This window comes from Bacillus sp. SIMBA_074 (assembly GCF_046534555.1).
Taxonomy (GTDB): Bacteria; Bacillota; Bacilli; order Bacillales; family Bacillaceae_G; genus Bacillus_A; species Bacillus_A mycoides.
This window is the reverse complement of the sequence record NZ_JAWRYM010000030.1, coordinates 1-57671: the sequence shown is the minus strand read 5'-3', so window position 1 is coordinate 57671 and position 57671 is coordinate 1. Positions and strand designations below refer to the sequence as shown.

General features: G+C 35.7%; 57 protein-coding genes and 1 pseudogene. 15 read left to right on the top strand and 43 right to left on the bottom strand.

From position 1 onward, the window contains the following. Positions 1-215: 215 nt before the first annotated feature. The 3 genes from putP to SB773_RS24045 form a co-directional block, all read right to left on the bottom strand. Positions 216-1694: a sodium/proline symporter PutP gene (gene putP, locus SB773_RS24055; RefSeq protein ID WP_410592605.1), complete on the bottom strand. Its 1479-nt coding sequence runs from the start codon at positions 1692-1694 to the stop codon at positions 216-218. 325 nt (positions 1695-2019) lie between these two features. After that, a complete protein-coding gene (locus tag SB773_RS24050; RefSeq protein WP_289404390.1) occupies positions 2020-3588 on the bottom strand; it encodes an FMN-binding glutamate synthase family protein in 1569 nt (522 codons plus the stop codon). A 67-nt stretch (positions 3589-3655) separates the two neighbouring features. Then, entirely contained in the window at positions 3656-4783 is a 1128-nt protein-coding gene (locus tag SB773_RS24045) for an alkene reductase (RefSeq protein ID WP_410592603.1), read from the bottom strand. 433 nt (positions 4784-5216) lie between these two features. Here SB773_RS24045 and SB773_RS24040 point away from each other — a divergent pair, with 433 nt between their 5' ends. Next, positions 5217-6311 (top strand): NAD(P)-dependent alcohol dehydrogenase, encoded by a 1095-nt coding sequence (locus tag SB773_RS24040; RefSeq protein ID WP_410592601.1) that lies wholly within the window; start codon positions 5217-5219, stop codon positions 6309-6311. Between the two features lie 538 nt (positions 6312-6849). On the opposite strand, the gene SB773_RS24035 is transcribed toward SB773_RS24040, so the two are convergent. The 6 genes from SB773_RS24035 to hutP all read right to left on the bottom strand — a co-directional run bounded on the left by SB773_RS24035 (position 6850) and on the right by hutP (position 13580). Continuing rightward, positions 6850-7311 (bottom strand): CarD family transcriptional regulator, encoded by a 462-nt coding sequence (locus SB773_RS24035; protein ID WP_170935206.1) that lies wholly within the window; start codon positions 7309-7311, stop codon positions 6850-6852. A 292-nt stretch (positions 7312-7603) separates the two neighbouring features. After that, positions 7604-8575, bottom strand: a complete 972-nt coding sequence (gene hutG, locus SB773_RS24030; protein ID WP_410592598.1) for a formimidoylglutamase — start codon at positions 8573-8575, stop codon at positions 7604-7606. Beyond that, positions 8554-9825, bottom strand: coding sequence for an imidazolonepropionase (hutI, locus tag SB773_RS24025; RefSeq protein ID WP_193652464.1), 1272 nt, complete (start codon positions 9823-9825; stop codon positions 8554-8556). Before hutI ends, hutG begins: the two co-directional genes overlap by 22 nt. Before the next feature lie 12 nt (positions 9826-9837). Beyond that, entirely contained in the window at positions 9838-11496 is a 1659-nt protein-coding gene (gene hutU / locus SB773_RS24020) for a urocanate hydratase (protein WP_002033512.1), read from the bottom strand. A gap of 23 nt (positions 11497-11519) precedes the next feature. Next, positions 11520-13037, bottom strand: coding sequence for a histidine ammonia-lyase (gene hutH, locus SB773_RS24015; protein ID WP_002033511.1), 1518 nt, complete (start codon positions 13035-13037; stop codon positions 11520-11522). Between the two features lie 102 nt (positions 13038-13139). Then, complete coding sequence (hutP, locus tag SB773_RS24010; RefSeq protein WP_000926519.1) at positions 13140-13580, bottom strand: histidine utilization transcription antiterminator HutP; 441 nt, start codon at positions 13578-13580, stop codon at positions 13140-13142. A gap of 181 nt (positions 13581-13761) precedes the next feature. Between hutP and SB773_RS24005 the strand changes: the two genes are divergently transcribed. Beyond that, positions 13762-14730: a class I SAM-dependent methyltransferase gene (locus SB773_RS24005; RefSeq protein WP_410592594.1), complete on the top strand. Its 969-nt coding sequence runs from the start codon at positions 13762-13764 to the stop codon at positions 14728-14730. 13 nt (positions 14731-14743) lie between these two features. Here the strand turns inward: SB773_RS24005 and SB773_RS24000 are convergent, their stop codons facing one another. Both SB773_RS24000 and SB773_RS23995 read right to left on the bottom strand, forming a co-directional pair. Beyond that, entirely contained in the window at positions 14744-15316 is a 573-nt protein-coding gene (locus SB773_RS24000; RefSeq protein ID WP_002167821.1) for a DJ-1/PfpI family protein, read from the bottom strand. Continuing rightward, entirely contained in the window at positions 15313-15891 is a 579-nt protein-coding gene (locus tag SB773_RS23995; RefSeq protein WP_002128548.1) for an AAA family ATPase, read from the bottom strand. The genes SB773_RS24000 and SB773_RS23995 overlap by 4 nt, the downstream gene beginning before the upstream one ends. A 253-nt stretch (positions 15892-16144) precedes the next feature. On the opposite strand from SB773_RS23995, the gene SB773_RS23990 reads away from it, so the two are divergent. Continuing rightward, positions 16145-16441, top strand: coding sequence for a hypothetical protein (locus tag SB773_RS23990; protein ID WP_002033506.1), 297 nt, complete (start codon positions 16145-16147; stop codon positions 16439-16441). A 109-nt stretch (positions 16442-16550) separates the two neighbouring features. Beyond that, the gene (locus SB773_RS23985) at positions 16551-16991 is read left to right on the top strand and encodes a DUF2621 domain-containing protein (RefSeq protein WP_060750829.1); all 441 of its coding nucleotides are present in this window, start codon (positions 16551-16553) and stop codon (positions 16989-16991) included. Positions 16992-17525: 534 nt separating this feature from the next. On the opposite strand, the gene SB773_RS23980 is transcribed toward SB773_RS23985, so the two are convergent. Both SB773_RS23980 and ccdA read right to left on the bottom strand, forming a co-directional pair. Then, positions 17526-18032, bottom strand: a complete 507-nt coding sequence (locus SB773_RS23980) for a CcdC family protein (protein WP_002014224.1) — start codon at positions 18030-18032, stop codon at positions 17526-17528. 90 nt (positions 18033-18122) lie between these two features. After that, positions 18123-18830, bottom strand: coding sequence for a cytochrome c-type biogenesis protein CcdA (gene ccdA / locus SB773_RS23975; protein ID WP_001152684.1), 708 nt, complete (start codon positions 18828-18830; stop codon positions 18123-18125). A 487-nt stretch (positions 18831-19317) separates the two neighbouring features. Between ccdA and SB773_RS23970 the strand changes: the two genes are divergently transcribed. Further along, a complete protein-coding gene (locus SB773_RS23970) occupies positions 19318-20226 on the top strand; it encodes an EamA family transporter (RefSeq protein WP_002033502.1) in 909 nt (302 codons plus the stop codon). Positions 20227-20314: 88 nt separating this feature from the next. Further along, positions 20315-21475, top strand: coding sequence for a M20 peptidase aminoacylase family protein (locus SB773_RS23965; RefSeq protein WP_410592589.1), 1161 nt, complete (start codon positions 20315-20317; stop codon positions 21473-21475). Between the two features lie 21 nt (positions 21476-21496). On the opposite strand, the gene SB773_RS23960 is transcribed toward SB773_RS23965, so the two are convergent. The 4 genes from SB773_RS23960 to alsR form a co-directional block, all read right to left on the bottom strand. Continuing rightward, positions 21497-22444 (bottom strand): ABC transporter permease, encoded by a 948-nt coding sequence (locus SB773_RS23960; RefSeq protein ID WP_410592587.1) that lies wholly within the window; start codon positions 22442-22444, stop codon positions 21497-21499. Continuing rightward, positions 22437-23348, bottom strand: coding sequence for an ABC transporter ATP-binding protein (locus tag SB773_RS23955; RefSeq protein ID WP_113735068.1), 912 nt, complete (start codon positions 23346-23348; stop codon positions 22437-22439). The genes SB773_RS23960 and SB773_RS23955 overlap by 8 nt, the downstream gene beginning before the upstream one ends. Before the next feature lie 94 nt (positions 23349-23442). Then, complete coding sequence (locus tag SB773_RS23950) at positions 23443-24018, bottom strand: FtsX-like permease family protein (protein ID WP_044443670.1); 576 nt, start codon at positions 24016-24018, stop codon at positions 23443-23445. 254 nt (positions 24019-24272) lie between these two features. After that, positions 24273-25181, bottom strand: a complete 909-nt coding sequence (alsR, locus tag SB773_RS23945; protein ID WP_002146263.1) for an acetoin biosynthesis transcriptional regulator AlsR — start codon at positions 25179-25181, stop codon at positions 24273-24275. A 151-nt stretch (positions 25182-25332) separates the two neighbouring features. Here alsR and SB773_RS23940 point away from each other — a divergent pair, with 151 nt between their 5' ends. Then, the gene (locus SB773_RS23940; protein ID WP_000872360.1) at positions 25333-25698 is read left to right on the top strand and encodes a CidA/LrgA family holin-like protein; all 366 of its coding nucleotides are present in this window, start codon (positions 25333-25335) and stop codon (positions 25696-25698) included. Further along, positions 25695-26372 (top strand): LrgB family protein, encoded by a 678-nt coding sequence (locus SB773_RS23935; protein WP_410592583.1) that lies wholly within the window; start codon positions 25695-25697, stop codon positions 26370-26372. The genes SB773_RS23940 and SB773_RS23935 overlap by 4 nt, the downstream gene beginning before the upstream one ends. A gap of 12 nt (positions 26373-26384) precedes the next feature. Here SB773_RS23935 and SB773_RS23930 read toward each other — a convergent pair whose 3' ends face one another. Then, positions 26385-26798, bottom strand: a complete 414-nt coding sequence (locus SB773_RS23930) for an NUDIX hydrolase (RefSeq protein ID WP_002128561.1) — start codon at positions 26796-26798, stop codon at positions 26385-26387. Positions 26799-26939: 141 nt separating this feature from the next. Between SB773_RS23930 and SB773_RS23925 the strand changes: the two genes are divergently transcribed. After that, positions 26940-27140, top strand: coding sequence for a DUF3903 domain-containing protein (locus SB773_RS23925; protein ID WP_002128562.1), 201 nt, complete (start codon positions 26940-26942; stop codon positions 27138-27140). Positions 27141-27460: 320 nt separating this feature from the next. Here the strand turns inward: SB773_RS23925 and SB773_RS23920 are convergent, their stop codons facing one another. From SB773_RS23920 to SB773_RS23850, 15 genes and pseudogenes are all read right to left on the bottom strand, one after another. Further along, positions 27461-28216, bottom strand: coding sequence for a sulfite exporter TauE/SafE family protein (locus SB773_RS23920; protein ID WP_002128564.1), 756 nt, complete (start codon positions 28214-28216; stop codon positions 27461-27463). Positions 28217-28324: 108 nt separating this feature from the next. After that, positions 28325-28471, bottom strand: a complete 147-nt coding sequence (locus SB773_RS23915; RefSeq protein WP_002014405.1) for a BC1881 family protein — start codon at positions 28469-28471, stop codon at positions 28325-28327. Between the two features lie 166 nt (positions 28472-28637). Further along, positions 28638-30365, bottom strand: a complete 1728-nt coding sequence (locus tag SB773_RS23910; protein ID WP_410592579.1) for an S-layer homology domain-containing protein — start codon at positions 30363-30365, stop codon at positions 28638-28640. A 220-nt stretch (positions 30366-30585) separates the two neighbouring features. After that, a pseudogene (locus tag SB773_RS23905) lies at positions 30586-31159 on the bottom strand (hypothetical protein). Positions 31160-31212: 53 nt separating this feature from the next. Next, positions 31213-32247, bottom strand: coding sequence for a nuclease-related domain-containing protein (locus tag SB773_RS23900; RefSeq protein ID WP_410592577.1), 1035 nt, complete (start codon positions 32245-32247; stop codon positions 31213-31215). Positions 32248-32386: 139 nt separating this feature from the next. Next, positions 32387-33433, bottom strand: a complete 1047-nt coding sequence (locus tag SB773_RS23895) for a GH25 family lysozyme (protein ID WP_410592575.1) — start codon at positions 33431-33433, stop codon at positions 32387-32389. Between the two features lie 139 nt (positions 33434-33572). Next, the gene (locus SB773_RS23890; protein ID WP_410592573.1) at positions 33573-35336 is read right to left on the bottom strand and encodes an ABC transporter ATP-binding protein; all 1764 of its coding nucleotides are present in this window, start codon (positions 35334-35336) and stop codon (positions 33573-33575) included. Beyond that, a complete protein-coding gene (locus SB773_RS23885; protein WP_002033485.1) occupies positions 35336-37087 on the bottom strand; it encodes an ABC transporter transmembrane domain-containing protein in 1752 nt (583 codons plus the stop codon). Before SB773_RS23885 ends, SB773_RS23890 begins: the two co-directional genes overlap by 1 nt. Positions 37088-37211: 124 nt before the next feature. Then, positions 37212-37433 (bottom strand): YneF family protein, encoded by a 222-nt coding sequence (locus SB773_RS23880; protein ID WP_001132292.1) that lies wholly within the window; start codon positions 37431-37433, stop codon positions 37212-37214. A gap of 78 nt (positions 37434-37511) precedes the next feature. After that, positions 37512-37952 carry a sporulation inhibitor of replication protein SirA gene (sirA, locus tag SB773_RS23875; protein ID WP_002014415.1) on the bottom strand — a complete coding sequence of 147 codons (441 nt, stop codon included), beginning with the start codon at positions 37950-37952 and terminating at the stop codon, positions 37512-37514. 156 nt (positions 37953-38108) lie between these two features. Next, positions 38109-40109, bottom strand: coding sequence for a transketolase (tkt, locus tag SB773_RS23870; RefSeq protein ID WP_410592569.1), 2001 nt, complete (start codon positions 40107-40109; stop codon positions 38109-38111). A gap of 301 nt (positions 40110-40410) precedes the next feature. Continuing rightward, positions 40411-41214 (bottom strand): phosphonate ABC transporter, permease protein PhnE, encoded by an 804-nt coding sequence (gene phnE / locus SB773_RS23865; RefSeq protein ID WP_002014419.1) that lies wholly within the window; start codon positions 41212-41214, stop codon positions 40411-40413. Next, entirely contained in the window at positions 41214-42008 is a 795-nt protein-coding gene (gene phnE, locus SB773_RS23860; protein WP_050000634.1) for a phosphonate ABC transporter, permease protein PhnE, read from the bottom strand. The genes phnE (SB773_RS23865) and phnE (SB773_RS23860) overlap by 1 nt, the downstream gene beginning before the upstream one ends. Continuing rightward, positions 42005-42778, bottom strand: a complete 774-nt coding sequence (gene phnC, locus SB773_RS23855; RefSeq protein WP_410592566.1) for a phosphonate ABC transporter ATP-binding protein — start codon at positions 42776-42778, stop codon at positions 42005-42007. Before phnC ends, phnE (SB773_RS23860) begins: the two co-directional genes overlap by 4 nt. A gap of 95 nt (positions 42779-42873) precedes the next feature. Further along, complete coding sequence (locus SB773_RS23850) at positions 42874-43812, bottom strand: phosphate/phosphite/phosphonate ABC transporter substrate-binding protein (RefSeq protein WP_002137777.1); 939 nt, start codon at positions 43810-43812, stop codon at positions 42874-42876. A gap of 185 nt (positions 43813-43997) precedes the next feature. Here SB773_RS23850 and SB773_RS23845 point away from each other — a divergent pair, with 185 nt between their 5' ends. Continuing rightward, on the top strand, positions 43998-45581 hold the full coding sequence (locus tag SB773_RS23845) for a bifunctional metallophosphatase/5'-nucleotidase (RefSeq protein WP_410592564.1): 1584 nt from the start codon (positions 43998-44000) through the stop codon (positions 45579-45581). 40 nt (positions 45582-45621) lie between these two features. On the opposite strand, the gene SB773_RS23840 is transcribed toward SB773_RS23845, so the two are convergent. Together SB773_RS23840 and SB773_RS23835 are read right to left on the bottom strand one after the other, a co-directional pair. Further along, complete coding sequence (locus SB773_RS23840) at positions 45622-45861, bottom strand: DUF896 domain-containing protein (protein ID WP_002014431.1); 240 nt, start codon at positions 45859-45861, stop codon at positions 45622-45624. 45 nt (positions 45862-45906) lie between these two features. Next, positions 45907-46563 carry a YneB family resolvase-like protein gene (locus SB773_RS23835; RefSeq protein ID WP_002128580.1) on the bottom strand — a complete coding sequence of 219 codons (657 nt, stop codon included), beginning with the start codon at positions 46561-46563 and terminating at the stop codon, positions 45907-45909. Positions 46564-46704: 141 nt separating this feature from the next. Between SB773_RS23835 and lexA the strand changes: the two genes are divergently transcribed. Further along, the gene (gene lexA, locus SB773_RS23830) at positions 46705-47319 is read left to right on the top strand and encodes a transcriptional repressor LexA (protein ID WP_002087894.1); all 615 of its coding nucleotides are present in this window, start codon (positions 46705-46707) and stop codon (positions 47317-47319) included. Positions 47320-47422: 103 nt separating this feature from the next. Here the strand turns inward: lexA and SB773_RS23825 are convergent, their stop codons facing one another. From SB773_RS23825 to hflX, 7 genes are all read right to left on the bottom strand, one after another. Beyond that, complete coding sequence (locus tag SB773_RS23825; protein WP_410592560.1) at positions 47423-48226, bottom strand: DUF4097 family beta strand repeat-containing protein; 804 nt, start codon at positions 48224-48226, stop codon at positions 47423-47425. Further along, positions 48227-48769, bottom strand: coding sequence for a DUF1700 domain-containing protein (locus SB773_RS23820; protein WP_002128581.1), 543 nt, complete (start codon positions 48767-48769; stop codon positions 48227-48229). Continuing rightward, on the bottom strand, positions 48762-49085 hold the full coding sequence (locus SB773_RS23815; protein ID WP_002066545.1) for a PadR family transcriptional regulator: 324 nt from the start codon (positions 49083-49085) through the stop codon (positions 48762-48764). Before SB773_RS23815 ends, SB773_RS23820 begins: the two co-directional genes overlap by 8 nt. Positions 49086-49378: 293 nt before the next feature. Next, the gene (gene glnA, locus SB773_RS23810; RefSeq protein WP_002014472.1) at positions 49379-50713 is read right to left on the bottom strand and encodes a type I glutamate--ammonia ligase; all 1335 of its coding nucleotides are present in this window, start codon (positions 50711-50713) and stop codon (positions 49379-49381) included. Between the two features lie 48 nt (positions 50714-50761). Beyond that, positions 50762-51151, bottom strand: a complete 390-nt coding sequence (gene glnR, locus SB773_RS23805) for a transcriptional repressor GlnR (protein WP_002014475.1) — start codon at positions 51149-51151, stop codon at positions 50762-50764. Between the two features lie 174 nt (positions 51152-51325). Further along, positions 51326-52597, bottom strand: a complete 1272-nt coding sequence (locus tag SB773_RS23800) for a methionine gamma-lyase family protein (protein WP_131245273.1) — start codon at positions 52595-52597, stop codon at positions 51326-51328. Beyond that, on the bottom strand, positions 52590-53861 hold the full coding sequence (gene hflX, locus SB773_RS23795; RefSeq protein WP_410592556.1) for a GTPase HflX: 1272 nt from the start codon (positions 53859-53861) through the stop codon (positions 52590-52592). The genes SB773_RS23800 and hflX overlap by 8 nt, the downstream gene beginning before the upstream one ends. Before the next feature lie 92 nt (positions 53862-53953). Here hflX and SB773_RS23790 point away from each other — a divergent pair, with 92 nt between their 5' ends. Both SB773_RS23790 and SB773_RS23785 read left to right on the top strand, forming a co-directional pair. Further along, positions 53954-54577 carry a trimeric intracellular cation channel family protein gene (locus SB773_RS23790; RefSeq protein WP_002014478.1) on the top strand — a complete coding sequence of 208 codons (624 nt, stop codon included), beginning with the start codon at positions 53954-53956 and terminating at the stop codon, positions 54575-54577. 99 nt (positions 54578-54676) lie between these two features. Further along, a complete protein-coding gene (locus tag SB773_RS23785) occupies positions 54677-54814 on the top strand; it encodes a hypothetical protein (protein WP_002087943.1) in 138 nt (45 codons plus the stop codon). A 31-nt stretch (positions 54815-54845) separates the two neighbouring features. Here SB773_RS23785 and spoVK read toward each other — a convergent pair whose 3' ends face one another. Beyond that, complete coding sequence (gene spoVK, locus SB773_RS23780) at positions 54846-55802, bottom strand: stage V sporulation protein K (RefSeq protein WP_002014481.1); 957 nt, start codon at positions 55800-55802, stop codon at positions 54846-54848. Positions 55803-55915: 113 nt separating this feature from the next. On the opposite strand from spoVK, the gene SB773_RS23775 reads away from it, so the two are divergent. Further along, positions 55916-56878 (top strand): tyrosine-type recombinase/integrase, encoded by a 963-nt coding sequence (locus SB773_RS23775; protein ID WP_002128613.1) that lies wholly within the window; start codon positions 55916-55918, stop codon positions 56876-56878. Positions 56879-56994: 116 nt separating this feature from the next. After that, the coding region (locus SB773_RS23770; RefSeq protein WP_410592552.1) for a collagen-like repeat preface domain-containing protein at positions 56995-57671 on the top strand (677 nt) is incomplete at its 3' end.

Below are 57671 nucleotides of genomic sequence, written 5' to 3'. Positions count from 1 at the left end.
GAAATTACGCATTATCTTCTATATCACTGAATTCATCTCGAATTCGAGATAATTCCAAAAAAATATTTACTCCATCTGAAATCTTTATTCGGAAATAAATTATCTTGAACTCAATATTTATTATAAGTTACTTACTTTTAGTTGTCAACAAGCACTTATTTTCATTTTAAATCAAAAGAGAGTAAATGCTAGTTACCATTTACTCTCTTCGCTAATTATTTCGTTTCCTCTTCCAATACTGCTTCCATCTCGTTAAATTCACGATGAATTGCTTTCACTGGTTCTTTCGTTAATAAACTTACAACTATAACAGCTAATAAACTACAGAAGAATCCAGGTACCATTTCATACATAGTCGCTTTTAAACTTGGAATTTGTACCCAAGTAATAACAACTACTGCACCTACAATCATACCAGCAAGAACGCCCCATTTGTTCGTTCTCTTCCAATATAAACTTAATAAAATGGCGGGTCCGAATGCTGAACCAAATCCTGCCCAAGCATAACCGACAAGTGTTAAAATTGTATCACTTGGATGATACGCTAAAACAACTGCGATCATAGCTACTACTAATACTGACAGTCTACCGATAAATACAAGTTCTTTATCACTTGCGTTACGACGGAAAAATGTTTTATAGAAATCTTCCGTTACAGCACTTGAAATAACGAGTAATTGCGAGGAAATACTACTCATAATCGAAGCCAAAATAGCTGACAATAAAAATCCAGTAATATACGGATGGAATAAAATGTTTGAGAATGTTACAAAGACCATTTCTGGGTCTTGTAATTTCTCATTATTTTTAGCGTAATAAGCAATACCAATTAGACCAGTAAGCATTGCACCTATAATTGAAATCGTCATCCAACCGATACCGATTCTACGAGAAGTTTTTAAATCTTTAACAGAGGTAATTGCCATAAAGCGAACAATAATATGCGGTTGACCAAAATACCCAAGACCCCATGCTAAAAATGAAATAATACCAAGAATTGTAGTACCTTTAAACATATCTAAATGCGATGCATCAACTTGCTTAATCGTATTGAATGTTTCTGTTACACCACCGACATCTGTAAAAGCTACAATTGGCACTAACACAAGAGCAATAAACATAATACAACCTTGCACAAAGTCGGTCCAACTTACTGCTAAAAAGCCACCGAATAATGTATAAGCAACAACGACACCGACAGTTACAAATAAACCAATTTTATAATCAAGATTGAAAGAATTCTCAAACAAACGTCCACCTGAAACTAAACCAGCTGACGCATAAAATGTGAAAAACACTAAAATGACGATAGCGGAGACAAAACGAAGTATTTTCGTACGATCTTTAAACCGATTTTCTAAAAAATCTGGAATAGTAATTGAATCATTTGCTATTTCTGTATACGTTCGCAAACGCGGGGCAAGAATTAAATAGTTTGCATAAGCACCTATTAATAAACCTATCGCAATCCATACACTTGATAATCCTGTTGCATACATCGCACCAGGTAATCCCATTAGCATCCAACCACTCATGTCAGAAGCACCAGCTGATAAAGCTGTAACTGCTGGACCGAGTCCCCTTCCGCCTAACATATAATCTGATAAATCGGATGTCTTCTTATAAGACCAATAACCGATATACAACATACCTGCCATATAAATAGCAAGCGAAACCATAATCTCAATCTTCACCAAATCTCTCCCTTAGTTACATAAGCCATTCAAAATTTCGAAAAATGACTTTTTCTATTTTCTTGTTTTCGCTTATGGTTCCCTACCTTAACAAACATTTTTTGTTCTTTCAAGTGAACAAGCCCTTTTCACTACATGTGAAAACCTTTATAAACGCCTTTATCCCAGTGGATTACCCGGTTTTTAAAAGAAATTAAAGTAAAAATATTCAGAAAATAAAATAGCGTTTTTTCACACCTTATTTTCATTCTTTTATTAGTTGAATTTTAAAAGAAAAAAGCCATACGAATGTATGACTTTTAATGTATTAAACATAGCTTATCTTCTATTTACTAGTAGGAAACAATTCTGAAAGAGGAACTATCCGCCCCACCTCATCTTTAAACACAATATGCTCTCTCGTTAAATGGCGCGGGCTCTTTACTCCCGCTGCTGCCGCAAGTGAGAACAAACTATATCTCATACTAACAACATAATTCATTACTCGCCATTTCTTCTCATACGGATCTAGCGCTTTTTGATAGTGCGGATTCGTCGTGGCAACTCCAGATGGACATTGTCCGGAATTACATTGAAGTGCCATTATACAGCCACTTGCCATCATAAATCCGCGTGCTGAATTTACAGCATCTGCACCAATGGCTAAAGCAATTGCCACTTTATCTGGTGTAATTAATTTCCCTGAGGCAAACACTTTGAATTTTTCCCGAACACCGTAATGATTCGCTGTATCAATACATGTCAGTAATGCTGGAATAAGCGGTATTCCCATACTATCTGCCATTGATTTATACGTAGCACCTGATCCACCTTCTGAACCATCAATTGTAATGAAATCTGGATAAATGTTTAACTCTTTCATCGTTTTGAATAAATCTTCCAACGGTTCCTGCTGTCCAATTACAATCTTCATCCCAACTGGTTTACCACCGTTTTCTTGCAAACGTTGAATAAAATAAAGTGTATCTACTGCATTCTTTAAAAATGGAAATCGATTCGGTGAATTAATCGTTTCTCCTTCTCGCACATTCCGAACAGAAGCAATTTTCTCATTTACTTTTTGTCCCTCTAGATGACCACCACGTATTTTCGCACCTTGCCCAAATTTCAATTCGAATGCTTTAATATTACTTTCTTTCGCTTTCTCCATAAATTTCTTCATTGAAAACTTACCATCCTCATCACGATATCCAAATAATCCTGGACCAATTTGCGCAACGATATTTGCACCGGTATGTAAATGTTCCGGTATTACACCACCTTCCCCCGTATTAATCCACGAACCGCCAGCCATCTTCGCGCCAAATCCACTTGCCAAAATATAATTTTCGCCAATCGCACCGTAAGAAGTTGCTGATGCGCCAAACATGCCATACAGTTTCCACGGATATTTGCGGTTTTCACCGACGATAATTGCATCGTCTTCTTCATATAACCAAAGATTCGTTGTATCCGCTGTCAATTTTTCTCTTCGTGAAAATAACCCTTCTTTATGAATCACATACTTTTTCCCTTCACGTTCTTTCGTTACATTCACACTTAATTCATCTGTTAATTTCGGAAATAATGTATTAGCGATATAATATCCAGATGCATCAAAATCTCGTTTTGATCCAAAACCGAGTATTTCTGAACGGTATTTTGCTAGAAACATTACACTTTGAAAATCATAACGTGAAAAGGGCTTTCCATCCGTATCATGGTCAAACCAATATTGCCTAAATTCCGGTCCTATCTTTTCAAGTAAATAACGCATCCTTCCTAAGTATGGATGTAACTTTAATATAGAATGATGCGTCCGTTTTTTAATAAAAAATGTAATAATAAAAAAAATGATTAATAGTAACATCAATAAGAGCAATATACTAATAATAACGAGTAGCGTTTCACTCATCCCGCTTCCTCCTATGAAAATCCATAATAAAAGGAGAACACCTGATGTGTTCTCCTTTTATCTTTATTCAAATTAATGTAGCAAGATGCTCTTTCGCATCATATTCAACTAAACTTTCAGCATTTTTAATTCGATGAACAAAATCTGGATTAGCTATTAAAGGTCTTCCGAATGCCACTACATCAATTGTTCCTTCTTGCAGTGCTTCTTCTGCCTCTTTCGGATTCAAATTACCTACTCCTACGATAGTACTATCCCAATACTTTCTTACTAATTGATGAAAATTCTTGCCGTCAGCAATAACTGCCGTATAATTCATCGTTGAAGGGTGAATCATCGTTAATCCAACTTCTTTAAACATATTTACAAACGTTTCAATTGCAAGCTCAGGGTTTTCCCACATATAAGTTGGATTATCACCTTTGAAAGCAGAGAAACGAAGAAGTGTTTTATCAGCCCCAACAGCTTCTATTACAGCCTCCGTTACTTCTTTCATAAACGTTAGCCTTTGCTTTAAATCTCCGCCGTATTTATCAGTACGCTTATTTGCGAACTCATAAGTAAATTGATCGATTAAATATCCGTGCGCCCCATGAATTTCTACTCCATCAAATCCAGCTTCAATCGCGTTTTTCGCAGCTTGTGCGTATTGACCAATCACCTCTTGTATTTCTTCTAACGTCATTGCTTCTGGCGTGTCGAACGGTTTACGAAAACGCGGAACATTTCCCTCTGCAGCGATAGCAGACGGTGCTTGTGGCATTTGCCCACCAATTATCTCGTGATGACTCATACGGCCAACATGCCATATTTGAGCAATAATCGTTCCACCTTCTTTATGTACTGCCTCTGTAACAGGCTTCCACGAATCGATTTGTTCTTGTGTATAAATCCCTGGTACTCCCGGATTACCTTTTGCCCTTGGGCTAATGACGATTCCCTCTGTAATAATTAAGCCAACTCCATCAGCTGCACGTTTTCTATAATACTCTACCACATCAGTACCAACGACTCCCGTTTCATGATCCGCGAAACATCTCGTCATCGGTGCCATCGCTATGCGATTACGAAGAGACCAAGATCCAATTTGAATCGGATGAAATAACTTCGTTTCTTCAATATTTTCAAAAGATCCCCAATCGTTTATATTTGTTCCTTCATAAATACTTGCAGCTTTATTATTTGCACTTGTCATTTTTCTTCCCCCTAAAAAATTCTTACTATAATCGCATCATACTTACTTTTAGATAGTAACGTCAATTTATACGCTCTTACGTAGGAATATTCGCATAATAAAACTAACTGTTTTTTAACTTTAAGGGTTCTGGTATTCAAGACTCTACTGTCTATTTTTATGTTCAGTAAGTGGATGAGGAAAATACTTGTTAAGTGGATGTTTTCTTTTCTTCTAGTTTTATTACTATAGAATATATTGGTAATTAATTATTTAACTATTTACTAACCAAAAAGAACCTGTTTCCAATGTACTATGTTCAAACTTAAACTAACGAGGTTTCAATAATTCATTTGTTTTTTAATTATACCAACGAAATTTTAGGAACTAATAAAAGACTCCTAGATAGTTGAAAGTATTTTTTCTTATTTAATTTTTAGAAAGAAGGATAACAATGAAAACAAAAGCTATCGTTTCTACACCTGAAAAAGATTTTAATATGCAAGAAGTATACTTAAACGATATTAAAGACGATGAAGTATTAGTAAAAATTATCGCTTCGGGTATATGTCATACAGATGCAACAGTTTTAGACGGTACAATGCCAACACCAAAACCAGTTGTTTTAGGACATGAAGGTTCTGGTATTGTAGAAAAAGTGGGAAGTAATGTAACATCGGTTAAACCTGGTGACCATGTTGTACTTGGATTTTCTTACTGTGGTCATTGTGAAAATTGCTTAGATGGTAATGCTGCTGCTTGCGAAAATATGATTGAATTAAACTTCTCTGGAAAAAACAAACGCCATGTAACACCTATACACGATCTTAACAATAATGACATTTCTCAATTCTTCGGCCAATCTTCATTCGCATACCATGCCGTGGTTGATGAGAATAATACTGTAAAAGTACCAAAAGATGTTGATATACGTTTGTTAGGACCACTTGGTTGTGGAATTATGACTGGTAGCGGTACGATCCTAAATTCATTACAGCCAAAACCAGGTAGTAGCCTAGTTGTATTTGGAACCGGTGCTGTTGGCCTTAGTGGCTTAATGGCAGCTAAAATTGCTGGATGTACTACAATCATTGCCATTGATATTCATGATAGTCGTTTAGAATTAGCGAAGGAATTAGGGGCTACACACACGATTAATAACTTAAACGAAGATCCAGTTGCCAAAATTAAAGAAATTACAAACGGTGGAGCTAATTACTCATTTGAAACAACTGGCGTAAATACTGTTACACTGCAATCCATTCAATGCTTACGAGTAAAAGGTACAATGGCAACTGTTGCTGTTGGTAAAAAGGATTTAACTTTAAACGTAACAAATGAAATTGTCGTAAAAGCTATTACAATTAAAGGGGTAGTTGAAGGTGATGCAGTACCGCAACTATTCATTCCAAAATTAATTAATTTCTATCAAAAAGGACTATTCCCATTCGATAAGTTTGTACAATTCTATTCTTTTGAAGAAATTGCTCAAGCATTTGAAGATTCTAAAACAGGAAAAACGATTAAACCTATTATCGTAATGGAGTAACATTTGTTTACTTTTTCCCGATAACTAACAAAACAAAAATATCCTGAAATGGAATAAATAAAATTAAAAAGGTTTCCTAAGTAGGAAACCTTTTTTAGTTGACCATATAAGGCTAACAATTCGTTTATCTCTTTTAAATAAAGAAAATAAACAATTATTATCTCCTCACATATGGAAAATCTCTTAACAATAGAAGTGGGAGTGGTTCAGTATTCTTCTAAAAATAATAACTTATATACCTAAAACAATGAAAGCCCTACCTCTCTTTCATCCTTACGGCTCCTCGTCCGTGCCAGTGTGAATCAGGATTGCAAAAATCAAGTAACTATTTTATCGAGTTATTTAATTAAACTTCGAACATTCGTAAAAGAAATTAAAAAATAAAAATGGATTAAATTGTAGTAATAACAAAAGAGGTTAATGCTCTAAAAGTGGTTTGAAAGAGTTGAATGTCTTTGAAATGATTGATTTTCTATAATTATATTCCCAAAAAATTCAAGATCTTTTTTGGGATGTAATACATTATCTACAATGAATCTTAACAAAAGCTTTTTATTTGATTTTCTGTGATACCTTCAATTAATCCCAGCTCACTAATCAAAAATTCATGTGCGTTATCTAACATTTTCTTTTCGCTTGCATTAAGTGCTTTTTCTTTCTGCATACGTAATAAATCACGTACAACTTCAGCACCTTCTTGTATTTTACCCGTTTTTATTTTATCAGTGTTCAATTTATACCTTTGTTTCCACGTAAGTAATCTATCTGATTCCCCATGCTGAAAAATATCTATTATGTTTGTTAATGCCTTTATATCTGTAACTGGTCGTATATTTGAACTCAATATTTTCCCCATAGGAATCATTACTTCCATATTACTAGCCGACATTTTTATAACATAATACTGTCTTTTTTCTCCTGAGATTTCCTTTTCTTCTATGGCTTTAATTATACCTGCTCCGTGCATTGGATAAACGATGTTATCGCCAATTTGAAACAAATAATCCACCTCCATATATGGTAACCTTTTCAATCTTAACACACATTTATTTTTTTAGCAAAATTTTTATAATATCACAAAATTATTTTCTATGTCAATTTATTTACACATAAAAATTCAAGCTGTACAGAAACACTAAAAAACCCGCGATTTTGTTACATTTCCACACCCATTTTCTCCAATTTTATATACCTTGTAAAACAAAAAAAACACATCACTACATATAAGTAGCGATGTATTTTTATATAATGACAAAAACGGTTGCTTCAAAACTTCACACACGATCCTTCGCTTATATACTAACCTGTCTACTAATCGTTTCTCGCGCTAAAAGAAAACTCATAATCACTTGCGCAGCTACTCTACTCGTCATATCCCTAAAATCAAGAGTTGGATCAATTTCTACTATATCCATCCCTTGAACGAGTGGCTCTTTACCAAGGAATTCAATTGCATCAAGTAAAGTTGTACTATCCATCCCACCAGGGCCAATTGCTGGACAGCCTGGCGCAAACGCTTGGTCTAGTACGTCCATATCAAGAGAAATATAAATAGAAGTCACATCTTGTTTTCTTAATACTTCAATACTTTCTGAAATAAGATCTTTTATTTTTCGCTCTCTTACATCTTTCATTGTATACACTGTCACGCCATGCTCTTTTGCATATTCATGGTACGCTCGTGCATTTGAAAAATTACGAATCCCAATTTGAACGAGTTGTTTTCCTGTAATCACATCATTTTCTAGCAAACTACGGAACGGTGTACCATTTGATGGACCACCATCATCTAAGTTACGTAAATCATGATGGGCATCAAATTGAATAATACCGACCTTCCCTTTACTATTTGCAAAACCAGTTATACTCGGAAAACTAATCGAGTGGTCACCACCAAGAACGATTGGTATCATTTTCGGATTTACTTTCGTCAAGTGACCAACTGTTTTCGCAATTCGGTTATGACTCTCTTTTATATCTGTCACATGCATCGTAATATCACCACAATCATGAAGAACACTTTCTTTCATATCGTGTTCTTCTGTAATTGCGTACGTGCTATATGCATCCAACATTGAACGAATTGTTTTTGGTGCAAAACATGCTCCTGAATGACTAATAGATGGTTTAGAAAAGGGCGCTCCAATTAAGGCAGCACCGAATATTTCCACACCTTCCTCCCAATTTTTAATCATTTCGCTCCATTTCGTCACTTCCCGATCGATAAACTTTGCATTTTTCTTTAAATAGTGGCCGTGCTCCACGATTGTTCACCTCTTGTATATGCGATATTCCCATTCTTCCATACTGTATTCACATGACTTACGCCGTAATGGTACGGTACGTAAGCGTAATTATAAGCATCCCATAAAACTAAATCCGCCTTACGACCAACTCTAATTTTCCCAGCTACATCGCCTCGATTAATGGCATAAGATGAGTTCACTGTTACCGCATTCCAAACTTCTTCTGGTGTCATTTTCAGTTTCAGCATCGCAATGCTCATAATAAGCTGAATGTTTTCAGTTGGACAGCTACCTGGGTTAAAATCTGTAGCTAAAGCAACCGCAACACCTTCATCGATCATTTTGCGGCCGCGTGCGAAACTTTCTTTATTTAAATAGAAAGTTGTTCCTGGTAATAAAGTCGCTACTGTATTAGAGTTTGCAAGCATTTCAATTCCTTTATCAGAAGCGCCAACTAAATGGTCCGCTGATGCTGCACCAATTTCAGCCGCTGCTTCCGCACCACCAAGAGGGTCGATTTCATCTGCATGAATTTTCACATCAAAGCCAAGCTCTTTCGCTTTTAATAAAAATTCTTTTGATTCTTCTACAGAGAACACACCTGTTTCACAGAAAATATCAACGAACTCAGCTAATTGCTTCTCTTTCATTTCTGGTAATAGATCTAGCATCCATTGTAAAAATTCTTTCGATCTTCCTTTATACTCTTTCGGAACTGCATGAGCACCTAAAAATGTTGAAACTAAATCAATTGGATGCTCTTTTTGTAATTGTGCAGTTGCCTCTAATTGTTTCCATTCTGTCTCATCATCTAATCCGTAACCACTCTTCGCTTCTACAGTTGTAACTCCGAAAGATAGCATACGGTCTAAATGGAATTTAGCTTTTTGAACAAGTTCTTCTTTCGACGCTTGTTTCGTTGCATTTACAGTTGAAAGAATACCTCCACCTTGTTCTAAAATTTCCAAGTACGGAACTCCTTGTAGTTTTAGCGCGATTTCATTTTCACGAGATCCACCAAATACAAGATGAGTATGCGGATCAACAAGACCAGGAGAAACCATTTTTCCGCCGCAATCAATAACCTCTTTCGCTTGTAATCCTTTAGATTCTTCCGCTGTTCCAACGAAAGTAATTACACCATTTTCAATTCCAACCGCACCGTTTTCAATAACAGGAAGCGTATTCATCGCTTCCCGTCTTAACAAGCCATCTTCTTGATCCATTGTTAGTAATTGACCGATATTTATTAGTAAAGTGTCCAGCATGTTTCTTCCTCCTTATTTCATCATTGGAATGTTAACGCCTTTTTCTTTCGCAGTTTGAACCGCTAAGTCATAGCCTGCATCAACGTGACGAACAACACCCATACCAGGGTCAGAAGTTAATACGCGTTCAATACGTTTTGCCGCTGCTTCTGTTCCATCTGCAACGATAACCATTCCAGCGTGAAGTGAATACCCCATACCAACGCCACCACCGTGGTGAACAGATACCCAGCTTGCACCGTTTACACTGTTAATTAATGCATTTAAAATTGGCCAGTCTGCTACTGCATCACTACCGTCTTTCATAGATTCTGTTTCACGGTTTGGAGATGCTACTGATCCGCAATCTAAATGGTCACGGCCGATAACGATCGGTGCTGATAATTCCCCATTAGCCACCATTTCATTAATAATGCGGCCAAATTTTGCACGCTCGCCATAACCAAGCCAACAAATACGTGATGGAAGACCTTGGAACTCAACTTGCTGGCGTGCCATACGAATCCAATTACATAAATGTTCATTATCCGCGAATTCGCGTAAAATAACTTCGTCTGTTTTATAAATATCTTCTGGATCACCAGAAAGTGCTACCCAGCGGAATGGTCCTTTTCCTTCACAGAATAATGGACGGATAAATGCTGGAACGAATCCCGGGAAATCGAAAGCATTTTTTAATCCTTCATCGAAAGCAACTTGGCGAATATTATTTCCGTAATCAAATGTAATCGCGCCTTTTTCTTGCATTGCAAGCATTGCTTCTACATGTTTTTTCATACTTTCTTTTGATAATTGTACGTAACGTTCTGGATCTTCTTCACGAAGCTTCGCTGCTTCTTCTACTGTATAACCTACTGGAATATAACCGTTTAATGGATCATGGGCAGAAGTTTGATCCGTAACTAAGTCAGGGATAATATTACGGTTTACTAACTCAGGTAAAATTTCTGCTGCATTACCTAATAATCCAATTGAAATAGGCTCTTTCTTCTCTTTATATTCGTTTGCAATAGCCAATGCTTCTTCTAATGATTCTGTATACTTATCACAATATCTCTTTTCAATACGACGATCGATACTACGCTTATCTACATCAATAGCAATTACAACACCGCCGTTCATCGTTACAGCAAGCGGTTGTGCGCCACCCATGCCACCTAAACCAGCAGTAATCGTTACAGTACCTTTTAATGAACCATCGAAATGTTGACGTGCCGCTTCACCAAATGTTTCATATGTTCCTTGTAAAATCCCTTGTGTCCCAATGTAAATCCAGCTACCCGCTGTCATTTGTCCGTACATCATAAGACCTTTTTTCTCTAGTTCACGGAAGTGATCCCAGTTCGCCCACTTCGGTACTAAGTTTGAGTTCGCTAAAAGAACGCGAGGCGCATCTTCATGTGATTTAAAAATCGCTACCGGTTTTCCTGATTGAACAAGTAACGTTTCATCGTTTTCTAACGTTTTTAATGAATCAACAATTGCATGGTAGCTTTCCCAATTACGAGCTGCACGGCCAATTCCGCCATACACAACTAATTCTTCTGGTTTTTCAGCTACTTCAGGATCTAAATTGTTCATTAACATTCGAAGTGCAGCTTCTTGAACCCATCCTTTCGTTTGTAACTCAGTACCTCTTGCCGCACGAATTGTTTGTTGTACTTTTTCCATTTCAATCTCTCCCTTTTCTCGTTTTATAGTGCTGCATTTACATCCAATCTTTCCTTTATTGAATAATTCGTTTTTAACCAATGCGCGATATTTTCAATATCCGTTGAGAATATACGGTCATTTGTAATAGAAGGCACTTGCTGACGACCTTGATGATAGAACGTTTTTGTAACTGTACTCATGTTTTCAATTCCGCGATATTCTGCTGCTTGCATCGCACAGATCATCTCAATTGCAAGAACGCGTCTTGCATTTTGAATAATTTGATGCGCATGACGTGAAGCGATTGTTCCCATACTTACGTGATCTTCTTGGTTAGCTGAAGACGGAATTGAATCTACACTCGCTGGATGAGCTAACGTTTTATTTTCTGAAACGAGTGAAGCCGCTGCATATTGCATAATCATGGCACCTGATTGAAGTCCTGGTTCTGGACTTAAAAATGGTGGTAAGTCATTTAATTGCGGATTTACTAGGCGTTCAATACGGCGCTCTGAAATATTTGCAAGCTCCGCCATCCCTACTTTTAAGAAGTCCATTGCAAATGCAATTGGTTGTCCGTGGAAATTACCACCAGAGATTACTTTTTCACCGCCATCAAAAATAAGTGGATTATCTGTTGCTGCATTCATTTCAATTTCTAATTTTTCTTTCACATAATTTAAAACTTGCCAAGAAGCACCGTGAACTTGCGGGATACAACGAAGTGAATATGCATCTTGTACACGAAGTTCTCCTTGTTTTGTCACAAGTTTACTATCATGAAGAATATCACGAATTCTGCTTGCCACTTCGACTTGCTCTTTATAACCACGCGCTTTATGAACATTTTCATCGAATGCATCAATAATGCCGCGTAATCCTTCCATTGTCATCGATGCAATTAATTCTGATTGATAAGCACTTGCTTCAGCTTCTATATAAGAAAGAACCCCTTGCGCTGTCATTGCCTGCGTACCATTGATTAACGCAAGACCTTCTTTTGCTTCAAGTTCAATAGGTTCAAGTCCTTCTTCTGTAAGAGCAACCATCGCATGAACTCGTTTTCCTTTGTAGAACACTTCACCTTCACCTAACAAAACGAGAGCAAGATGAGATAAAGGTGCTAAATCACCGCTCGCTCCTAGTGATCCTTGTTGCGGAACGACTGGATGAATTTTACGATTTACAAACTCAAGAAGCATGTTTACAACAAGTGGTCTAACACCCGATACTCCTTTTAACATCGTATTAGCTCGTAAAATCAACATACCGCGTGATACTTCTTCAGGGAATGGATCGCCTATTCCGCACGCATGTGACTGAATTAAGTTGTGTTGAAGTGCTTTTACATCATCTTTTTGAATAAGTACATCACTAAACTTTCCAAATCCAGTTGTAATACCGTAAACGACTTTTCCGTCCTCTACAATTTTCTCGACAACTTCGCGGCACTCTGCCACTTTTTGCATACTAGTTGGGCAAGCTGTTACACCTTCACCTTCAAGTAACAACCTCTTCATTTCTTCAACTGTCAATGTGTGTCCTGTTAACGTAATCATTCTTTTTCCTCCTTATAAAGGCAAAAGGGGACCTTATCTTTTTAAGACAGACTTCTGTCCTAAAAAATAAGGCCCCCTTCTAACTAATAGACTATGGGCAAATCATATGTGATTAATTCCTAAACCAATCGCCTCATGCTCAGATCCTTTTACAGGTGCACCAATCGTTCCATAAAGTGCAACAGCAACCCATTCGCCTTCTTTTTTTCCGTCGTATGGTGTACCGCGCACAATCGCAAAGCGAAGTCCTACTGTACGAAGAACGTCTGCTAACTGAATTTGACCTCTCGTCACTCCGTACAAAGCTTCCATAATTGCATGATAAAGTGCATGTGTTTCTCTGTAAACATCTGTTTCAATAACTCGGTTGCTCTTAGCCGCTGTTTCCATTGCTGCTACTACTTTTTGCGAATTCATAGAACCAACTTTCCCAGTACAATATTTCCAACCTTTCGGAATAGATAATACGGGACTTTCATTCTCATCCGCAAGTGCCAACAGCATGGCCATACGACCAATTCGATGTGTTCCTTGAAGAAGCATGTGACTCTCTCATTTCTTTTGAATTATTTGAATATTACTTAATTTAAGAATATATGAAAACGGTTAAATCGTCAATAGTTTAAAATATTATTCAAGCAATTTTTTATCCCTCTCATACTTGTACTTGTGTACACAATTTATTTACAGATTTTTTTCAGACGTGCTATAGTCTCACTAACAGATGCAAAGGGGCGAAATTTCAGTGGCGAAGCGAAAAGATATTCATTTTCGAATTGAAGAAAAATTACTTACAAGGTTTGAAGACGCACTCCATTACGAAGGTTTAAATAAAACAGATGTATTAACACATGCGATTCAGCAATTTTGCATAAAGGTGGAATGTGAAAAAATGAATGATGTAAAACGCCAATACAACGTAAGTAACCATTTACAAACACGTATCGATACGCATAAACATTACGAAGAAAAACAAGTGAATGTAGATGAAGTCGTCATTGAACATTTACAACTCCAAGGTGAAGAAAAAATATTAGAGGTCGGGTGTGCTAACGGAAAATTTCTTTCCCTTTTGCAAACTAATGGTCATAAAGGACATCTAACTGGTTTTGATCAATCCGAAACTATGCTTTCTGAAGCTGCTATAACGAATAATATGATTGAATGGAAACTCGGTGACGCTAGTAAACTTCCTTTCGAAGCTAATTGTTATGACCTGCTAATCGCAAGGCATATGTTATACCACATGAAAGATGTCGAAAAAACTATTCAAGGATTCCATAAGATAATTCGTCCTGGCGGCGCCCTTTTAGCTACAACAAATTCTAAAGTTTCATTACCTCGTATAGATGAAATGTGTAACAAAATGTTAGTCACATTTGATTTACCAAAAACATCACCGTCAGTAGCTCCATTTTGTTTAGAAAATGGTAAAGATCTATTACACTCTGTTTTTTCAACTGTTGAAGAAACAATTATTCATAATGCACTTCTTTTTCATCATGCCACTCCAATCGTTAACTATATTTCTAGCATGTTCCCGTCGCTGAATATACCTGATAATATGTCCCTTCACACCGAAATGAAGGAATGGCTAAAAGAAGAAATAGAAAATGATTTATCATTTCATAACGGTATATGGCGCGATCCGAAAACGTTAGTGATTTATCGATGTAAAAAAGAAAAGAGCTAGCATTCGCTAGCTTTTACACGTTTTCCGGTAAAAGATTCTCCATCATTATATTGCCCTTTCCACTATAAAAATTTGTATTATGTTCATTCACTACTCCAAAATAGGAGGCAATCGCTAGTCCAAATGGCACAAATGCATGTCCTTGTGCTGTAATAATATTTGCGTGCTGTACAACTTCTGTATACACAAAATTTTCTACTGGAAAACAATCTAATTTTTGATAATCTATGGTCACTGTATAAGAGATTTCTTTTAGTAAACCTGCCCTTGCTAACGCATACGGTCCAGCACAAATCGCTGCCACTAATTTTCCTTGCTCAGAAAATTGACGAATAACTGAAAAAAGCAGTTTCGCCTCTTTCATATGTATTTCATCTCCGCCCGGAATGATAATCCCCTCATATTCTTCTACACGCACTTCACTTAATTCTATATGCGGCTGTACTTGTAAGCCTGTTTCACTTATAATCATTTCTTTTGTTAAACCCGCTGTAATGATTTCATATTTCTTTTTCAGCAATGCTGTTGCTACCGTTATTTCAAACTCTGCAAATGTCGGGTATACGAATAATAATATTTTTTTCATAGCCTTTTCTCCCTTAGCCACCCTATAAAATATGCCTCTAATTCGTCCACTGATAATATATTAGTGTCCACATAAGTTACGGGAAATTGTTTATACCATTCTTTTTCAACTTCTACTAATTTAAATTGTTCCTCAAATGTACTTCGATTTCTTGTCCTATCATTATTTCTCCTATCATACAAACTCTCTTTCGAAACATCTAAATAAAAAATTGCATCCGAACGGCATTCTCTTAATTTATACAATTCATCTTTTAATTCTGTTTCTATACCCCACTCTTTCCCTATCATCTTCGGATAAAAGAGTGTATAAAATTCAATATCTTCTGGTCCACGATCAAAAATCACGACTGAGCTTTTCACATTTTGAAACTCTTTTATTTTTGCTTCAATAAACATTTTCTGATTTGTAATAAACCCCTCTTTTGAGTTCATATCTAAATGTAATTCTTTTCTTTTTTCTACAATTGGATATGGATTTTCGTATATAATTGAAAGCTCATATTGCTCTAACCTTTTTGCCAATGTTGTTTTCCCACTTGCCATCGGTCCTTGGAGTGAAATTACATATGTCATCCCTCTCATTCCCTTGTACTGTATTACATAAATAATAAACAGAATTTTGAAAACTATCAACAAGATATATATCATCTTGTTTCTTATTCTTATCTAACTTATAATAAAAAATAGAGATTATGACGGACGCAAAATAATGTAAGCTTGGAAATCCAAGCTTACATTATTTTTTGCTTTCCCTTTTCTTATAAAAAGAGTATACTAGATTAGAACGTATGTTCTTAATAATTACATACAGTAAGGAGATAGAACAATGGTATACGACACAAAAGCAATTTCTTGGAATGCATCTTTAAAACAACTTCAACGCCGCTATACAAACAAACAAGTTGACCGAAAAGAATTTGAAGATATTGAACTGATGGAATTCTTCCGCGATAACGACTACATTCCTTTACCTACACATATAAGCGGCCTATCAACAACACGTTTTACTTCTTACTCTATTTTCACAACTGAAGATAAAGATCGTAAAGTTGGCACACTCATCATTGAATATGTAGAAAATGACAATGATATTTTATGTGTTGAACAACTATACTTCGTTTAAATCACAACGCTTGGTCAAAATAATCAAGCGTTCTTGCTTTCTATGAATCTCATTGCTTATAATATAAATAAAATATAAAATATTGCTTTCGTTAAAGGAGGGCATACAATTGCTTGAAGGATGGTTTAGTTGGTTTATAGTCGTTTGGACTGTTGTATTATTAGGGCTTATGTCCATTGGTGGATATTTCATGTTCAGAAAATTCCTAAAACGGTTGCCAAAAGAAGACGGTATGTCCATTTTGGATTGGGAAGAGCGTTATATTGATCAAACACGACACTTATGGGATAACGAGCAGAAACAATTATTAGAAGAACTCGTAAGCCCTGTTCCTGAACTATTTCGCGATGTTGCTAAATCAAAAATTGCTGGTAAAATCGGAGAACTAGCATTACAAGAAAATGCCTCTAAAATTACACAAGATTTAATTATTAAAGGATATATCATCGCCACACCAAAGCGTGATCATAAATTTTTAGTTAAAAAACTACAAGAAAAAAAGATTGATTATTCTCATTATCAATCTTTACTAACAAAATACCCTTCGTAAAAAAAGATTGCTATTTTATAGCAATCTTTTTTATAAGCTCAACTTACAGTTACTGATTTTGTAGCAATTAATCTCACTTTCGCTAAATCTATCTGTAACCCTACAGCACTCGTATAAATCGTATCGCCAGTACCTGTAATATTTACAGAGGTATATGTTGTATTCGCAGCAATTCATCCTGTTGCATTTATATTTGCAATATTAGATTCGGCTCAAGACACTTAAGCTAAGCGAAATTTCGTCATTAACATTCCACTTTCATGTTGTATCAGTACCATCAAGTGGAGTAATTGTTAATGAAGGAACGTCTCCTATACGATCCAACCTAATCTAACTTAGCCACCAATTACCGGTGATAAAACTTCAAACCAAATAGTATTCCTTATATCGGTCCATTCGTAACGTCAAACTTAAATTGCTTCTTCGATGGTCGACAATTTATACATCACAACTAGAATTGAGGAAGTTACCTTTCAGTGATTAACAAAAAACAACGTCTAATCAGACGTTGTTTCTTTATACATATAACACTCTTTACGTTAACTTCATATCTTTTTCATTATAAAAACCATCTTCTTTTTCCATTTCCTTCTGTAATTTCGTAAAGGAACGGTACATTGCAATTCTCCATGAAACAATCATTGCAAACGCAAGTAAGAAGAACATACCGCTAAGTTGTCCTAAATCAAGAGATTGACTTAAGTATGTTTTAAACACGATACGCACGACAAGTAATCCAATTAGTATAAAAACAAATGCTTTTGAACGCTTCAAATAAATCTCTTGTCCTCTAATTTCAAATTTAGATGTTTTAATAAGAAAAATAGAGAAAAACAAACCGACGCCAATTGCTTCTAACATTTCTGCTGGAGTTAATCGAAATTCAGGAAAAACAAACATCAACGCTCCCGTGCTCATAAAAAATGGGGGAAGTATAATTTTTTTCAATGTTGCAGGTTTCTTAGCTGCTTTTAAACGAATAAACATCGCACCGACAGCCATACAAACAGCAACGATACTTGATAACAGAACTATGTTCATATTTTCTCATCCTTTTTTGTGGCTATATGCAAAATATAATTTTATTATATGCTTTTCCGTTAGTATTTCCAACATTTTCACAGAATAATACTAAAAACCGGTAAAACCACCAAATAAACTTGAGAAATATACGATAATTTTCGTCATCCAGTTAAAATATAGGAAGATACCCATGACAATCATAACGTATCCTCCAATCTTCATGAATTTCATACTATTTCTTTTAATCCAAGACATTTTCGTAATAAAGAATGAAAGTACGAAAAACGGGATAGCAAACCCAAGTATGTATGCTATCATATAAATCATTGCTGATTCTGGATTTGTTGCTGCTAATCCAATGACAGACACTAAAATAGGTCCAGTACAAGGCGTCCACCCTGCAGCAAAGGCCAACCCAATTAGAACGGATCCAAAATAGCCACTCGGACGATTTTTAAACGTAAATTTACGGTCTTGCATTAAAAACTTCGGTTTAAACACACCGACAATAATAAGACCGAACACGATGATAAATATACCACCTAACTGTCTAATTAAATCTTTATAATTTGTAAAGATGCCTCCAATAAAACTTGTACCAAATCCAATTGCAATAAAAATAATTGAAAAACCAAGTAAGAAAAACGCTGTATGTATCATACTTCTTTTGCGAAGCATTGCATTTTCTTCTTTCAATTCAGAAACCGACATACCTGTTATGTATGATAAAAATGCCGGATAAAGCGGTAAGCAACATGGGGATATAAATGATAAGAACCCAGCTCCAAACGCTAAAAAAATACTAATATCTTGCATTATTCCACTCCTCTCCTCTTCAATATTGTAGCAAAAACAATTGAAAATACTATGGACATTTCATGAATTCACTTTTCCAACATGACAATAAGAAAAACTACCCTTTCACACACTTTCTAATAAAACGTTTTCATTCCCTTCTATTATATAGAAAAATCTCAATTGAATTATGAAACTCTTTCTAATTGTTACTAACATAACAAAGGTTCCACAGTTTCTCAAATGATTAGCACATTACAATTGACTTCACACCTATTGGCCTTAAAATTTTTTTTCAAATGCTGTCTTTATACAACATAAAGCTGATTTTACAATACTTTAATTATTATTAATTTCAAGATTTTGCATAAATATCATACTTTTATTATTATTCTATAAAATTTTGCACTTTTCTTTCATTTGACCCTTCATTTTTAATTTTGTATACTTCCCTCTAGTTATATATGTCCGTTACGGAACAATTTCATATAGATGGGAGGAATTTTTCATGCTTCGTTATTCTCTTTTAGTTTTATTAGGAGCGTGTAGTTATGGGGTTTTAGCTATTTTTGTTAAACTTGCATATGCAGAAGGGTTTTCACTTGGAGAGGTAATTGGTAGCCAGTATTTGTTCGGTTGGATTATTTTACTTGCTATTACACTTCTATTTTCTAGACATCGTGTTCCACTAAAACAAATGTTAATTTTATTCGTTGCAGGAACGTCTGCAAGTTTTACTGGAATTTTTTATTACGCTTCTTTAAAAACTGTACCAGCTTCTATTGCAATTATACTTTTATTCCAGTTCGTTTGGGTTGGGATTATCATTGAAGCAGTCGCAACAAAAACATTACCTTCCAGAGAAAAAGTTATTTCAGTAATCTTCTTACTTGCAGGTACATTTTTATCAAGTGGGTTATTAGAAACATCAGCTGGTGATTTCGATACGACTGGAATCATTTTAGGCTTATTATCTGCTGTTACATTTGCAACATACATTTTCGTAAGTGGGAAAGTTGCCGTTGAAGTACCTTCATTAACACGCGGTGTCCTTTTAATGGCTGGCGCTTTAACTTTAGTCATGATCGTATTCCCGCCAACATTTATTTTTAACGGGGCGATCTCTCAAGGCCTTTGGAAATACGGCTTAGGATTAGGAATATTTAGTATCGTTATTCCGTCCATTGCCTTTACAATTGGCATTCCAAAAATCGGTTCTGGATTAGCAACTATTCTTGGTGCAGCAGAACTGCCAGTTACAACAATTATGTCTGTATTCGTTTTAAAAGAAGCTGTGCTATCTTCACAATGGATCGGTGTATCACTTATTTTAATCGGTATCGCAATTCCGCAAATTGCATACGCAATGCGTGGACGTTATAAAAAACAGCATACTCATAAAAAAGTTGCCGCATAAAACGAGAGAGGATTTTCATTTGAGAATCCTCTCTTTTATTATTGTATAATTAATACAAATACTTCACTTAAGAAAGAGGGCATAATAAGTGGCATCTATTCCTGATCAATTAACAGAAAAACTTATTTCCATTCGTCGGCATTTACATGAAAATCCAGAACTATCATACGAAGAATTTGAAACGACAAAAGCGATAAAAAATTGGTTAGACGAGGCCAATATCACTATTATTGATTCCAATTTAGAAACAGGAGTTATCGCTGAAATTTCTGGTAATAAAAACGGACCGGTTGTAGCGCTTCGTGCTGATATCGATGCCCTTCCTATCCAGGAAGAAACAGACCTTCCATACACTTCAAAAATACAAGGTAAAATGCATGCTTGTGGGCATGATTTTCATACAGCTGCTATTATTGGTGCAGCCTATTTATTAAAGGAAAAAGAATCTTCTCTTAACGGAACTGTCCGCCTTATATTCCAGCCAGCTGAAGAAAGTAGTAATGGCGCTTGCAAAGTTATTGAAGCTGGGCATTTACGTGGCGTGCAAGCTATTTTCGGTATGCATAATAAACCTGATTTACCAGTAGGTACAATCGGTATTAAAGATGGGCCACTAATGGCCGGAGTTGATCGATTTGAAATTGAAATCCATGGTGTTGGTACACATGCAGCTGTGCCTGATGCCGGCGTCGATCCTATCGTTACATCATCTCAAATCGTTATGGCACTTCAAACGATTGTAAGCCGAAATATTAGTTCTTCTCATAACGCTGTCGTAAGTGTAACAAACATTCATTCAGGGAATACGTGGAACGTTATTCCCGAAAAAGCAATATTAGAAGGAACTGTCCGTACATTCCAAGCTGAAACACGTGAAAAGATTCCGGCATTAATGAAACGTATCATTAAAGGCGTTTCTGATGCACTAGGTGTAAAAACAGAATTTCGATTTTACCCAGGTCCTCCTGCTGTTCAAAACGATAAAGTACTCACTGATTTTTCTATTCATATTGCAGAGAAAATGAATCTAAACGTTATCTCTCCTACACCATCAATGGCTGGAGAAGACTTTTCTTTTTACCAACAAGAAATACCAGGTTCATTCGTCTTTATGGGAACAAGTGGTACACATGAATGGCATCATCCAACTTTTACAGTAGATGAAAAAGCATTGCCTATTAGCGCAGAGTATTTCGCCCTATTAGCCGAAGAAGCTATTCATCAATTATTACAAACAAAAAGCCGTTAAGTTACCCTTAACGGCTTTTGCTTATGCTGTTAAATCTCGTTTTATAAATACAGTATAGGAAACCCCTAAAAATACAGCTAAGTATAGAAGAAGCATACAAGAAGCAAATGGGAATGTTACTCCATCAATAAAGCTTCCACCCTTTAAAAGCCCATATAAATCTGTATTCGCTGGTAATAAATATTTCGCCCATTCATATCTTGCTGCCGGAATTAGCGCTATTCCCCCTGATAATGCAAGAAATAAAGAAATCCCGATTGCACCTCCGCTCGATCTCGTTAAAACGGAAATCATAAAGGCAAATGCAGCATACACAAGAGTTGGTAACCAAGATAAAATATAATATTTACTTGCTTCTACGAAAATATTTTGTTTTATTATATTTCCATTTTGAACGACAAATTCAGCCCAAGCTGGTTGTTGGAATTTATAAATAATCAACCCGCATAATACGGAAAAAATCATATTAAATATAAATAATAATGCCGCAAATATAACGATTGCCAAAAACTTAGATGTTAAAATTTCAAATCGGCTCGCTGGACGAATTGTTAAAAATTTATATGTTCCCCAGCTATATTCATTCGCAAAAATCGTACTCGCATATACGAGAATAAACGGAAGTAAAATTGGAAATACGATAAAACCTGTATCTCTCATAAATGAAAGCGGAGAACTACTTGCTGGCGCTGTATTCGTATCTAAATGCTTCATTTTAAGCTGGTATTCCTTTACAAGCTCGTCTCCTGACTTTTCTGTTAAAATATCCTCTTTTTTCATGCCGAGCTTTTTCTCAATTTCTACAGTGCGTTCTGTATAATCCGCTTTCCACCCTTTTGTTTCTGGCTCTAAATATTTTACCGTAACCCATCCTAATCCAATAATTAATACCGCAATAACTGCAAAAGGAATAATCGTTCGCTTTCGCTTAAATATTTTATACAGCTCGTTATAAACTAAATTAAACAATATCTTTTCCTCCTGTTAATTCTAAAAACTGCTCTTCTAGCGTTTTTCTTTCTTCATATACACGATAAACTTGAATGTTTTTCTCCATCAATGTACGAAGAATATTTGGAACTTCTTCATCTTTCACGTTTATAATTAATTCGTTTTCTTTTACTAAAACATCGTATTCTAAAACCTCTGCCGCTTTATTCGCATCATCTACACGTATATGTATTTCTTCTGCTTCTTCCTTTTTATCACTTTGAATATTTTGTGTTGCGACATATTCTCCATGCTGAATAATAATAACCCTGTCACACATTAATTCAACTTCTGAGAGTAAGTGACTAGAAACAAGAACAGCTTTTCCTTGTTCATGCGCAATTTTCTTTATGTACATCCGCATTTCATGTATACCACTAGGATCTAATCCGTTCGTCGGTTCGTCTAGTATTAATACATCTGGATTATGTATAAGTGCCTGAGCAATTCCTAAACGCTGTCTCATACCGAGTGAATATGCTTTTACTTTACGGTCAATTACTTGTCCCATTCCTAACAATTGCACTACTTCATCGATACGCTCTTCAGTCACATTCCCATTCATTCGTCCGAAATATGTTAAATTTTCATAGCCGCTTAAGAAAGGATAAAATTCTGGTGTCTCAATTACAGCACCAATTTTCGCAGCAGTTTTTTCAAATTGCTGTTTTACAGATTGACCATCAATCCATACTTCTCCTTCTGTCATACGAATCATTCCGACCATCATTCGCATTAATGTCGTTTTTCCAGCACCATTTGGTCCTAATAAGCCAACTACTTCACCTTTTTTCACTTCAAAACTAATATTTTCTACTAACGTCTTTGAACCAATTCGCTTTGTTAATCGATCAACTTTTACGATCGCTTGCTCATTTATCATTCCATACAACCTTTCTTCTTAACTCTTTTTTTCAGTTCTTCCCACTGTATCATGATTAATAACATGTGTAAAATGAAGAAAAAGCCATGATTTCTCATGCCTTTCTCCTCGTTTCATATGACTTTTCACCCTTTAACCTTTGTGTAAACCTACAACATTGCCACATTGATATTATAATGACAGTTATCATAACAACTGCTGTTATCACTACCGCATACATCGTAATCGGTGCATTGGTTATCCCTTGGATTCCTACTGCCTTCATAAAAATAATAATAAATAATTTCAAAAATAACATACCATGAATTAATCCGAAAACAAAAGCTCCCCCATAAGTTAATAATTGCTCCTGACATAATAAACATAACATTTCTTTTCTTGTCATCTTCACTACTTCATACGATTTAAACTCCTCTCTTCTTACCTGTAAAAGAGAGGTTGTCATTTTATATGTAACGAAAATACACACAAAAACTATAAATAGAAACATAGCATAAAACCACTTTACAAATATAGGTGTATATTCCGCTTTACTTATTATAGCTTCATTGAATCGGAATGATATCATAAAAAAACAAATCATTGTATTCATAGCAATCCACATAAATTGTTTTAACCTTTTGGTAGCAAATATTTGTATATTTTTTCTCGCTAACCGAAATAAAGACATAATTTCCCCCTACCTTACTTCATAACATACGCATTCTATACTACTAGTGTATAAGAATATGACATTTTAAACATCGCACTTCAATCGGAATCTTTACTAAGCCTTTAGTCCTAGAAACCAAGCATATTTACCTCTTTAGCATTGAACAAAAAAACAAAAAACGGAAATGCACTTTAGTTACATTTCCGTTTTTTGTTTAACGAGGTGAATCTTTATATAACTTAATTATCATGACTACCTTGTAACTTCATCAACTATTCAGCCTTCGCATCTTCCACTTCAATCCTTTTTTTCTCTCTTGCAATTTTCAAAAACTCTAACAACTCTGGATTGTTATTCATTTTTTTATAAGCCACTGACATTTCTGCAACAAAATTAGAATCACATAACTCTTTATATACAACTTCTGTTTTATACAATTTATTTGCGGATACAGGTATTACCGTAATTCCAATACCTGCCGCTACAAGCCCCATAACAGTTTGATACTCCGTTGCTTCTTGTACAATGTGCGGACTAAAACCTACATCACGGCAAAGCGATAAAATTGTATCATATAACGCTGGCCATACTGGTCTCGTAATAAATACGAACGGTTCATCCCTTAAATCTTCGATATGTATTTCGTCCTTTTCAGCAAGAGGATGTGCCTTCGGTAAACATAAGGTACACGAAAGTTTTTGAATTGGTTCTAACTCAAGTAATTGCGTCGGAATTGGCGGACGTAAAAATCCAATATCAATTCGATTATCATGAAGTGCATGCACCTGATCTGGTGTTGACAATTCATGTAATGCGACAGACACCCTTGGAAATTTCTTTCTATACTCCCTGACGATTGACGGTAAAATATCATATATCGCTGCACCTACAAAACCGATTGAAAGTGATCCTACTTCTCCCCTTTGAGCACTTTGTGCGACTTCTACTGCTTTTTCAATTTGTTCAAACGCTTTTTTCACTTCTTTTAAAAACATTTCTCCAGCTTCTGTTAATTCAACCTTTCTCTTCGTTCTTGAAAATAACATAACTTCCATTTCTTTTTCTAATTGCTGAATTTGTTGACTAAGCGGGGGTTGTGTCATTTGTAGACGAGCAGCCGCTCGTCCAAAGTGCAATTCCTCTGCCACTACAACAAAATATTGCAAATGCCGTAATTCCATTTTGGACACCCTTTTCACTTTCGATTAATACATCTAATATATTAATAACATATAATTTATATATTAGACAAATATTTCGAATGAACGTATAGTAGAAATTGTTAATTATTTTTTACAATTTTTATGTAAAAAACAAAGAGGTGGTTACTGTATGAAATGGTGGAAGTTAAGCGGACAAATTTTATTATTATTTTGTTTCGCTTGGACAGGTGAATGGATTGCAAAACAGGCACACCTCCCAGTTCCAGGAAGTATAATCGGTATTTTTTTATTATTAATCTCGTTAAAATTTAACATAGTGAAAAAAGAATGGATACAAGACGGTGCAGACTTTTTATTAAAAGAACTTATTTTATTTTTCATCCCTTCTGCAGTCGCTGTCATTCGTTACAAAGATACATTATCACAATATGGAATCGATCTCATTTTAATTATCGTGATTAGTACACTTTGTGTCACTCTAGTAACAGGGCTTTTAACAGAATTGCTATTAAAGCGGAAAGGATCAACACAATGATCGGCTTTCTTTGTTTACTATTAACACTATTCACATATTGGGTATCTAAAAAAATGTATCAACGCTGGAATTGGAGCTTACTTTCTCCCCTTCTTGTATGTCCAATCATTTTAATTGCTTTATTACTCGGATTAGATACACCGTACGAAACCTACAAATCTGGTAGTCATTGGCTAACAGAATTATTAAAACCTGCAACAGTTGCTTTCGCATGGCCAATCTATAAATATTTTGATCTATTAAAAAAACATGGAACTGCTATTTTAATTAATGTCATTGTCGGTTCTTTTCTATCTGTTATTACTTCCGCACTATTAGCTAATTTTTTTCAAATTGACTCTACAATAGAACAAAGTTTAGCACCGCACATTGTAACAACACCTATTGCAATGGCTATTTCAGAAATGATTGGCGGCATGTCACAATTAACAGCAGTTTTCGTTGTATTAACTGCCTTAACTGGAGCATTACTCGGTCCTACACTCATACGCATATGCCGTATTAAAACAGCGCTCGCAAAAGGTATAATGCTAGGTACTAGCGCGAATGGAACCGGAACATCAAAAGCATTTGAAATCGGCCCTGTAGAAGGTACAATTGCAAGTTTATCAATGCTTTTAACAGCTGGAGCTAGTTTAGTTATCGTTCCACTTTTCTTATCGTGGATACACTAAAAAAGCAAGTATCTACACACTTGCTTTTTTATTTATATATCGGCATATTAGCTCATAATCCTCCGGAAAAGCTAACGATAATTTTCCAACTTCATGTATCCCTTTCCAATCAATCTCATGTATTAACTCATCCGGATCTTGGATTTTCATATTACCGCCTATTTTTTTAACAAAGTAATAATGAACATACACCGGAATCCCATATGTAATACCTTCTTTTTCGTATATTTTATTTACAACCTCCACATTGTAACCTGTTTCCTCCCAAACTTCTCTGATACAACATTCTTCTAGTGTTTCTCCCTTTTCAAGTCCTCCACTTGGGACAGACCATCTTTTTTCTTCCCCTTCTTTTCCTTGCAATACCATTAAAATTTCATTTCTTTCATTCATACAAATAGCTGCCGTACCTATCCATCTCTCCATATACATCCCTCCCCTACTAAAATTCGTCTTCTTTTTTATTTCCCCTTTGAAAAAAGAGGAAATAAGTAAAAAGATGCCGAAAGTTTACATCAACTTCATGAGCAGTCCCTTCTTAGAAATTCAAACCGGAAGGATGAAATTATGATTTCTAAATATGTTGTGGAATGTGTTTTTTGTGAAGAAAACCGAAAACCTCGGCAAGCCGTTGTCACAGTGCCTGCTACTTCTCAGCTACTAGCCATTCAAAAAGTACGAGCTGAATGTAAACGTCGCTTCGGAAAAACTTTATTATTGCAAACAGAAATTAAAGAAGGCTTACTCATTGAACAAAAAGAAAGCTGACCATAAATTGGCCAGCTTTCTTATCCGATCATATTTTCACATGAAGATTAGGGGCATCCTCTTTAAGGATCGGGATTTACCCATTATGTGCGTTCCATAATGGTCATCGAACAATATATTTCTATACAATAAACTATTGAATAGAATAGGGCAAAACTTGTTCGCATTTTTAGAAAAGGGATAGGGATATAATTCAAGTAATACTTTGAATACTCGAACTTTATACTCATTATATTAAAGCAAATCCTTTTATATGAGAAATATGAATTACTTACATAATTCATTCGTAAAATATATTAATAGATTTCTATATATTCTCTTTAATCTACTAACAACATACATCCAGCTAATATTGGTGTCATAATCATCGAAAACCTTAGAAGCATGCGAGGTGCATAATTTGTAAACTTAGCTCCTATATATGCTCCTAACATTGTCCCGATTAAAACTTGTACTAATAATACATAATCTAAATACCCTTCCGAACTATATCCAAACCCACCTCCAATTGCGATTGGTAATATAACGAGCATTGTCGTCCCTACAGATTGACGGATTGTTAAACCTAATAGAACCATTAATCCGAGTTGGATAAAAGGTGCTGAGCCAATACCAAATGCACCTGCTAAAATTCCAGTCACCAATCCGAGGAATATACATTTAATCACGTTATCTTTCGAAAGTTCTTTATGCCCTTTTAAAGACGACTGTGATCTTTTTTGAAACATAATCAACCGAATAAACATAAAAATTGCCGATAAAAATAACATACCAGCTGTAAACCAATGCAACAGATGTGCTGGTATTAACGAACCAAACTTTGAACCAATATAGGATCCAAACGCGCCAAATCCCCCAACAACTCCGCCTATTACAAGCACAACATTCCCTTCTCGGTAATGACTTACTACTCCAGATAATGTCGTAAATGCCATCGCAGTTAAAGATGTTGCAAGAGCAACATGAATAGGGATATGGAATACTAGAGTGAGTATCGCGATGATAAATCCTGCTCCCCCTGCTCCGACAAATCCTAATAAAACTCCCATTAATAACATTGTTATAATAATTGCCACATAATTCCCCTCCAATATCCCAATTATCTATCATATACACACTTCTATACAAACAAAAAGCACCCTAAGCGGATGCTCTGACTACTTTTCTTTATTGATAATATGTATTTAATCTTGATTAATTAAAATAACAGCTGGACCAGAAACAACTACTCCGGCCACTTCTATCTTTTCAAATTCCATCACTGTAATAGATATAACCCCTTCTCTTTCCATCAATTCCTTACTCAGGACTTCAGTCGGTATTGATTTCACCGTCCTACCTCCTTTTCATTTTATACAAAATTACAAAAAACTACCCAATGCATCTAAATATATGCATCACCTCCGCTTTCATTCCTTATTCCAGTCAAAATTCACATCCCCTTTCTATAACATATTGAAAAATAAAAAAGCACTCGCCAAAGCGAATGCCTTTCCATTATTTACTCTCTATTACTTTTAACATTCTATTAATAAATGCTGCCGATTCCCCACGTGTTGCAGAACCTTTTGGCATAAACTCATTATTCTCATTCCCTTTTACAATACCTAACCCATAAACACGTTGAACCGCCTGTTTATCATACGCTAAATTTTGATCCGTAAATGGTAATGAAACTAAATTACCTTTTATATTTTTGTATTGCAATGCACGATCAATCATAATAACAGCTTCATCACGTTTAATCGTATCATTCGGAGCAAATATATCATTTCCTCGTCCACTTATAATCCCAGCACTAGCTGCACGATTAATACCATCTACTAACGATGGATGGGCTGTGCCTAAATCTTTGAAATTCGATTTCCCCTCTGGTAATTGCAATGATCTTGAAACTAAATTCGCAAATTCACCACGTGTTACAAGACGTTCTGGCCAGTAAGAACCCTTCCCGTCTCCAACCATAATACCTCTTTTATCTAATTCACGAATATCTGCTTCATACCAACCGCCAGTTATATCATCTTTATGATTCGTATCATAATAAGCTTTCGTTCCCTGTAAAAATGGCTCCCACGCATTATTCCTTATCATAATGGCCGGACAATTCTTTCCGCTCCAAAATTGATGTTTTTTCACATTTTCTAAAGGAATATTTAACTCCCCCATTAAATAGGCTGCTAGTTTGCGAGCATTTTCCACAGCTTTATTATAATCACCATCTTGATTGACAGCAATTTCAATTGCAATTGATTCTCTGTTACCAGTTCCTTCTGCTCCATCTCCAGCATGCCAAGCATTTTCATTTAATGGTAGATGTTGATAAATTTCTTTATCATCTACTGTAAAATGCCAAGATGCTGAACGATCAGTCGTTCCTGTTGCTTGGCTGTATAAATATTGTGCATGGTTTCTAGCATTTGCTCCAACACTATAATTATCTGTCTCATGAATTGTAATGTATTTTGGTTTCATCGCATAACCTGGACGAATATTTTCATTACCTGTTGGTACAATCATTTCCTTTAATGGTACACCGTAAATATCCGTTGTTTTCTCTTCTATTGGTGCAGTATACATAACCGCTGCACGTTTCGTACGAGTTGGAGTTGTACTTTGAATAAGAGATGCTTTTGTACCCTCAAATTTTGCTGAAGGTGCATAAATCCATTTCACCTCATTATCTATTTGGACTTGGAACCACTCTCCAACTTGTCCAATTGCAATAATTGTTTGCGGTTGTAACACTTTCTCGTCTTTATATGAATTAAATGGTGCGGAATATGTAGCTGTCTCTTCATTAATTACTAATTTTTCGTTTGCCAAGTGATAAACTTCCTTAACCTCTACATTTCCTTCACTACTTTGTATCCACCCAGCTCCAGATTCTGTTTGTATATAGTAAGCGTTTCCTTTTTGTTTTTCGGCTTTCACTACTTGATTAGAAAGCTGAACACCTGTCGCTTTTTGTAACTCAGCAGAATCAAATAAAGATGCTGAACCTATTATATGTACAAAAAAATCTCCTTGTACTTCATTTGTTATTCCTTTGCTCTCTCCACGTCCATCTTCATCTTTCATATGGCTTTCAATACTTTTTAATGCTTGCTCGTCTGTTGAAATCGTTACGGTCTTTTCTACTGTGTCGGCATAGGAAAAACTCGGAATCGTTACCATACTAAATACAATTGATGCAGCTAAAACATTATAAAATTCTTTTTTCATACTAATTATTTAACACGTTTATATCTTAATTCGTGTTAACTTCCCTCCCTAATCTAAAATATTTAAGGCTATCTAGCAGACTTCTAAACTAAATAACCCTTTACAATATAACAAACTCTATCTCATTCGTATAGATAGGAATGACTACTATTTGCCTACTTTTTCTATATTGGAATATAGAAAAGAAGCTATAAAAGATATAGCTTCTCCTCTCACTATTTCAATCTCGTTGTACCTTATACTCTATAACTCTACCATCTTTATCAAATTGCAAAACAAGACATTCACTATCTATAGGAATGAAACCACGTTCATTCCCAAGATAGTACAAAGTAGTAATTCCCTCTGCCCAACTTCTCGTTTTCATAGGGGTCCCTAACAATTTTGTAATTTCCTCGTTTGATTTCCCTATCAATTTATGCTCCTGTAATAGGTCATCTACCATATGTACTCGTTTTTCTTCATAATTTAACCACCGATCCTGATTAAAATTTGAAGTGTATTTATTTATACTTAATTGTACGGTGCATACTAGCAATGGAATGAAACCCACCATCATTATAGTGAACAGTTGTTTCTTACCTTTATCACGTCTTGCCGAAACATGTAAGATAGACTTTTGAATAATAACTAATAAAATAAAAGGCATTACTACCACCAAAATACTCATTACACTCAATGGCACATGAACCATATCTATAACAAAGATAAACACAAGATACATTAATATATACAAACAAACAAAAATAAATGTACAATATTCCCCACAATATAGAGCTTTTACCTTTCTCCACCTAACGCACCTCGCTATTTACACACTTCAAGCCTTGCTCTGCTAATTAAAGTTTCATTTCGAAACATAATTCATCTGACCAATCATATCTCTAATCTTTCTTAGTTCTTGTGCTGTATATATTACTTTACTTGTTAAAACTTCATTTCTGAAAAACGTTACAATTTGCTCTCTATCTTTAAATCTCGGCAATTCTTCATTAGAAAGATCAATAACTTCTTTTCCACTCTCATTTTCAAAATATACAATTGGTTTTACTTTTTCCTTTACAATATCTACTTGCATTTCTTCCAAACAATTATATAAAGTTTGAGATAGCATTTTCGCTTTATACGCTGGATTCCCTTCATTTCTTACTTGCAAAGTTAATGAAGTTCCATCCGTAATAAATTCAAATGTCTCTTCTTTTTCAATTTCATGTTGATACTTACCAATTTTCTCAATCATAAATAAATATATACCCGCATTTTCTCTCGTTAAGCCATGGATTAATTTCCCTGTCCATTCTTTCGTCTCAAGTAGATAAATACCAGCTTTACATAAGATAAGGTGATGAATTCGATTATCATTTATGTCACGTTTATCTCTATATTTATTGCGTATCATAAAAACGTTCGGTATAATATGAAACTCTTCTTCTAGTATTATTCCTTGCTCAACGAAACCTCGCTTCATATAATGTAATGTTTCATGCGCATTCACTTCAGCACCATTTTTGGTATATTCTCGTAAATCCGCAATTAAATTTTGAAACATATGTATTTCACTACTATGCTTATCTTGCATTTCACTACGTTCTTTACTATGTTGAACAGCCAATTGATTTTTCATCATACGCATATTTTCAAGTTCTCTAGCTGTATTCACTTGTAAATCATTATATTTTTTCTGTTCCATATTCTTTAAAGTATCCTGTTGTTCTTTATGCCCTGTAATCGTAGCTGCAATCTCATTTTCATACGTTTCAATCGCTTGTTTCTTTTCAAACTCTACTTGCTGACTCTCTGATTCTAACTGTTTATTTTTATAAAACAGTACAAACACTACAGCTAATAATATTAAAATCCCACCTATTAGCACATACTCCATATTATTACTCCTTTATTTCATTTCCGATTATTTTTAAACATATATCAATTACATTATACTATGCTATCAATATATACTTTGTAAAAATTATATATTTTTAATAAAAGGCACCTCAGTCGAGATACCTTTTAAGTTCACTTTATTGTACAACATATTGAATATAACTTGAATCATAGTATACCCATTGATTTGTCCCTAAGCAAAGCCATCCATCTAGCTTACTCCATACTCGATATGATTCACCATGATGTAACTGTCTTATAACATTCCCGTTTAATGATGGAGCATCTCGCAGATTCACATTATCGCCAGTAATAGTTGCTACATAATGTTTATACTGAATATAACTTGGATCATTATATACCCACTGATTTGTCCCTAAGCAGAGCCATCCATTTTGTTCTCCCCAAACTTCATATGATTCGCCACGATTCAATTGGCGAATTACACTAGACTGTAAAGATGGTCCACTTCGTAAATTCACATTATCTCCATTAATTACAGCAACTCCGTATACTGGAGTCGCATTATTAGGCGTGGAAACATTACCTCCACCACTTGCTCCATTTCCTTGTAAAGCTTCTAATGAAACAGCTGCTGATACATCACAATTCCCTACACCTGAAATTTGACCAGAATCTGTGTACTGCCATGCTGTCCACTCTGTCCATCCACCAGCATCAGCAGGCGGTATACTAGAATATCTGGAAATCCATAGTGGAATGTCACTTAACCCGCTAATTCCAAATTCATTAATATACCAAACTCCTGTATATAACATTACATTTTTCCCAGTAGCTTGTTTCACATAATTTACGAAACTTCTTGCCCAATTCGATATAGTCGCACCCGTTAAACTACTATTGCTAGTATCCGCTGGCGATTCTAAATCTAAAACAGGGATTAAGTCCGTCTGATTACTCTGTAATATATTCACAAAATATTTCGCTTCTGAAATTGCATCATTTTGTTCTGGATGAGCAAAATGATATGCACCAATTAATACATTCGCATTTCTCGCAGCTTGTACATTTTGAACGAAAGTCGGGTCAATATAGTTCACACCTTCCGTCGCTTTTGCGTACGCCGCTGGAATGCCAGATGACTTCACAGCATTCCAATTAATGTTTCCTTCCCAATGAGACACATCAATAAACGTAATATTTGAACTGGATCTATTTTGCATATAAAAGCTCCTATCAAATTTTGTTATTCTATATACAATATGTACAACTCTAGTTAAAGGACACGACAAACCTCTCACATATTTCGAAAATTTTATTACATTTTAATATCTGAGAGAATAGAAAAAAGACCTTGTAATTCTACAAGGCCTGTTGCAAACTCCCTTTATTTTGTAGCAAGTACATATTGTAGTAAAGTCCTTGTTTACTAAGTAACTCTTGATGTATTCCGCTTTCTACAATTTCCCCTTCATGCATAACAAATATTTGATCCGCATCTTGGATTGTAGACAATCTATGCGCAATCGCTATCGTTGTTCTACCTTTTCGCATTTGCTGCAATGCCGTTTGGATAGCCTCCTCTGTTTCTGTATCAATATTTGCCGTCGCTTCATCTAACACTAATACTTTCGGATTGGTTGCTATCGTTCTAGCAAAAGCAATTAATTGCCTTTGACCACTAGAAAATGCAGCTCCTCTTTCGACAACTTCTGTATCATACTGCTCTGGTAATTTTTCAATAAACGTATTCGCTTGCACAAACTTTGCCGCTTCCTCTATCTCTTCATCCGTAATCTCTTCATTATACATACGAATATTTTGCTTTACATTTCCAGCAAATAAAAATGCATCTTGCAGCACAAGACCAATTTTCTTTCGAATTTCTTGTTCTTCAAACTGCTCTAAATCTACTCCGTCTATTACAATATTTCCTGATTTAATATTGTAAAATCTCATTAATAAATTCATAATCGTACTCTTTCCGCTACCAGTATGCCCTACGAAAGCAACCGTTTGCCCTGGCTTTACGTGAAAAGATACATTTTTTAAAACATCACGCTTTCCATCATATGAAAAAGTAACATCTTTAAACTGAATTTCCCCGTTAGCTACTCGTGGCTGTTCACTCCCCATTTGAACAGGAGCTAAATCTTTATCATCCATTAAATGAAATACACGCGATGATGAAACAAGCGCTTGCTGGAAGAAAGATAGTTTCATCATCATCTCATTTACCGGCTGGAAGAAACGATGAATATAGTTAACGAAAGCATATAAAACCCCTACTTCAACAGGACTCTTTAAAGCATCGATTCCGAATAAACCAAGTACTAACGCAATTGCTACAATATGAACAAGATCTGTTGCTGGACGTAAAAGTAATGCATCTAATTTCAATGTACGACGTCCAGCACTAAAATGTTTATTGTTCACTTCTTCAAATTCTTTTCTCATCCGCTTTTCTTGCCGGAACACCTGAACAATATTCATACCTTGAATGGACTCATTTAACTTTGCATTTAATATACTCAGCTGATTACGTACCTCTAAATAAAAAGCTGCACTTTTCCGTTGATACAACACCATAATTGCAAACATTACCGGAATTAATATGAGCGAAAATAGCGCTAATTTTACATCTAATAAAAACATCGCTACTAAAATCCCTACTAAAAAGACTACATTTTTCACGAATGTTGATAGTACACTAACATAAAAATCCTTAATCGCTTCTGTATCATTCGTTATGCGAGATACAAGCGTACCAATCGGCGTACGATCAAAGAAGCTTAATGACAATTTTTGAACATGTTCATACACTTCAACTCGCATATCTTGGACAATCTTAAAAGCGATATTTTGAAAGTACAATAAGTCTAAATAAGTAAATAATACTTTTAATAAATGAGCAATAATATACACTACAAATAGGGTTACAAGTGCTGATTGTTCAAAGTTACCTGGCACTAAGTGTTCATCAAGAAATTGTTTAATTAAAAAAGGACCCATCATTTCAGTTACAGTTGCACCAACTAGAAATAAAAATGCTAACGCCAATAACCCTTTATAGGGCCTCATATAAGAAAGCAACCTTCTTAAATCACTCCGTTTTTTCTCAGCCATCATACGCCTCCTTTCTCTACTAATGCCTCTAACTGCTGGCTTTCGTACATTTCTTTATACCAACCATTTTCTTTCATTAATTGCTCATGTGTCCCTCGCTGCATAACCCTACCTTCATCAATAACAAGAATAAGATTTGCATGCTGAATAGCACTTAAACGATGGGCAGTAATAATCGTCGTTTTCTCTGCCCTTTCTCGTTTCAATGCAGTTAAAATAGTTTCTTCTGTTTTTGCATCTACGGCTGATAAACAATCATCTAATATTAAAATTTCAGCATTTGTTAATAATGCACGCGCAATAGAGATTCTCTGTTTTTGACCTCCTGATAGTGAAACGCCCCTTTCACCTACTACAGTGTCATACCCTTCTGGAAATTGAAATATATCATTATGAATACAAGCAATATCAGCAGCTCGGCTAATTTCTTTATATGTAGCATCGGCCTTTCCGAAAGCAATGTTCTCCCCAATACTCGCTGAAAATAAAAAGTGATCTTGCGGTACATATGAAATTGCAGAACGCACACCGTGAAGTGTTAAATCTCGAATATCCCGCTCCCCAACTTTTAATTCACCATTAAAATGATCATACTCTCGAATTAAACATTTTAATAACGTCGTCTTCCCTGCACCAGTACGCCCTACAACTCCTAACGTTTCACCTTTTCTTAAGTTAAAGTAAATATCTTTTAAGTTTAATAGTTCATTCTTTTTATAAGAAAACGAATCAACAGCAAACGAAACATCACCACTTGCTATAGCATGTATAGCATTTTCCTTATTCACTACATCTGAAGTTTGTGAAAATATTTTCTCCACACGATCATACGAAGCACGTCCACGCTCCATAATATTAAATAGCCATCCAAAAGCTAACATTGGCCATACAAGTGTCCCTAAGTACGTTGTAAATGTTACTAATTCCCCTACAGTTAATTCACCTCGTACGACTAATAATGATCCGTAACAAATTGCGATCAAAAATGAAAATCCGACAATTAGGGAAATCGTTGGATCGAATAACGAGTCAATACGTGCAACTAGCATATTTTTATGTACGACATCTTCAGATTTTTTCCGAAACGCTTGTAAATCTTCTTTCTCTTGTCCAAGTGAGCGAATTACCTTCATCCCACTCATACTTTCTTGCACTTTATCATTGATTTCAGAAAACGATTGCTGTGCCTTATGAAATCTTCTATGCAATAAAGTTCCATAATAATTTGTAGAAATAGCTACAATTGGCATCGGAATTAAACTTAATAACGTTAACTTCCAACTAATTGTAAATCCCATCGCTACGAGTACACATCCTCCAACAGCTAATGAATCAACGAGTGTTAAAACACCTGCCCCCGCAGTTTGCTGAATCGCCTGAATATCATTTGTCGCATGTGCCATCAAATCGCCTGTGCGACGTGATTGATAAAAAGATGGGCTCATCTTAGTAAAATGTTCATATAGATTCTTTCGCAGTTGACGAGCTAGTTTTAAAGAAGATCCAAAAATCATAATACGCCATAAGTAACGTAATATATACATCATAATTCCTACAACTACTAATAGAATAACCCAGTTCAACAATTTTTCAGACGTTAATGTTCCACTATTAATTTCATCTACTACAATCCCTAGTACTCTTGGCGCTACAAGTTCAAGAAGTGCGACACCAAATAACATAATAATTCCGATTATGTACGCTCGTTTTTCTTGCTTAAAAAACCAAGCTAAATTAAAAAACACTTTCATATTTATCCTCCTCCCTTAAAATGAGCGATGTTTTCAGTGTAACAAAAATACAGAATATTTGAAAGTTTTAAATATGTTTTATAACCAAAAGAAAAGGACACTCGGTAAGAGTGCCCTTTGGCGCTTATTTCGTTTGTTGCTTGTTCATCGCGCTCATCATTTGATTGATTTTCTTTTGGGAAGGTTTTTGTCCCATTTGCATCATCATCATTTTTAACATTTGTTCGTTAATTGGTGGATTTTTTTGTAAGTAATTCATCATGTATTTGCGGGCAATGAAAAATCCTAACGCCACGCCTGCTACTAGTGCTACTACGCCCACTAGAATACCTAACCACATTGGCATATCTTTTCCTCCTTCATGTTGTCTACCTTACAGTGTACTAAAACCTTTTCAATAAGACAAGATACTATTCGACATTTTTTACACATATGTTCGTACTTGTTTGAGAGGATTTAACCAACCGTACTTTTTATTTTCATAATCCATCGCTAAAAATGTTAACTCACACTTTCTAAGCACCTCAAAGAAAGTTGTTTCCATGGATACATTTCCAGAAGTATTTATTCGAATATATTGTGGTTTCACCATTATTTCTCCGTATTCGGCTCCTGTATAAAGCGTATGAGTATGATTTGTTCTTTCATATTTACCAAGAACACGCAAAGCTTGTTCTAATTTATGATGAATTTTCATTACTTGTAACGGCATCGTAATATACGTCATTTGTTTATATAATACTTTCTTCTCCGAAAGGAACCCAGATTCTGAAAATCGAGCAAATAAATCAAAAAACAAATATTCACGACCAAAGTAAGCTTTCGCAATATCCTCTTGAATTAAATACAATTCATACGTTTTCATTTTTCCCCTCCCGATCTGGACAACCTTTTCCCTACATTATATAAGAGAAGATTTGCAATGATTGTCTGACTACGGAGAGAGAAAAAACTTTTCCTGTCGAAAAAACTCAATTACATAGAAAAATCTCCCCATGCTGGAGAGATTTTTCTAAAATCATTAAAGCATTTCTTTTACTTTACGAACAACGTTCTCTACAGTAAATCCATACTCTTCCATAATCTTCTCACCAGGAGCAGAAGCACCGAATGTGTCAATACCTAGTACATCTCCAGCAAGACCTACATAACGGTGCCATCCCATTGTAGCACCCATTTCAATTGCGAAACGTTTCGTTACTGCTTTTGGTAGTACAGATTCTTTGTACTCAGCAGTTTGAGCTTCAAAGCGATCCATAGATGGCATGCTAACAACAGCTGCATCAACGCCGTCTGCTGCTAGAGCTTTTTGCGCTTCGATTGCTAAGCTTACTTCAGATCCAGTTGCAATTAAGATTACATCAGCAGTTTCTTTCTTGCTTGCAGAAACTACATATGCACCTTTTGCTACTTTTTCATAAGTATCGTCTTTTGCACCTTCTAATGTTGGAAGATCTTGACGAGTTAACACTAATGCAGTTGGTGTTTTTGTTGATTCTAGAGCTAGTCTCCAAGCTGCAACTGATTCGTTACCGTCTGCTGGACGAATAACAGAAACGTTTGGCATTGCACGAAGTGCTGCTAATTGTTCAACCGGCTCATGTGTTGGACCATCTTCACCAACAGCGATACTATCATGTGTGAATACATACGTTACAGGCAATTGCATTAATGCTGCAAGGCGAATTGCTGGACGTAAGTAGTCAGAGAATACGAAGAACGTACCACCGTAAGTTTTTAAACCGCCATGTAGTGCAATACCGTTCATTGCTGCACCCATCGCAAACTCACGAACACCGTACCAAATGTTTTTACCGCTGTAATCAGCTCTTGTGAAGTCTTTTTCATTATTCATATATGTTTTGTTAGAACCAGCAAGGTCAGCTGATCCACCAAAGAATGATGGTACAGACTCTGCAATTGCATTAATTACAGCACCTGAAGAATTACGTGTTGCTGCTTTTGATCCTAATTCATAAGTTGGTAAGCTTTGTTCCCAACCTTCTGGAAGAAGACCGTTCATTGCTGCTTGCAGTTCGTTTGCTAATTCTGGATATGCTTGTGCATATTCACCGAGCATCGTGTTCCACGCAGCTTGCGTCGTTTCACCAACATCTTGTACTGTTTTACGGAAGTTGTCATATACTTCTTCTGCTACATGGAAGTCTTGTTCAGCAGTCCAAGCGTATGCTTCTTTCGTTAATTTTGTTTCGTCTGCACCAAGTGGAGAACCATGTGAAGCTGATTTTCCTGATTTGTTTGGAGAACCGAAACCAATTGTCGTTCTTACTTCAATTAGCGTTGGGCGTTTTTCGTCAGCTTTCGCTTCTTCAATTGCTTTTGCGATTGCTTCAATATCGTTTCCATCCTCAACACGGATTACTTGCCACCCGTATGCTTTGTAACGATCTTCTACACTTTCAGAGAATGAACGATTTAAATCGCCATCTAATGAAATATCGTTTGAATCGTAAAGTACTACAAGACGACCTAATTGTAAATGAGCAGCTAATGAAGATGCTTCAGCAGAAACGCCTTCCATTAAATCTCCATCACCACAAATAGCGTATGTATGATGATCTACTACATTATACGCATCACGGTTGTATTTAGCCGCTAAATGTCTTTCAGCCATCGCCATACCAACAGCAGTTGCAATACCTTGTCCAAGTGGACCAGTTGTTGCGTCTACACCTGCTGTGTGACCGTACTCAGGATGTCCTGGAGTTTTGCTTCCCCATTGACGGAAGTTCTTTAAATCATCCATTGTTAAGTCATAACCAGATAGATGAAGTAGGCTGTATAGTAACATTGAACCATGACCTGCAGATAATACGAAACGATCGCGGTTAAACCACGTTGGGTTATTTGGATTGTGTTTCATAAATTGAGTCCATAATGTATAAGCCATTGGTGCTGCACCCATTGGCATTCCTGGGTGACCAGAGTTTGCTTTTTCAATCGCATCAATGGATAATGTGCGAATCGTGTTGATAGAAAGTTGTTCGATTGAATGTGACATGCTATTCTTCCCTTCGCGTATGTTAGTAAACGTTTTATACATTTATATGATAGCTTCCCACGCAAGATTATACAACATGTATCGACAAATATGTTGATGTTTTTTTGATTTTTCATAAAAAATACAGTGATTCAGGGAATGTATGGGCATTCAATATGACATACTTTTTAATTGTTTTTATTTTAAAAATAAAGATAATTATCTGTATATTTATACACATATACTAATTTCTGATATATCTCTTTTTTGATAACCTTTAAAAATACAAAAAAGCATCTGAATTAGATGCTTTTAAAACAAATTAAATAATCCGCTTACGAATAGAACTTGAAATAAAATCAATTATAATTACCATTAAAATGATACCTAATAAAATAATTCCCACACGAGACCAATTACGTGAACTAAGTGCAAAAATTAATGGCGTACCAATACCACCTGCTCCAATAACACCTAAAATCGCAGCGGATCGTACATTAATTTCAAACCTGTATAACGTATACGATAGAAAATCCGGTAACACTTGTGGTAATACGGCATACCAAAGTATTTGAAACCGATTTGCACCCGTTGCTATTAACGCTTCCGTCGGTCCCTTATCTATATTTTCAATTCCTTCCGAATATAGTTTCCCTAACATTCCGATAGAGTGTAACCCTAAAGCTAGAACTCCGGCAAAAGAGCCTGGACCAACAGCTTTTATAAATAAAAGAGCCATAACTAATTCAGGAAATGTACGAACAAAACTAAGTACAAATTTCCCAGTTCCTGAAGTTAATTTTCCACTACTCATATTCGTTGCCGCCCAAAAAGCAAATGGAACAGATAAAAAAGCAGAAATAAATGTACCTAATATCGCAATTGCCAACGTATCAATTAAACCGTGTAATAAATCTTCACCATCTGGCAAAGATACATACGACCAATCTGGGTTCAATACGCCTGTCATAATGGCTTTTGTAATTTCTCCCGCCGTATTCTTTATTCCCTCTAACGGGACTCCTGAAAAGGCCCATACATATACAACTGTAAGTGCTATAAAAATAATCCAGCGATTTACACTCAGTTTCTTCGGTTTTGGTATGATTATCATCGTTTTACTCATTATAATTTCTCCCGCAACAATGTACTTATATAATCAATTAGCAATACAACAACAAGGGTATAAATAATAATAGAAGCAGTTTGTTGATATTGTAAAAATCCAAGTGTACGATCATAATATAATCCAATCCCACCTGCTCCTACTAAACCTAGAACAGCTGCTGCACGTACATTCACCTCAAATGTATAAAGTACATAGGAGACGAAGTGCGCTTTCACTTGCGGAATGACCCCATAAACTATCCATTGCACCTTATTCGCTCCTACAGCTGTCATTGCTTCTAATGGACCTGGATCAATTGATTCAATTGACTCATACAATAATTTCGCTACGAGTCCAACGGAGAAACAAGTAAGAGCCAAAATACCTGGAAGTGGTCCTATTCCAAAAATCGCTACAAAAATAGCCGCTAATAATAAATCTGGTATTGTTCGTATAAAATTTAAAATCAATCGAGCTGGACTGTACAAAAATACACTAGTAAATACATTACTTGCCGCAAATAGTGCAAGTGGAATGGCTAAAATCGCCCCTAAAGTCGTTCCAATAATCGCCATACGTATTGTATCTAACATTGCTGTTGTAATAATTTGAAAATAACTCCAATCTGGTGGCACCATTTCCTTCAATAAATCCATCATATTCGGAAAACCAACTACTAGTTTTGAAAATGATGCGTCGACCTGTACACTACTACCCCACAACAGTAAAATAACTAAAATAACCGTTAACATATGTTTCAATTTACTCGGCGGCTTCGGTATCGATTTCGAATATATCGTCACTTCATTCATTTAGCTGCCACCTCTAATAATGCGCCTTTCTGAGATACGTCCCCATAAATTTCAGCGAATTTTTCATCCGTTGCCTCTTCTACTAATCCATCAAAAACAATTTCACCAGCATGTAATCCAATAATACGAGTAGCATATTGCCTCGCTAAATCAATAGAATGTAAGTTTACAATTGTCGTAATTCCAAAATCTTCATTAATTTTCTTCAAATCATCCATTACTTGCTTTGTTGTCAGAGGATCTAACGAAGCAACAGGCTCATCTGCCAATATGATTTTCGCTTCTTGTGCCAATGCTCTAGCAATTGATACACGTTGCTGTTGTCCCCCTGATAATTCATCAGCTCGTGCATATGCTTTTTCTGAGATATTCACTCTATTCAGCGCCTGGAATGCAAGCTCCACATCCTCTTTCGGAAACAGACCTAACGTTGTACGCAATGTAGAATGATATCCAACCCGCCCAGCTAATACATTCTTCAGTACCATTGATCGCTTCACAAGGTTAAAGCTTTGAAAAATCATACCAATATCTCGGCGCATGCGTCGTAATCCTTTTCCTTTTGCAGCAGTAATAGACTCCCCTTCAATAATGATTTCTCCTTCTGTGATTTCATGAAGGCGATTTACCGATCTGAGAAGTGTTGATTTTCCAGCACCGGATAGCCCGACCATTACAACAAACTCACCTTTTTGAATTTTCAAGTTTATATTATTCAATCCTTTTGTACCATTCGGATACACTTTGGAAACATTTCGAAACTCTATCACACATCTTACCTACCTTCTATGTATTATCAATAACTGAAAAACGGCAAACTAACTGAAATCACACACTTTCCAGTTAGTCGCCATTTCCATATGTATTATTGCGTTTTCACTTTCTTTCCATATTCACGAACGATATCAAATTTACTATCATCAGATTTAACGTATCCTTCATGTGAGTATACCTCTTTAATGATTTTGTGCCCTTCCTCATTCTTTCCTATTTCAATGAAAGCATCCTGTAATTTCTTGCTCCACTCTGCATCTAAATCAGAACGTACAGAAATCGTATCGTTTGGAATTTTCTCCGTAAATTTTACTATTTTCGTTTGATCGAATATATTCGGATAATCTTTTTTTACAATATTGCGAGCATCTTGGAATACAACAGCTGCATCTACATCACCATTTAAAAGAGCAATAAGTGACTGATCATGACCTTTTAATGTAACAGGTTTCACATCCTTTAACGGATCGATTCCCTCTTTTAACAATACAGCCGCAGGCCATACATAACCCGCTGATGATGTTACATCTTGATAGCCAATTTTTTTACCTTTTAAATCTTTTACACTATTAATATTAGAATCTTTCTTAACAACAAACTCTGATTTATAAACATCTACTAAATCCTTTGTGGGAGCTCCAGTTTCATCATCTACCCCAAAACGTTGCGCCTGTAAAATTACGTTTGCAGCCTTTTTCTCATGCGCTAACACATACGCTGTTGGAGGTAAAAATCCTACATCTACTTGCTTAGATGCCATCGCTTCTACAATTGTATTGTAATTCGTTGAAATACTAACTTTTACCGGAATGTTTAATTTATCACTTAATAGCTTTTCCAATGGTTTTGCCTTCGCCTCTAACGTATCTGCATTTTGAGAAGGAACAAATTGAACATTTAGCGTCTTCGGTACATAACCTTTTTTCGTATCTTCATTTTTACTTGCACTTGATTCCTTCGTTCCACACCCACTTAATAATCCCGCTGCTAGTACAACTGTTGTGCTCATTGCAAAAACTTTTTTCAACATGTTAATGCCTCCATTTTTCGTTGTTATAAAATAACCTTCCATAAACATGAAGAAATATATCACATATTTTTACAAACAATTGCTTATTTACAGAATCTTTACACATTCTATACATTCACATTAAAATTCTTTTCATATATTTGATATGATTAATTGAAAGATAACTATAGAAAAGGTGAATGGCGTTGAATCAAAATCAAATTGTAACTTTAAATATTTTATTAACAAGCGATGTACATGGTACTGTGTATCCAATTCACTACCAAGATAACTCCAAAGCAGAAATTGGTTTAGCTAAAATTTCTACTCTCATAAAAAAAGAACGTTCTCAAAATGCAAACGTTCTTCTGATTGATAACGGGGACTTCATTCAAGGAACACCATTTACTTATCATTACGCTACATACGAAAAAGATATGGAAAACCCAATGTCCTTATTAGCCAACTACTTAGAGTATGACATTGCAATTATCGGAAATCATGAATTTAATTACGGAATGGATATATTAAATAATGCTGTGACTACTGCAAATTCCCCTTATCTATCAGCAAACATTTTAGATAAAAACAGAAAAGAACCTTATTTCGGGAAACCATATATAATAAAACATATTGAATCAAATATAAAAATTGCTATTTTAGGGGTGACAACGCATTACATCCCCCATTGGGAACAAGCACATCATATTAAAGATTTACAATTTGAAGATGCATTTGAAACAACAAAAAAATGGGTTTCTTACATCCATAAACATGAAAAACCAGATTTACTAGTCGTAGCCTATCACGGGGGATTTGAACGTGATTTACAAACCGGAGTACCGACTGAAGTTTTAACAGGTGAAAACCAAGGATATGCAATGTGCCATGAAATTGAAGGCATAGATATTTTACTAACAGGCCACCAACACCGAGAAATCGCTCACACCGTGATTAATGGTGTAACAATTTTACAGACCGGATGCAATGGACACTCAGTTGGAAAAGTAACAGTAACATTCGAAAAAGCAGAACAAAAATGGGTGAAAAAAGAGAGTTATTCAGAGTTATTGCCTGTACAAGGAATTGTGGCAGACCAAGATGTTCTTTCCTTGGTTGCCAATTATGAAGAGAAAACACAAAATTGGCTTGATAAACCTATTGGAATAATTTATGGGGATATGCAAATTTCCGATGCTATGCAAACACGTTTGCAAGACCATCCTTTTATTGAATTCATAAATAAAATACAGATGGATATAGCTAATGTTTCAATTTCTTGTACAAGTTTGTTTCATAATACATCTCCAGGTTTCCCGAAACATGTAACAATGCGTGACATCGTTTCTAATTATATTTATCCAAATACATTAAAAGTAATTAGAATAACCGGAGCGGATATAAAAGATGCTCTCGAACTCTCTGCTTCTTATTTCACATTAAAAGCAGATGGAACCATCATCGTAAACCCTACCTATATAGAACCAAAACCACAACACTATAATTACGATATGTGGGAAGGGATTTCGTATGTATTAAACATTTCAAAACCAATTGGAGAGAGAGTAGAGTCTTTGCAGTATAAAGGCGCTCCTCTTAATATGAATGAAGAATATGACGTTGTTATGAATAATTATCGTGCAAGCGGTGGCGGGAACTTCTTTATGTTTCAAAATAAACCAGTAGTAAAAGACATACCAACAGATATGTCTGAACTTATCGCTAACTATATATTGAAGCATAAAAAGATAGAAGCAACAAAAAATGAAAACTGGAAAGTTATTAAATAACAATTTTAACAAATAAAAAAAGATGGGCTATGCCCATCTTTTAATTTAATTTTGCATTATCCTGCTTTTTTAAAGCTTTTAATTTCGCCGGTGTAACGTCCGTGCCTTCTTCGTTAACGACTTTAATTCCTTTTAATTCGTTTAACATATTTTGACGAAATCCTTTTAAATATTGTTCACGAAGCGATTGGCGCTCACGTTGTTCTTCTTCAGTTAAGCCTTCAGCTTTTGCTTTTTTCGCTAAGAAGTTAATGCGTTCAATGAGTTCTTGACTTGGCATCTCGAATCCCCCTTCTACTCAAAACTGATTATTATCATACAATAGTTAGTCCTCTTTATCAAGCAATTGCTTTGTATATTCTACATACCTTCGATGTACAGTTGCTTTTGAAACATCATGACCAAAACCACGAAGTGTTGCTGCAATTTCTTCAAAAGTTAATTCATTCCGGCGCAAACGTACAATTTCCTCAATTGGCACTTCTTTTTTCTCACGTCCTACGCTTAAATGACGATTTTTCAAATTATTTTCTGGACGAAATCCTTTCTCCACTGCTCTTTGCATGCCACGTTTAATTTTTAAATTGTGGATCTTTCTTTGATACTCTTCAACGATCCCAATTATATTTAGCACCATCGAATCAGAATCTGAAAGCTGTAATTCACCACTATGCGTGTGCGTATAAACTTTTATCCCCTCTTTATGTAAACAATGCATTAATGCAATCTTTGCATTTCCTCTACCAAGACGCGTTTCATCTTGTATAAGTAGTACATCAACTTGTTCATCTCGAATTGTATCTAGCACTTCTAATATGCCATCACGTTCAATTGTATAACCGCTAGCCTGCTCCTCAATTACCTTTGTAACATCCATTTGATAGCGCTCAGCTAAATGCAATAATTCATCTTTTTGACGCAATAATGATGTTTCCTGTTCTTCTTTTGTTGTGCTCACACGTGCATAAATAATTGCATTCATTTTGAACCCTTCTTTCTCACTATATTTTCCTTATAGTGTATCATAAATTTGCCTTTCGTTCGAACTTATGTTTGTAGAATGTTTTTTCGCATGTTATACTTAATAATAAGAAAAATGAAAGAAAACGAGGTGTTAGAAAACATGGAAAAGTTAACGAAACGCCAGCAAGACATTCTCGACTTTATTAAGCTAAAAGTACAAGAAAAAGGATATCCACCTTCCGTACGTGAAATCGGTCAAGCAGTCGGCCTTGCTTCTAGTTCTACAGTGCACGGACATTTATCACGACTAGAAGAAAAGGGATATATTCGACGCGATCCAACAAAACCACGCGCAATTGAAATTTTAGGTGACAACCGAACGGAAACACAATCTGTTATTCAAGTTCCAATCATCGGAAAAGTTACTGCCGGTTTACCGATTACAGCAGTCGAAAGTGTAGAAGATCACTTCCCACTTCCAGCTAGTATCGTTGCTGGAGCAGATCAAGTGTTTATGTTACGCATTTCTGGAGATAGCATGATTGAAGCCGGTATCTTTGATGGTGATTTAGTTGTTGTTCGCCAACAACAGTCTGCATACAACGGTGAAATTGTAGTTGCTTTAACAGAAGATAACGAAGCAACTGTTAAACGTTTCTATAAAGAAAAAGATCATTTCCGTCTACAACCGGAAAACTCTTCACTAGAACCTATTATTTTAAAACAAGTGTCAGTTATTGGAAAAGTAATTGGCGTATATCGTGATTTACATTAAAAATAATAAAAAGAAGATAATTCCCTTATTTATATAGGGAATTATCTTCTTTTTATATTTTGATAGATTTCCGTTCATTCAAAAGAATGCGTTTCATTAATTATTAACGCGTTTCAATAGTAACATCTCCAGCAGCGGTTTTACCGCTAATCTTTTTACTACCATTACCAATCGTTATATTTTTATTGTCTTCATTAAAAATTGTCACGTCTCCAGCAGCAGTTTGCCCAGTTATAACTGCATCTTGTGGTTTTTCCAATAAAGTAATATCTACATCTCCAGCAGTTGAACTTACCTCTAAATCATATTTAGAATCATGATCAATAATATCTATATCCCCACTAGCCGTTTTTGCTGTTACTTTCCCTATTACTTTTTTAAAATTCACCTCACCAGCTTTTGTAGACCCCTCCACACTCTTTGCTGTTACATGTTTCAAATCCACTTCTCCGGCGAGTGTTTCAACACTTACGCGGTCACTTTTCACATTACTTATTTCTATTTGTCCAGCGGATGAATTTACTTTTATCTCTTGATAAGAACGTTCAGGTACTAATATAGTCAATGTAGGCGTTTGAAATCCGAAATTGTAAAATGAAAAATCAAATGAAACACCTTTTTCTATTTCCCCTATGATTTTTAATGTATCACCATCTTCAGCAATACGAATCTCCTGTTTACTTACGTCTCCTTTTTGCTTTACATAAAAAGAGGAATCAGGAGATTTTTGGACAACAATATCCCCTGCATCTAACTTAACTTCTACATTTTTTAGCATTTCGTTTTTAATTACGTTCTCTTTATCTCCTTTTTCTGCAGTTTGTACTGCTTTTTCATATGTTTGTGAAATCCCTATTACTCCAATAATGATACAAGCGATAGCTACTAATAATATCTTTTTCATCATCTACTCCCCTTTTATCATTTTGAAGTTCCAGACTACATAGCGTACACATAATCTTTTAAACCACTTCGTACTATAATAAGCTACAATACATAACAACAAACCTACTCCGACAAACGTTATACTAACGAAAAGGTCCAACCATATAAAAGTGCCCATAAATACTTTTACAATAACGAAAAATGGCGTCACTACACTAGCAATCCCACCGACCCAAAAGGAAAATATAAAAGCTATAATTGCAACTAAAGGGCCTAACACAATAATAAAATTAAACAAACTAAGTCCAACCGCTGCCATGACAGCTCTTGTCACATTTGAAGTCGACGGATCTTTTTTCATTTCATCAAATCGATACATCGCAAGTAAGTCTTTCGCAATTACTTTCGGAGAGCCAAGTCCCTTTATTATTTCTGATTCAGTTTTCCCCTCTTCCATCCCAAACTGAAAGTGCTCTTCATAATCAAATAAAATATCTTGTCGCTCTTCTTCTGGTAACTTTCTAAGATGACTTGATAATTCTTTAAGAAACTGCTCTTTACTCATCCCATTCCACCCCTTCAATAATTTCTTGAACACCTTTAGCAAAATCACGCCACTCTGTTACTAATAAAGTAAGTTGCATCTCTCCTTGCTCTGTTAGTTGATAATATTTACGGGGCGGTCCTTCCGTGGATTCTTTTAAATACGTTTGAAAATATCCCTCTTTCGTTAAACGACGTAATAACGGATATACAGAACCTTCCGATATTAAAAATTTATTAGAGATTTGCTGAACAAGTTCATATCCATAACAATCCTTACGTTTTACAAGTGCCAATACACACAGTTCTAACACTCCTTTTTTAAACTGAACGTTCAAGGACAATCCCCCTTTCTCATTTTAGTACTGTTCAATAAACGGTAGCTATTTTATCCATAATATACCACTTAGTATTGTTTATTGCAAGGTACTATATTTTTCAATACTTAATTTTCGAATTAAATACATCCACACCATATTTCAACTTCCACATTTTCATTCATAGCTAGCACGCATTTTAAATAATCCACATGACTTTTTGCGGGCACCCATCCAATTCATTTCACAAGCCTTTATATTTGCCCATAAATAAAAAAAGCCCTAATACCGTAGTATTAGGGCTTTTTTCTCTCTTAGTATAGAGACATATATTGGTCGCGTTCCCATTGGTGAACTTGCGTGCGGAAAATATCCCACTCAATTTCTTTTGCTTCAATGAAGTGCTCAAGTAAATGATCACCTAATGCGCCACATACGATTTCATTAGATTGTAAAGTAACTAACGCTTGCGCTAATGTTGCTGGTAAGTCAACGATACCTGCTTCTTCACGCTCTTCTTTTGTCATTACGTAGATGTTACGGTCTACTGCAGCTGGTGGAGTTAATTTATTTTTAATTCCATCAAGACCTGCTGCTAATAATGTAGCCATTACTAAATACGGGTTCGCAGCTGGGTCAACACTACGTACTTCTACGCGTGTACTAATACCACGAGATGCAGGGATACGCACTAATGGACTACGGTTTTGTGCAGACCATGCTACGTAACATGGAGCTTCATATCCAGGTACTAAACGCTTGTAAGAGTTTACAGTTGGGTTTGCTACCGCTGTAAATGCTGGCGCATGTTTTAAAATACCTGCGATGAAGTGACGAGCATCATCACTTAATTGTAAATCACCGTTTTGATCGAAGAATACGTTCTCACCATTTTTAAATAGTGATAAGTTACAGTGCATACCTGAACCGTTCACACCGTATAATGGTTTCGGCATAAATGTTGCGTGTAAACCATGTTTACGAGCAATCGTTCTTACAACAAGCTTGAATGTTTGAATGTCATCACATGAGCGAATTGCATTTGCATATTTAAAGTCAATTTCATGTTGACCTGGCGCAACCTCATGGTGAGATGCTTCAATTTCAAAGCCCATTTCTTCAAGTTCAAGAACGATATCACGACGACAGTTTTCCCCTAGATCCATCGGCGCAAGGTCGAAGTATCCACCGTTATCGTTCAATTCCAGTGTTGGATTTCCTTTTTCATCAACTTTAAATAGGAAGAATTCTGGCTCTGGTCCAAGATTGAAATCTGAGAATCCTAATGCTTCCATTTCTTTTAACACACGCTTTAAGTTGTTACGTGGATCGCCATCAAATGGAGTACCATCAGCATTGTAAATATCACAGATTAAACGAGCTACTTTACCTTTTTCAGCTGTCCAAGGGAAAATTACCCAAGTATCTAAATCCGGATATAAATACATATCAGATTCTTCAATACGTACGAAACCTTCAATAGAAGATCCATCAAACATCATTTTGTTATCAAGAGCTTTTGTTAATTGGCTCACTGGAATTTCTACGTTTTTAATTACCCCTAAAAGGTCCGTAAATTGCAGACGGATATACTTTACATTCTCTTCTTTCGCCAAACGGAAAATATCTTCTTTTGTGTACCTAGCCATTATAAATTCCTCCTTAGTCCCTCTAAACACCTTCAGAATCAGTTATCTTTAGTGAAAAAACCTTGAAATGTCACCTTGTCGCAATGAGGTCCGATTAAATCTACCTGTATGTTGTAGTTCATCTCGAAGAATTTTGCGAAGCTCGGATTTTGAAATTTCTTTCGTTTCTTCTTTTACTTTCACTGCTTCTGTTTGATTTTCTTTCATTTGCAATACTTGTTTAATTCCGGCCATATTTAAGCCTTGATCTAACAAATCTTTAATTTCCAACAATTTATCTACATCGTTAAATGAAAATAATCTACGATTCCCTTTTGTACGGGTTGGAAAAATAAGATTATGCTCTTCATAGTAGCGAATTTGACGTGCAGATAATTGTGTTAAATCCATTACAATACCAATTGGAAACAGCGGAGCAGAACGTCTATCTTCTTTCATTGTTTCAGTTCCTCCTTCGCCTTAACTGTTTCTCATTTTATACCATGTTATGTTTAGTGTCAATAGATGTTAGCTTTTCTTACATGATTTTTTTGTGAATTTTTTCATTTTTTTTCTAATGGCACAAATCATTACTTTCACACGAAAAAAGCTGCCGAAATCGACAGCTTTCCTTTAAGAAATTGTTAATAGTTTTTTTTCAATTAACGCATCAATCGCAGAACAAATCGCAATCTTTACATGCGAATAAGTTAACCCACCTTGCACGTAAGCAACATAAGGCGGACGAATCGGACCATCAGCCGACAGCTCAATACTTGCACCTTGAATAAACGTCCCCGCAGCCATAATTACATCATCTTCATAACCCGGCATATAGTTTGCATATGGAGTGAAATGAGAATTAATTGGAGATGCATATTGAATCGCTTGACAGAACGCAATCATACGATCTTTATCATCAAATTGAACAGACTGAATTAAATCTGTTCTTGGTGCATTCCAAGCTGGTGATGTATTCATCCCTAACTTTTCTAAAAATGCAGCTGTAAAAATCGCACCTTTTAGCGCTTGTCCCGCTACATGCGGCGCTAAGAAGAAACCTTGATACATTTCTTGCAAACTGTATAAAGATGCCCCTGCTTCCGCACCGATTCCTGGAGATGTTAGACGATATGCACACGCTTCAACATACTGCTCTTTACCAACAATGTAACCACCAGTTTTAACAATTCCACCGCCAGGATTCTTAATAAGAGAGCCTGCCATTAAGTCCGCACCAACATGACATGGCTCTTCTTCTTCAATAAATTCGCCATAGCAGTTATCTACAAATACAACAACATCAGGTTTAATCTCTTTCACAAACGCAATCATCTCTTTAATTTGTGAAACAGTAAACGACGGACGAGTAGCATATCCTTTTGAACGCTGAATACCAATCATCTTCGTATTATTATGGATCGCAGCTGCAACAGCTTCAAAGTCTACAAATCCCTCTTCAGTTAACGGAACTGCGTTATAGCCAATATTATATTCTTTAAATGAACCTACACCTTTTCCGCGTACACCAACGATTTCTTCTAACGTATCATATGGTTTTCCTGTTATGTATAGCAGTTCATCTCCTGGACGTAAAATACCGAATAGAGCTGTCGAAATTGCGTGAGTGCCTGAAATAATTTGTGGACGAACAAGACCCGCTTCTGCCCCAAATACATCAGCATATACTTTTTCTAACGTGTCACGACCAATATCATCATAACCATAACCTGTCGTCGGAATAAAATGCGAATCGCTAATTTTGTGTTTACGAAAACTTTCTAATACACGAAATTGGTTACTCTCAATCACTTCATCCACATGTTTATGTACTTCTATAATTTGACTTTCTACTTCTTTTACAATTGGAGCAATTTTTTCTCCATTTTTCAAACGATCAAACATTATTTTCTCCTTCTTCCACTAAAAATCTCTTTAATTGCCCCTTAAGCGATGAATGAGCAAATATATACCCTGTACAATCATATACAAATTTATCTTCTAGAAACTCAATTTTAGTTAATATTGTTTCTGTCTTTAAAAGCGTTAATAACCTACCTTCACTCGGAGGGATTTCCACTTGATAATCATCCATTTCTTCCTTCATCTTCGTTTCTAGCGCTTCTTTTATACGCAATAAATCACTTTCTTCAAAAGCACTAGTCATTAAGAAATCACTTTTCGGAAATGGAATGAAGTTTTGATGCAATTTATCTTTTTTATTATATAACGTAATAATAGGAATACGATTAATTTCAAGGTCCGACAATAATTGTTTTACTGTCTGCTCATGCCCTACATAATTAGGATCTGCAGAATCAACAACATGTAAAATAACATCCGCTTCCCCAGCTTCTTCTAACGTAGATCGAAAAGCAGCAATTAGTGACGTAGGTAAATCTTGTATAAAACCAACCGTATCAGTCAAAAGCACTGTATAACCAGAAGGTAACGGCATCTTTCTTGTCGTCGGATCTAGCGTTGCAAACAATAAGTTTTCTTCAAACGTATCAGCTTCCGTTAATCTATTAAACAACGTAGATTTTCCTGCATTTGTATACCCAATTAACGCAACTTGAAACACTTTATTATCTTTTCTTCTCTCACGATATCTCTTTCGATGCTCCACAACAACCGCAAGTTGTCTCTTTATTTCATCAATACGAGATCGAATATGACGACGATCCGTCTCAAGCTTCGTCTCTCCTGGTCCCCTTGTACCAATTCCACCACCAAGACGTGATAAAGCAAGACCTTGTCCCATAAGGCGCGGCATTGTATATTGCAATTGAGCTAATTCTACTTGAAGCTTACCCTCTCTCGATTTCGCACGTTGCGCAAAAATATCTAGTATTAACTGCGTTCGGTCAATCACTCTCGCATCTAATACTGAAGATAAATTCCGAATTTGACTTGGTGTTAACTCATTATTAAAAACAATAACAGCTGGTTCTAATTCTTCCGTCAACGCTGCAAGCTCTTCTAGTTTACCTTTTCCTATATAAGTCGCCGGATGAAACTTCGGGCGCTTTTGCGTCGTTGATACTAACACTTCCGCTCGCGCAGTTTTCGCTAGCGATGCAAGCTCTTTCATGGAATGCATAAATTTTTCATCATCATCTTGTGGCAATTGACAACCAACTAATATGATTTTTTCTTTTTCTTCCATCAAATATGTTCACTCATCCTTTTCGAAATTTAAACCTTCTAATATAATAGCAGAGGAAGCACATTTCATCTAGTTAGCGGGGGAGAAAATTCATGGCATGGGAGATTTTTAGCATCATAGGCACAATCGCTTTCGCACTAAGCGGAGCAATTGTTGCAATGGAAGAGGATTATGATATTTTCGGGGTATATATTTTAGGAATGGCAACCGCATTTGGGGGAGGTGCCCTTCGTAATTTATTAATCGGTTATCCAATCGTCGCGTTTTGGCAACAAGACATGTTATTCCAAATCGCACTATTATCAATGACGATCATTTTTCTTTTTCCTAATAAATTAATTAAGCATTGGAAAAAGTGGGAAAACATCACAGATGCCATCGGCTTATCAGCGTTCGCCGTACAAGGAGCTCTATACGCCCAAAAATTAAATTTACCAATTAGCGCTACAATTGTAGCTGCTGTTTTAACTGGCATTGGCGGCGGTATTATTCGTGATCTTTTAGCACGTAGAAAACCTCTCGTCCTTCGAGCTGATGTATATGCGTTTTGGACGATTTTAGCCGGTTTTTTGATTGGCGCTAAAGTCATCGTTAGCGATTGGGCTCTATACACCTTATTCATTTTAATTGTTTGCTTCCGCATGGTTTCTATTCATTACAAATGGCATTTACCACATAGACGCATCGATACAAAGGAGCGCTCAATGCATAAATAGCAATCTAACCTCTTTACATATCGTAAAGAGGTTTTTCTTTTCTAACGAGTTTTTCTTTACATAATGTTTATACTAATTTTTAAAGCGAGGTGAATGCAAATGACAAACCATGTTAATAAAGGAGCTCAAAAAAGCTCAGTAAACCAATTTGGACATGATCCAAATTCAGCGCACGAAAAGAGCGCTAAAATGGAACGTCTTCATAAAACTCACCAAGAAAAAGCAAAAAAAGAGTAAACGAACTTATGCATAAAAACAGACGCACAGTTTACGTACTGTGCGTCTCCTCTTCAAGCATTAAATCCATACTTGATATCCCAATTAAATCATATTTATCATACGTATCCTCTTGTAACAATCGCATAGCTTGTGTACGAATCGATTTTTCAACAATATTCCGTACGTATCGCCCATTACTAAACGATGTAATTTGCGACGAATACTTTACCGCATGTAAATGATCTCGAAATTTCCACTCCGCTTCTTTAGATAACTGATATTCACGCTCCTCATACATTCTCTTTCCAATTTCCAACAGCTGATTTACCGAGTAATCCGCAAATTCAATAATAAACGGAAAACGAGATTGTAACCCTGGATTTAATGAAAGAAAATGATTCATCTCTCTTGAATATCCAGCTAAAATTAATACAAAACCGTGCTGCTTATCTTCCATATGCTTCACAAGTGTATCAATAGCTTCCTTCCCAAAATCCTTCTCTCCCCCCCGCGCTAAAGAATACGCCTCATCAATAAACAAAATACCTCCCATGGCCTTTTTTATTAAATCTCTCGTCTTTTGCGCTGTATGACCGATATACTCCCCCACAAGATCAGCACGTTCCGCTTCAACTAAATGCCCCTTCGATAAAATATTCATCTCAAACAACAATTTCCCTATCATTCTAGCAACGGTTGTCTTCCCAGTACCGGGATTCCCCCTAAATAACATGTGAAGCACTTGCTTCTCAGATTTCAACCCCATCTCTTGTCTTTTTTTATTTACATAAATCCAAGCATAAATTTCTTTTATTATCTTTTTTATTTCATCCATCCCAACAAGCTTTCCCATCTCTTCTTCAATTCTCTGCAACATCTCATGTTTAGTAGTGGTTTCACTTGAAATTACCGTTTTATTTTCTGATGCCGGTAACGAAATTTTCTTTCGATGGTTTAATACAATATTAATTTGATTGTTATTTTTCTTACGCATCGATTGTTCCATACAATCACCTCATTTTATCCACTCACCAAATATTATTATTCCAGTCCCTCTTGCAAATGCCTATTTTCAGAAAAGTTTGCTATAATATAAGAAATAATCAAGGTGGTGGGACTATGGAAACAACGGAATTCCATGATACAATACAAGCCTTTTCTATTTTTTTATTGAATAAAGGCCGAAAGTCTTCAACCATTAAACGTTATGTTTATGACATTGAAGATTTTGGACATTGGTTAGAAAAAAACAAAAAGCTCCCTTCCAGTAATATATGGGCAACACTTTGTACAAAAGACTATGAAGATTACTTTTCAGACTTAAAAAAGAATCGACACTACTCTGAGAAAACAATGCATCGTGTATTTATTGTATTAAATAGAATGCATCATTTTCTTAACATTCCAAATCCATTGAATGATATGGAAATTACTATTCAACCAAACCGTGCATTGCGTAATGAAGATTTCATTTCATCCGATGAAGAAAAAAGATTAAAGCATATAGTCACTTCATTAGAAGGACTTTCAGAAAAACAACGTCCCGTTCGTCCATTATTAATGGATCGTAATATCGCCATTTTAAGTATATTAATCGACTACGGACTATCCTTACAAGAGCTTACAGCATTAACTATGCATCACGTTCATTTTGAAACTAATACACTTTCTATTCCAGCAACCGCAGGAGTAGAAAGAACAATCACATTAGCAATCGAAGACAAAAAACAACTGTACACATATTATAAAAGTATTCCAGAACCAGTTCGTCCTAAATACCATAGTAATGACCCGTTGTTTGTTGCATTCGATTTTAACCGCGGAACATACAGATGGGTATACGAAAACGATGCACCAAAAGCACTAACAGAAATCGCTATCCAAAAAATGATCCGACTTGAAGTAGCAAGAGCGAATTTACGTAAAGGCATTTCTGGACAACATTTCCGGAACACATTTATTTTACGCCTAATAAAAAAACAAACCCCAGAGCCAGAGATCATAAAATTAGTTGGCTTCAAATCAAAAATTTCACTAAAGCGATATTATCAATATGCTGAAAATAAAAAAAACGCCCTATAATAAGGCGTTTTTTTATTTTTTTCTCAAAACAATCAATTTCACTATGACCATTTAGCTATTCCCTGCATCTACTATGATGAGTTTCGTTCACATTCTTATTAGAAAGGAGAGATTTAATGTCTCGCTTTAACGACAATCAAAATAAACACTCCAATCCCTGCTTTCCAACTAGCGCTGGACGAATTCCAACTACCCCAACAATTCCAATTACTAAAGCGCAAATTAGGACATTCCGTGCAATCATTAACGATTTAATAAAAATAATCCCTAAACTTTTCGCCAATCCATCTCCCAAAAACATTGAGGATCTAATAGATACATTGCACCTACTAAGCAAATTCATCTGTTCACTAGACACTACTTCCGCTCTGAAAGCACAAGGATTAGCCATCATTAAAAACTTAATAACTATATTAAAAAATCCAACCTTCGTAGCAAGTGCTGTATTTGTTGAACTTCAAATTTTAATTAATTATTTACTTTACATTACAAAGTTATTCCGAATTGATCCTTGTACACTCCAAGAACTCCTTAAATTAATTGCAGAGTTACAAACTACTCTAGTTAATTCAGCTTCGTTCGGCAGAGGACCTACTGGACCTACTGGACCTAGAGGTAACACGGGCGCTACTGGTGCTACCGGACCTAGAGGTAACACGGGCGCTACTGGTTCCACTGGTCCTAGAGGTAACACGGGCGCTACTGGTTCCACTGGTCCTAGAGGTAACACGGGCGCTACTGGTGCTACCGGACCTAGAGGTAACACGGGCGCTACTGGTGCTACCGGACCTAG

Excerpts from the sequence above, each read along its gene's own strand:
- SB773_RS24050 (WP_289404390.1), bottom strand. The coding sequence starts at position 3,588 with ATGAGTGAAACGCTACTCGTTATTATTAGTATATTGCTCTTATTGATG.
- SB773_RS24045 (WP_410592603.1), bottom strand. The coding sequence starts at position 4,783 with ATGACAAGTGCAAATAATAAAGCTGCAAGTATTTATGAAGGAACAAAT.
- SB773_RS24040 (WP_410592601.1), top strand. The coding sequence starts at position 5,217 with ATGAAAACAAAAGCTATCGTTTCTACACCTGAAAAAGATTTTAATATG.
- hutI (WP_193652464.1), bottom strand. The coding sequence starts at position 9,825 with ATGCTGGACACTTTACTAATAAATATCGGTCAATTACTAACAATGGAT.
- hutU (WP_002033512.1), bottom strand. The coding sequence starts at position 11,496 with ATGGAAAAAGTACAACAAACAATTCGTGCGGCAAGAGGTACTGAGTTA.
- hutH (WP_002033511.1), bottom strand. The coding sequence starts at position 13,037 with ATGATTACGTTAACAGGACACACATTGACAGTTGAAGAAATGAAGAGG.
- hutP (WP_000926519.1), bottom strand. The coding sequence starts at position 13,580 with ATGCTTCTTCAAGGAACACATCGAATTGGTCGTATGGCCATGCTGTTG.
- SB773_RS24005 (WP_410592594.1), top strand. The coding sequence starts at position 13,762 with ATGCAAAGGGGCGAAATTTCAGTGGCGAAGCGAAAAGATATTCATTTT.
- SB773_RS24000 (WP_002167821.1), bottom strand. The coding sequence starts at position 15,316 with ATGAAAAAAATATTATTATTCGTATACCCGACATTTGCAGAGTTTGAA.
- SB773_RS23995 (WP_002128548.1), bottom strand. The coding sequence starts at position 15,891 with ATGACATATGTAATTTCACTCCAAGGACCGATGGCAAGTGGGAAAACA.
- SB773_RS23990 (WP_002033506.1), top strand. The coding sequence starts at position 16,145 with ATGGTATACGACACAAAAGCAATTTCTTGGAATGCATCTTTAAAACAA.
- SB773_RS23980 (WP_002014224.1), bottom strand. The coding sequence starts at position 18,032 with ATGAACATAGTTCTGTTATCAAGTATCGTTGCTGTTTGTATGGCTGTC.
- ccdA (WP_001152684.1), bottom strand. The coding sequence starts at position 18,830 with ATGCAAGATATTAGTATTTTTTTAGCGTTTGGAGCTGGGTTCTTATCA.
- SB773_RS23970 (WP_002033502.1), top strand. The coding sequence starts at position 19,318 with ATGCTTCGTTATTCTCTTTTAGTTTTATTAGGAGCGTGTAGTTATGGG.
- SB773_RS23955 (WP_113735068.1), bottom strand. The coding sequence starts at position 23,348 with ATGATAAATGAGCAAGCGATCGTAAAAGTTGATCGATTAACAAAGCGA.
- SB773_RS23950 (WP_044443670.1), bottom strand. The coding sequence starts at position 24,018 with ATGTCTTTATTTCGGTTAGCGAGAAAAAATATACAAATATTTGCTACC.
- alsR (WP_002146263.1), bottom strand. The coding sequence starts at position 25,181 with ATGGAATTACGGCATTTGCAATATTTTGTTGTAGTGGCAGAGGAATTG.
- SB773_RS23940 (WP_000872360.1), top strand. The coding sequence starts at position 25,333 with ATGAAATGGTGGAAGTTAAGCGGACAAATTTTATTATTATTTTGTTTC.
- SB773_RS23935 (WP_410592583.1), top strand. The coding sequence starts at position 25,695 with ATGATCGGCTTTCTTTGTTTACTATTAACACTATTCACATATTGGGTA.
- SB773_RS23930 (WP_002128561.1), bottom strand. The coding sequence starts at position 26,798 with ATGGAGAGATGGATAGGTACGGCAGCTATTTGTATGAATGAAAGAAAT.
- SB773_RS23925 (WP_002128562.1), top strand. The coding sequence starts at position 26,940 with ATGATTTCTAAATATGTTGTGGAATGTGTTTTTTGTGAAGAAAACCGA.
- SB773_RS23910 (WP_410592579.1), bottom strand. The coding sequence starts at position 30,365 with ATGAAAAAAGAATTTTATAATGTTTTAGCTGCATCAATTGTATTTAGT.
- SB773_RS23900 (WP_410592577.1), bottom strand. The coding sequence starts at position 32,247 with ATGGAGTATGTGCTAATAGGTGGGATTTTAATATTATTAGCTGTAGTG.
- SB773_RS23895 (WP_410592575.1), bottom strand. The coding sequence starts at position 33,433 with ATGCAAAATAGATCCAGTTCAAATATTACGTTTATTGATGTGTCTCAT.
- SB773_RS23890 (WP_410592573.1), bottom strand. The coding sequence starts at position 35,336 with ATGGCTGAGAAAAAACGGAGTGATTTAAGAAGGTTGCTTTCTTATATG.
- SB773_RS23885 (WP_002033485.1), bottom strand. The coding sequence starts at position 37,087 with ATGAAAGTGTTTTTTAATTTAGCTTGGTTTTTTAAGCAAGAAAAACGA.
- SB773_RS23880 (WP_001132292.1), bottom strand. The coding sequence starts at position 37,433 with ATGCCAATGTGGTTAGGTATTCTAGTGGGCGTAGTAGCACTAGTAGCA.
- sirA (WP_002014415.1), bottom strand. The coding sequence starts at position 37,952 with ATGAAAACGTATGAATTGTATTTAATTCAAGAGGATATTGCGAAAGCT.
- tkt (WP_410592569.1), bottom strand. The coding sequence starts at position 40,109 with ATGTCACATTCAATCGAACAACTTTCTATCAACACGATTCGCACATTA.
- phnE (WP_002014419.1), bottom strand. The coding sequence starts at position 41,214 with ATGAGTAAAACGATGATAATCATACCAAAACCGAAGAAACTGAGTGTA.
- phnE (WP_050000634.1), bottom strand. The coding sequence starts at position 42,008 with ATGAATGAAGTGACGATATATTCGAAATCGATACCGAAGCCGCCGAGT.
- SB773_RS23850 (WP_002137777.1), bottom strand. The coding sequence starts at position 43,812 with ATGTTGAAAAAAGTTTTTGCAATGAGCACAACAGTTGTACTAGCAGCG.
- SB773_RS23840 (WP_002014431.1), bottom strand. The coding sequence starts at position 45,861 with ATGCCAAGTCAAGAACTCATTGAACGCATTAACTTCTTAGCGAAAAAA.
- SB773_RS23835 (WP_002128580.1), bottom strand. The coding sequence starts at position 46,563 with ATGAATGCAATTATTTATGCACGTGTGAGCACAACAAAAGAAGAACAG.
- lexA (WP_002087894.1), top strand. The coding sequence starts at position 46,705 with ATGGAAAAGTTAACGAAACGCCAGCAAGACATTCTCGACTTTATTAAG.
- SB773_RS23825 (WP_410592560.1), bottom strand. The coding sequence starts at position 48,226 with ATGATGAAAAAGATATTATTAGTAGCTATCGCTTGTATCATTATTGGA.
- SB773_RS23820 (WP_002128581.1), bottom strand. The coding sequence starts at position 48,769 with ATGAGTAAAGAGCAGTTTCTTAAAGAATTATCAAGTCATCTTAGAAAG.
- glnA (WP_002014472.1), bottom strand. The coding sequence starts at position 50,713 with ATGGCTAGGTACACAAAAGAAGATATTTTCCGTTTGGCGAAAGAAGAG.
- glnR (WP_002014475.1), bottom strand. The coding sequence starts at position 51,151 with ATGAAAGAAGATAGACGTTCTGCTCCGCTGTTTCCAATTGGTATTGTA.
- SB773_RS23800 (WP_131245273.1), bottom strand. The coding sequence starts at position 52,597 with ATGTTTGATCGTTTGAAAAATGGAGAAAAAATTGCTCCAATTGTAAAA.
- hflX (WP_410592556.1), bottom strand. The coding sequence starts at position 53,861 with ATGGAAGAAAAAGAAAAAATCATATTAGTTGGTTGTCAATTGCCACAA.
- SB773_RS23790 (WP_002014478.1), top strand. The coding sequence starts at position 53,954 with ATGGCATGGGAGATTTTTAGCATCATAGGCACAATCGCTTTCGCACTA.
- SB773_RS23785 (WP_002087943.1), top strand. The coding sequence starts at position 54,677 with ATGACAAACCATGTTAATAAAGGAGCTCAAAAAAGCTCAGTAAACCAA.
- spoVK (WP_002014481.1), bottom strand. The coding sequence starts at position 55,802 with ATGGAACAATCGATGCGTAAGAAAAATAACAATCAAATTAATATTGTA.
- SB773_RS23775 (WP_002128613.1), top strand. The coding sequence starts at position 55,916 with ATGGAAACAACGGAATTCCATGATACAATACAAGCCTTTTCTATTTTT.